Origin of the sequence: Aquimarina sp. EL_43, assembly GCF_943422735.1 — a bacterium.
Classification (GTDB): Bacteria; Bacteroidota; Bacteroidia; order Flavobacteriales; family Flavobacteriaceae; genus Aquimarina; species Aquimarina megaterium.
The window spans coordinates 4671388-4729058 of sequence record NZ_CALSBR010000001.1; the positions used below are offsets into that span (position 1 = coordinate 4671388).

Annotated in this window: 49 protein-coding genes (2 of these 49 only partly in view); 40 read left to right on the forward strand and 9 right to left on the reverse strand. The window is 32.0% G+C overall.

The genetic code is table 11. The features are described 5' to 3' along the window. From NNL09_RS20085 to NNL09_RS20105, 5 genes are all read left to right on the forward strand, one after another. A protein-coding gene (locus NNL09_RS20085; RefSeq protein WP_196910152.1) for a M1 family aminopeptidase crosses the window boundary here: on the forward strand, positions 1-2121 show its 3' portion. Its footprint begins 1473 nt before the window's first position; only the last 2121 of its 3594 coding nucleotides appear in the window; its start codon lies off the left edge, out of view; it ends in the stop codon at positions 2119-2121. Between the two features lie 252 nt (positions 2122-2373). Further along, complete coding sequence (locus NNL09_RS20090; RefSeq protein WP_196910151.1) at positions 2374-3714, forward strand: DEAD/DEAH box helicase; 1341 nt, start codon at positions 2374-2376, stop codon at positions 3712-3714. Between the two features lie 5 nt (positions 3715-3719). Then, the gene (locus tag NNL09_RS20095) at positions 3720-5030 is read left to right on the forward strand and encodes a DEAD/DEAH box helicase (RefSeq protein WP_196910150.1); all 1311 of its coding nucleotides are present in this window, start codon (positions 3720-3722) and stop codon (positions 5028-5030) included. Positions 5031-5115: 85 nt separating this feature from the next. Next, on the forward strand, positions 5116-5307 hold the full coding sequence (locus tag NNL09_RS20100; protein ID WP_025663869.1) for a cold-shock protein: 192 nt from the start codon (positions 5116-5118) through the stop codon (positions 5305-5307). Positions 5308-5476: 169 nt separating this feature from the next. Beyond that, positions 5477-7030 (forward strand): DEAD/DEAH box helicase, encoded by a 1554-nt coding sequence (locus NNL09_RS20105; protein ID WP_025663870.1) that lies wholly within the window; start codon positions 5477-5479, stop codon positions 7028-7030. Positions 7031-7033: 3 nt separating this feature from the next. Here NNL09_RS20105 and rlmF read toward each other — a convergent pair whose 3' ends face one another. Together rlmF and NNL09_RS20115 are read right to left on the reverse strand one after the other, a co-directional pair. Beyond that, positions 7034-7888, reverse strand: coding sequence for a 23S rRNA (adenine(1618)-N(6))-methyltransferase RlmF (rlmF, locus tag NNL09_RS20110; protein ID WP_196910149.1), 855 nt, complete (start codon positions 7886-7888; stop codon positions 7034-7036). A gap of 11 nt (positions 7889-7899) precedes the next feature. After that, entirely contained in the window at positions 7900-8469 is a 570-nt protein-coding gene (locus NNL09_RS20115; protein WP_196910326.1) for a Crp/Fnr family transcriptional regulator, read from the reverse strand. A gap of 92 nt (positions 8470-8561) precedes the next feature. Between NNL09_RS20115 and NNL09_RS20120 the strand changes: the two genes are divergently transcribed. Together NNL09_RS20120 and NNL09_RS20125 are read left to right on the forward strand one after the other, a co-directional pair. Next, positions 8562-9149, forward strand: coding sequence for an HD family hydrolase (locus tag NNL09_RS20120; protein ID WP_196910148.1), 588 nt, complete (start codon positions 8562-8564; stop codon positions 9147-9149). After that, positions 9142-10308 carry an MFS transporter gene (locus NNL09_RS20125; RefSeq protein WP_196910147.1) on the forward strand — a complete coding sequence of 389 codons (1167 nt, stop codon included), beginning with the start codon at positions 9142-9144 and terminating at the stop codon, positions 10306-10308. Before NNL09_RS20120 ends, NNL09_RS20125 begins: the two co-directional genes overlap by 8 nt. A 5-nt stretch (positions 10309-10313) precedes the next feature. Here the strand turns inward: NNL09_RS20125 and NNL09_RS20130 are convergent, their stop codons facing one another. After that, positions 10314-11012 carry a LytTR family DNA-binding domain-containing protein gene (locus NNL09_RS20130; RefSeq protein WP_025663875.1) on the reverse strand — a complete coding sequence of 233 codons (699 nt, stop codon included), beginning with the start codon at positions 11010-11012 and terminating at the stop codon, positions 10314-10316. 4 nt (positions 11013-11016) lie between these two features. Then, the gene (locus NNL09_RS20135; protein WP_025663876.1) at positions 11017-12696 is read right to left on the reverse strand and encodes a histidine kinase; all 1680 of its coding nucleotides are present in this window, start codon (positions 12694-12696) and stop codon (positions 11017-11019) included. Positions 12697-12936: 240 nt separating this feature from the next. Between NNL09_RS20135 and NNL09_RS20140 the strand changes: the two genes are divergently transcribed. The 3 genes from NNL09_RS20140 to NNL09_RS20150 all read left to right on the forward strand — a co-directional run bounded on the left by NNL09_RS20140 (position 12937) and on the right by NNL09_RS20150 (position 16982). Then, positions 12937-15336, forward strand: a complete 2400-nt coding sequence (locus NNL09_RS20140) for a TonB-dependent receptor domain-containing protein (RefSeq protein WP_196910146.1) — start codon at positions 12937-12939, stop codon at positions 15334-15336. Between the two features lie 49 nt (positions 15337-15385). Beyond that, positions 15386-16315 (forward strand): PD40 domain-containing protein, encoded by a 930-nt coding sequence (locus NNL09_RS20145; protein ID WP_196910145.1) that lies wholly within the window; start codon positions 15386-15388, stop codon positions 16313-16315. A gap of 286 nt (positions 16316-16601) precedes the next feature. After that, positions 16602-16982: a hypothetical protein gene (locus tag NNL09_RS20150; RefSeq protein WP_196910144.1), complete on the forward strand. Its 381-nt coding sequence runs from the start codon at positions 16602-16604 to the stop codon at positions 16980-16982. 44 nt (positions 16983-17026) lie between these two features. Here the strand turns inward: NNL09_RS20150 and NNL09_RS20155 are convergent, their stop codons facing one another. Continuing rightward, complete coding sequence (locus NNL09_RS20155) at positions 17027-17728, reverse strand: LytTR family DNA-binding domain-containing protein (RefSeq protein WP_196910143.1); 702 nt, start codon at positions 17726-17728, stop codon at positions 17027-17029. Further along, positions 17725-18804: a sensor histidine kinase gene (locus NNL09_RS20160; protein WP_196910325.1), complete on the reverse strand. Its 1080-nt coding sequence runs from the start codon at positions 18802-18804 to the stop codon at positions 17725-17727. Before NNL09_RS20160 ends, NNL09_RS20155 begins: the two co-directional genes overlap by 4 nt. Positions 18805-19139: 335 nt before the next feature. On the opposite strand from NNL09_RS20160, the gene NNL09_RS20165 reads away from it, so the two are divergent. The 3 genes from NNL09_RS20165 to NNL09_RS20175 all read left to right on the forward strand — a co-directional run bounded on the left by NNL09_RS20165 (position 19140) and on the right by NNL09_RS20175 (position 25700). Beyond that, positions 19140-21059, forward strand: coding sequence for an ankyrin repeat domain-containing protein (locus tag NNL09_RS20165; protein WP_196910142.1), 1920 nt, complete (start codon positions 19140-19142; stop codon positions 21057-21059). Between the two features lie 63 nt (positions 21060-21122). After that, the gene (locus NNL09_RS20170; RefSeq protein WP_196910141.1) at positions 21123-22022 is read left to right on the forward strand and encodes an ABC transporter ATP-binding protein; all 900 of its coding nucleotides are present in this window, start codon (positions 21123-21125) and stop codon (positions 22020-22022) included. Between the two features lie 45 nt (positions 22023-22067). Continuing rightward, positions 22068-25700, forward strand: coding sequence for a M1 family aminopeptidase (locus tag NNL09_RS20175; protein WP_196910140.1), 3633 nt, complete (start codon positions 22068-22070; stop codon positions 25698-25700). A gap of 94 nt (positions 25701-25794) precedes the next feature. Here the strand turns inward: NNL09_RS20175 and NNL09_RS20180 are convergent, their stop codons facing one another. Next, positions 25795-26877, reverse strand: a complete 1083-nt coding sequence (locus NNL09_RS20180) for a M57 family metalloprotease (protein ID WP_196910139.1) — start codon at positions 26875-26877, stop codon at positions 25795-25797. A 253-nt stretch (positions 26878-27130) separates the two neighbouring features. Between NNL09_RS20180 and NNL09_RS20185 the strand changes: the two genes are divergently transcribed. The 12 genes from NNL09_RS20185 (at position 27131) to NNL09_RS20240 (ending at position 39461) form a co-directional block, all read left to right on the forward strand. Next, entirely contained in the window at positions 27131-28684 is a 1554-nt protein-coding gene (locus NNL09_RS20185; RefSeq protein WP_196910138.1) for a patatin-like phospholipase family protein, read from the forward strand. Next, positions 28684-29223, forward strand: coding sequence for a hypothetical protein (locus NNL09_RS20190; protein WP_196910137.1), 540 nt, complete (start codon positions 28684-28686; stop codon positions 29221-29223). The genes NNL09_RS20185 and NNL09_RS20190 overlap by 1 nt, the downstream gene beginning before the upstream one ends. A gap of 134 nt (positions 29224-29357) precedes the next feature. Then, entirely contained in the window at positions 29358-29708 is a 351-nt protein-coding gene (locus NNL09_RS20195) for a hypothetical protein (RefSeq protein WP_196910136.1), read from the forward strand. Positions 29709-29712: 4 nt separating this feature from the next. Then, complete coding sequence (locus NNL09_RS20200) at positions 29713-30849, forward strand: hypothetical protein (protein WP_196910135.1); 1137 nt, start codon at positions 29713-29715, stop codon at positions 30847-30849. Positions 30850-30915: 66 nt separating this feature from the next. Next, positions 30916-31281, forward strand: coding sequence for a hypothetical protein (locus NNL09_RS20205; RefSeq protein ID WP_196910134.1), 366 nt, complete (start codon positions 30916-30918; stop codon positions 31279-31281). Positions 31282-31526: 245 nt separating this feature from the next. After that, positions 31527-33653: a S9 family peptidase gene (locus NNL09_RS20210; RefSeq protein ID WP_231389111.1), complete on the forward strand. Its 2127-nt coding sequence runs from the start codon at positions 31527-31529 to the stop codon at positions 33651-33653. A gap of 266 nt (positions 33654-33919) precedes the next feature. Then, on the forward strand, positions 33920-34294 hold the full coding sequence (locus NNL09_RS20215) for a hypothetical protein (RefSeq protein WP_196910132.1): 375 nt from the start codon (positions 33920-33922) through the stop codon (positions 34292-34294). Positions 34295-34376: 82 nt separating this feature from the next. After that, positions 34377-35084 (forward strand): DUF2490 domain-containing protein, encoded by a 708-nt coding sequence (locus tag NNL09_RS20220; RefSeq protein ID WP_196910131.1) that lies wholly within the window; start codon positions 34377-34379, stop codon positions 35082-35084. A gap of 11 nt (positions 35085-35095) precedes the next feature. Next, a complete protein-coding gene (locus tag NNL09_RS20225) occupies positions 35096-35926 on the forward strand; it encodes a carbonic anhydrase (RefSeq protein WP_196910130.1) in 831 nt (276 codons plus the stop codon). A gap of 324 nt (positions 35927-36250) precedes the next feature. Beyond that, complete coding sequence (locus NNL09_RS20230; protein ID WP_196910129.1) at positions 36251-38014, forward strand: alginate export family protein; 1764 nt, start codon at positions 36251-36253, stop codon at positions 38012-38014. A 50-nt stretch (positions 38015-38064) separates the two neighbouring features. Continuing rightward, on the forward strand, positions 38065-39090 hold the full coding sequence (locus NNL09_RS20235; RefSeq protein WP_196910128.1) for an SDR family NAD(P)-dependent oxidoreductase: 1026 nt from the start codon (positions 38065-38067) through the stop codon (positions 39088-39090). A gap of 71 nt (positions 39091-39161) precedes the next feature. Further along, positions 39162-39461 (forward strand): hypothetical protein, encoded by a 300-nt coding sequence (locus NNL09_RS20240; protein WP_025663899.1) that lies wholly within the window; start codon positions 39162-39164, stop codon positions 39459-39461. A gap of 7 nt (positions 39462-39468) precedes the next feature. Here the strand turns inward: NNL09_RS20240 and NNL09_RS20245 are convergent, their stop codons facing one another. Beyond that, positions 39469-40164: a LytTR family DNA-binding domain-containing protein gene (locus NNL09_RS20245; protein ID WP_231389109.1), complete on the reverse strand. Its 696-nt coding sequence runs from the start codon at positions 40162-40164 to the stop codon at positions 39469-39471. Continuing rightward, complete coding sequence (locus NNL09_RS20250) at positions 40164-41024, reverse strand: sensor histidine kinase (RefSeq protein ID WP_254514265.1); 861 nt, start codon at positions 41022-41024, stop codon at positions 40164-40166. The genes NNL09_RS20245 and NNL09_RS20250 overlap by 1 nt, the downstream gene beginning before the upstream one ends. A 404-nt stretch (positions 41025-41428) precedes the next feature. Between NNL09_RS20250 and NNL09_RS20255 the strand changes: the two genes are divergently transcribed. The 15 genes from NNL09_RS20255 to NNL09_RS20325 all read left to right on the forward strand — a co-directional run. Then, complete coding sequence (locus NNL09_RS20255) at positions 41429-41935, forward strand: nuclear transport factor 2 family protein (RefSeq protein ID WP_081748214.1); 507 nt, start codon at positions 41429-41431, stop codon at positions 41933-41935. Positions 41936-41952: 17 nt separating this feature from the next. Then, positions 41953-44115, forward strand: coding sequence for a DUF5916 domain-containing protein (locus NNL09_RS20260; RefSeq protein ID WP_025663903.1), 2163 nt, complete (start codon positions 41953-41955; stop codon positions 44113-44115). 136 nt (positions 44116-44251) lie between these two features. After that, positions 44252-45358 (forward strand): serine hydrolase, encoded by a 1107-nt coding sequence (locus NNL09_RS20265; protein WP_196910127.1) that lies wholly within the window; start codon positions 44252-44254, stop codon positions 45356-45358. 9 nt (positions 45359-45367) lie between these two features. After that, positions 45368-45697, forward strand: coding sequence for a hypothetical protein (locus NNL09_RS20270; RefSeq protein ID WP_025663905.1), 330 nt, complete (start codon positions 45368-45370; stop codon positions 45695-45697). Next, on the forward strand, positions 45687-46259 hold the full coding sequence (locus NNL09_RS20275) for an RNA polymerase sigma factor (protein ID WP_196910126.1): 573 nt from the start codon (positions 45687-45689) through the stop codon (positions 46257-46259). The genes NNL09_RS20270 and NNL09_RS20275 overlap by 11 nt, the downstream gene beginning before the upstream one ends. Continuing rightward, positions 46256-46609: a hypothetical protein gene (locus tag NNL09_RS20280; RefSeq protein WP_025663907.1), complete on the forward strand. Its 354-nt coding sequence runs from the start codon at positions 46256-46258 to the stop codon at positions 46607-46609. The genes NNL09_RS20275 and NNL09_RS20280 overlap by 4 nt, the downstream gene beginning before the upstream one ends. 220 nt (positions 46610-46829) lie before the next feature. Further along, complete coding sequence (locus tag NNL09_RS20285) at positions 46830-47723, forward strand: phospholipase A (RefSeq protein WP_196910125.1); 894 nt, start codon at positions 46830-46832, stop codon at positions 47721-47723. Between the two features lie 207 nt (positions 47724-47930). After that, on the forward strand, positions 47931-49247 hold the full coding sequence (locus NNL09_RS20290; RefSeq protein ID WP_196910124.1) for a cation:proton antiporter: 1317 nt from the start codon (positions 47931-47933) through the stop codon (positions 49245-49247). Next, positions 49247-49963, forward strand: a complete 717-nt coding sequence (locus NNL09_RS20295; RefSeq protein ID WP_025663910.1) for a YafY family protein — start codon at positions 49247-49249, stop codon at positions 49961-49963. Before NNL09_RS20290 ends, NNL09_RS20295 begins: the two co-directional genes overlap by 1 nt. A gap of 125 nt (positions 49964-50088) precedes the next feature. After that, a complete protein-coding gene (locus tag NNL09_RS20300) occupies positions 50089-50403 on the forward strand; it encodes a hypothetical protein (protein ID WP_051475987.1) in 315 nt (104 codons plus the stop codon). A gap of 119 nt (positions 50404-50522) precedes the next feature. Then, the gene (locus NNL09_RS20305) at positions 50523-51323 is read left to right on the forward strand and encodes a DNA alkylation repair protein (protein WP_196910123.1); all 801 of its coding nucleotides are present in this window, start codon (positions 50523-50525) and stop codon (positions 51321-51323) included. Between the two features lie 274 nt (positions 51324-51597). Next, positions 51598-53007, forward strand: coding sequence for a glycogen synthase (locus NNL09_RS20310; RefSeq protein ID WP_196910122.1), 1410 nt, complete (start codon positions 51598-51600; stop codon positions 53005-53007). A gap of 1 nt (position 53008) precedes the next feature. After that, positions 53009-54280, forward strand: a complete 1272-nt coding sequence (locus NNL09_RS20315; protein WP_196910121.1) for a glucose-1-phosphate adenylyltransferase — start codon at positions 53009-53011, stop codon at positions 54278-54280. A gap of 5 nt (positions 54281-54285) precedes the next feature. Next, positions 54286-56196, forward strand: coding sequence for a 1,4-alpha-glucan branching protein GlgB (gene glgB / locus NNL09_RS20320; RefSeq protein ID WP_196910120.1), 1911 nt, complete (start codon positions 54286-54288; stop codon positions 56194-56196). A 67-nt stretch (positions 56197-56263) separates the two neighbouring features. Next, on the forward strand, positions 56264-57671 hold the 5' portion of the coding sequence (locus NNL09_RS20325; protein WP_196910119.1) for a glycoside hydrolase family 31 protein. It continues 998 nt past the right edge of the window; 1408 of the gene's 2406 nt are visible here — the first part of the coding sequence; its start codon is at positions 56264-56266; its stop codon lies off the right edge, out of view.

A 57671-nucleotide genomic window follows, 5' to 3' on the forward strand; every position in this document is an offset into this window, starting at 1 on the left:
GTGGATGCTTTAGGAATAGAGTCATTTATGTTAAATCTTGGTTTTACACCAAACTATCAATATTCTGACATGAACGGTTTTAGTGAAGCTCTGATTTCAAAAAACTGGTTTAGTTTATATTGGATATTGTTTGGTTTATTACTTATTACTATAGGAAGTCTTTTATGGATAAGAGGTTCTGTAAAAAGAATAAAAGATAGAATTAAGTCTGCCAAGAAGCATTTTACAAAGAAATATGCATTGATTCTAATTACAATTGTTCATTTATTTTTCTTAACAACCAGCTTTGTTTATTACAATACACAAATAATAAATCCCTATAAATCTGCCAATGAAATAGAAGTCATGCAGGTTTCTTACGAAAAGAAATATAAAAAATATGAAAATACCCCACAACCTAAGTTTGGTGATGTTACTTATAAAGTTGATATCTATCCCAAGGAACGTAATTTATTGGCCAAAACTCATATTAGTTTATTAAACAAGACAAATGTGACAATAGATTCTTTGCATTACTCTATTTCACGATACTATGCAAAAGAGAAATGGGATATTGTTTTAAAGGTTCCGGATGCAAAATTAGTTCTTGATGATAAAGAATTAGGGTATCAAATATATAAATTAGATACTCCGTTACAACCAGGCTCTAAAATTGATATTGTTATAGATGCTGTATATAAAAGTCAGGGGTTCGAAAACACTGTTTCAAATTTACGTGTAGCAAAAAATGGAACTTTTATCGAGTGTAGCTATATATTACCTACAATTGGATATGATAAAAATAATGAGCTCATGGATCAAAATGACAGAAAGAAATATAATTTCCCTTCCAGAAAACGAATGGCTACTTTAAATGCTAATGATGATATTAACACTAAACAAAATTATTTTACCGAAGGAGAATCTGATTGGGTAAATGTTGAAACGATTATTTCAACATCAAGTAATCAAATTGCTATTGCTCCTGGAACATTAATAAAAGAATGGAGAGCTAATGGGCGTTCATATTTTAAGTATAAAAATGATCACAGCTCTTTAAATTTTGTCAATTTTATGTCTGCAGAGTATAAGGTATCTCGCAAAAAGTGGAATGGTATAGATCTCGAAGTATATTATCATAAAGATCATGATTATAATATTGATATGATGCTGGATGCTATAGAAGAATCATTGAAATATTATACCAAAAACTTTGGACCTTATGTCCATAACCAAGCCAGAATCATTGAGATTCCGAGGTATTATAACTTTGCACAAGCGTTTCCGGGTACGATGCCTTATACCGAGGGCGGTGGATTTACAACAGACCTGTCAAACAAAAATGATAACAATGTTATTGAAGCCATCATAGCACATGAGATGGCGCACCAATATTGGGCACACCAGATAGTAGGAGCAAATATGCAAGGAGCTACTATGTTATCTGAAAGTTTTTCAGAGTATGCCGCATTGATGGTAATGAAAAACAGGATAAAGGATGATAGTAAAATGAAACAATATCTAAATTATGATTTTGAAAAATATCTAAAAGGCAGAAGTGCTGAAACCGAAAAAGAATTGCCTTTGTACAAAGTAGAAAATCAAGGATATATTCATTATGGTAAAGGAAGTGTTGTCTTGTATGCTTTACAAGATTATATAGGAGAAAAGAAAATGAATACTGCTTTAAAAACCTTTTTGGATGAATATAAATATAAAGAATCACCCTATCCAACAACTCATGATTTTTTAAGACATCTAAAACCACAAGTTCCCGATTCATTAAATTACTTGATAACCGACTGGATAAAAGAAATCACCTTATATGATTATCGTTTAAATAATGCTGATTATAAAAGAAAAGGAAACGGAAAATATGAAGTTTCTATGGATATTGAAGCGTATAAAATAAAAGTTGATAGTCTGGGTACAGAAACTAAAGTAAAACAACACGATTGGGTAGATATAGGAGTATATAGAGATACAGATAAAAAGCACTTGATTTACTCAAAAAGGGTTCTTTTTACCGATGAGAAGATGAATTTTTCTTTTGAGGTTGATACCATTCCTGCAAAAGCTGTAATCGATCCAAAACGATTATTAATAGAACGGGTAATCGATGATAATAGTAAAGAATTTTGAGATAGGTCTAATCTTTTATAGATATTCAGCAAAATAGCATAAGAGTAGGGTAAAGCAAAAAAATGATTAATACTTCTAATTTTAGTTTCTTACTCTTATGCCATGGCTGAAGGCAAAATATTATAGGCCTCACAACTGTTGGACAAAATCGTGATGAATATGATACGCCATGTAAAGCCATTTATTCGCCAGCTTTTTTAAAACTGTACAGAATACTCTATTTATACTTCTATCTTTACCAAAAATTATTTTATGTCAAGACAGTTTTCTGATTTAGGAGTTTTAGTTCCATTACAAAAAAGTTTAGTAGATCTAAACTTTTCTACACCAACCGATATTCAGGAAAAATCAATTCCTATTTTATTACAGAAGAAGGATGATTTTGTTGGTTTGGCCAAAACCGGAACAGGAAAAACAGCTGCATTCGGATTGCCGTTGTTGCAAATGATTGATGCAAGTAATCCAAGTATTCAGGCGGTAATATTAGCTCCGACCAGAGAATTAGGGCATCAGATTCATAGCGATTTAACATCTTTTATTAAGTACTTACCTGATATTTCTATTGTTTCTGTGTGTGGAGGAATTCCTATCAAACCTCAAATAGAACGTTTAACTGATACAACCCATATAGTTATTGCAACTCCTGGTCGTTTAATTGATTTACTTAATCGTAATGCTATTGATATTAAAAATGCTAACTATTTGGTTCTAGATGAGGCAGATGAAATGGTAAAATCTTTAAAAGAAGATTTGGATAAAATAGTTACGGCGCTACCAAAAAAGAGAAGAACCATTCTGTTTACTGCTACAATGCCAGGAACCATAAAACAGATGATACAAAATTATATGTCTAAGCACATTATTCAAGTAAGTGCTGATATGGAAACCGTTGGACATCAAGGTATAGATCACAAATATGTTGTTGTTGAGCCTATAGAAAAATTAGAAGTACTAATGCATTTTCTTAGTTCAAAAGAAGGAGAGCGAGGTATTATTTTTTGCAAAACGAAAGCAGCCGTAAATAAGCTGGCAAAGAATCTGGCGATTAATAAATTTTCTTCTGGAGCACTACATGGTAGCTTATCACAACCGATTCGTGATAGAATTATGGGTCAATTTAGAGAAGGACATATAGATATTCTTGTTGCTACAGACTTGGCTGCTAGAGGAATTGATATTAAAGAAATATCATATGTAGTCAATTATCATTTACCAGATGTTTATGATACTTATGTACATCGAAGTGGAAGAACAGCAAGAGCAGGGGCAAAGGGACTATCTTTAACGATATTACAACAAGAAGAAGTAGAAGATATAACAGAATTTGAATCTGTTTTAGGTATAGCTTTTAAAGAATTTAAAAAAGCTAATGAACAAAGTATAGAAGAGAATAATGGACTTTTATGGGCAAAGAAAATATTTAAAACCAAACCCAACCATACAGTATCTACTGAGTTTAAAGACAAAATCAAAACGGTCTTTCATCACCTTACTAAAGAGGAGTTGATAGAAAAAATGTTAGCAAATTACCTTGCACAACATAAAAATTCTATCATTACAAAAACAGAAATACCTAAGAAGAAAAAGAAGTAAAACGTATGGCAAATATTATTAAAAAGCAACAGCATATTCTTGATAAATTAAATATTAAGTGTTTGAACTCAATGCAGGAAGATGCTCTTGTTGCCATTGAAGAAACCGAAAATACAATTATACTTTCTCCTACTGGAACAGGTAAAACTCTGGCATTTTTATTGCCGATTATTGCTAATTTGGATCCAGAATGTAAAGAGATACAAGCTTTAGTTTTGGTACCTTCAAGAGAATTAGCTATTCAAATAGAACAAGTAGTTAGAGAAATGGGATCAGGATATAAAGTAAATGCAGTATATGGTGGTCGCTCTATCTCCAAAGATAAAATAGAACTAAAACATACTCCGGCAATTCTTATTGGCACCCCAGGTAGAATTGCAGATCATTTTAGTAGAGAACGTTTTTCTAAAGAAAGTATAAAAACATTAGTTCTAGATGAATTTGACAAGTCATTAGAAGTAGGTTTTGAATATGAAATGAGAGGTATTATAAATGAGCTGCAAGGAATAAATAAACGAATATTAACCTCTGCTACACAAGAAATAGATATTCCAGATTTTGTGAGATTAGAAAACCCGACTATTATTGATTACTTAGGAGATGGTGTTTCTAATTTAACAATAAAAACAGTAGTATCCCCTTCAAAAAACAAATTAAATACTCTTGTTGCGTTATTAAATCAGTTAGGTAATCAACCCGGAATTATATTTTGTAATCTAAAAGACACTATAAGTGAAGTGAGTAACTTCTTGAATAAGAATAATATCAGTCACGGTTGTTTTTATGGAGGAATGGAACAAAAAGATAGAGAACGTTCTTTAATCAAATTTAGAAACGGAACCCACCAGATCATTATTGCCACCGATTTGGCTGCAAGAGGAATAGATATCCCAGAGATAAAATATATTGTTCATTATCAGCTTCCTCTAAAAGTCGAAGAATTTACACATCGAAACGGCAGAACAGCCAGAGTAAATGCTAAAGGAACTGCTTATGTTTTGAAATGGGAAAAGGAAAGTTTACCAGATTTTATTGAGAACGCAGAAATAGAAACAATTACCAAGGAATCTATACGAAAACCGCAATACTGGCAAACTTTATTTATTTCTGGAGGTAGAAAGGATAAAATCTCTAAAGCAGATATCGCTGGGTTATTCTTTAAACAAGGTAAAATTAATAAAGATCAATTAGGAGTTATAGAGTTAAAACAAGATTGTACGTTTGTTGCTGTTCCTGTTTCTATAGCCGATGAATTAGTTGCAACATTGAATAATAGTAGATTAAAGAAGAAAAAAATAAGAGTAACCAGTATCTAGAAAGAAACACAGTTTCATTGCTTATAAATTCATGGCATCATATTTGAAATGCATACTATAATTATTAAAATTAAATTATATTACAATGAGTAAAGGAACAGTAAAATTCTTCAACGATGCCAAAGGTTTCGGTTTTATTAAAGAAGAAGGTTCAAACAAAGAGCATTTTGTTCACATTTCAGGATTAGTAGATGAAATTCGTGAGGGTGATGAAGTTGAATATGATCTTAAAGAAGGTAAAAAAGGATTGAATGCAGTAAACGTAAAAGTTATCTAAACATATACGCTTAAATTTTGTAATAAAGAGGTCTATCATTATTGATAGGTCTCTTTCTTTATAACACGCTGAAAGAACATTTCTTATAAAGTTTATTATTTTTTAAGATAAAATCCTTTCAAAACTCCCGAAAGACATTAATTTTACAGCCCTAAAAAAACAGAAAGTTATGTCTGAGATGACTACAGAGTCAGAAGAAAGAAAAACCGGAAAAGAATTATACAGTTACCAAAAAGGAGCAATCAATAAGATTTTTAAAAGCTTTGAAGATGCACCCGAAGACTATCACTTGTTATATCAACTACCAACCGGTGGTGGTAAGACAGTGATTTTTTCTGAAATAGTAAGACAATACCTTAAACATCATAACAAAAAAGTATTGGTGATGACACATCGTATAGAGTTGTGTAAACAAACATCTAAAATGCTTACTGGATTTGGGGTAATAAATAAAGTAGTTGATAGTAAGGCAAACCTGGATGATCAAGAGGAGTATAGCTGTTTTGTAGCTATGGTCGAAACTTTAAATAATAGATTAAATGAAGATAAACTTGATATCTCAGACATAGGTTTAGTTATTATTGATGAAGCACATTATAATTCTTTTACCAAATTATTTAAGTTTTTCGAAAAATCTTTTATTTTAGGAGTTACAGCTACACCGTTAAGTTCGAATATGAAATTGCCGATGAAGGATAACTATAACGAACTAATTGTTGGCGAAACAATAGAATCTTTAATTGAAAATGAATTTCTTGCCCGAGCAGAAGTCTTTGCTTATAATATGGGGTTAACCTCTTTAGAAGTTGGATCTAATGGGGATTATACTGTAAAATCATCAGAAGACCTGTACACAAATCAGGATATGCTGGGTAAATTACTAGATGCATATAAAAAACATTCTCTAGGTAAGAAAACGCTAATTTTTAATAATGGAATCAATACTTCATTACATGTTTTTGATACATTTAGAGCAGCAGGGTTTCCTATTGCACACTTAGATAATACTGCTACAAAAAAGCAAAGAAATCAAATCCTAAAATGGTTTAAAGAAACACCTAATGCGATTTTAACATCGGTAAGTATCTTAACTACCGGATTTGACGAACCTACGGTAGATACTATTATCTTGAATAGAGCTACTAAATCTTTGACTTTGTATTATCAAATGATTGGTCGTGGTTCTCGTATCCTAAAAAATAAATCTAAATTTTCTGTAATTGATCTGGGGAATAACCTATATCGTTTTGGACCTTGGGGTGCAGATTTGGATTGGCAAAAAATATTTAATTCTCCAAATTACTATATGGACAAACTCCTTAATGATGAGGAGATTGAAAGTAAATTTAAACATGAGATGCCAGAGGAGTTAAGAGCAGAGTTTGCTAATTCTGAAGAAGTATATTTTGATATCAAAGATACATATATACAATCTGTAAAAAATGGCCAATCATCTAAGGTTGTATTAGAGCAATCGATAGCTCAACATGCCAAGATATGTATCGAAAATAGTGAAGATATTTATGATGCATTAGGATTAGCTAAAATGCTGGGGGAAGATATTAATTATAGAATTCAAGCCTATGCCAAATGTATTAGTAAGAGTACTCATAATTTTTTAACCTGGTTAAAAGATGATTACCGAAAGAAACTGAATACATATTTACGCGATAATTTTGATACTTTATTTGAAGAAATTCATGGTAGACCGCCAGAAGATTAGTATCTAAAATTTCCAAATAATAAAACGGCTTTTTTTATTACCCTGCTCCATTGCAATGGTAGTATGTGTTGCTTTCAGTTTATCTAATTGTTTCTCTAATTTCGGTAAGTGTTCTTTTTTAGAAACGAGACTTGTAAAAAAACCTACTTGCCTGGCAAAAGCAACGCTTTGTTTGATCATTCGTTTTAAAAATAAGGCTTCACCACCATTACACCAGAGTTCATTGGCCTGCCCTCCAAAATTAAGCTCATTATGTTCTGTAATACCTAAATTCTTTAACTTTCTAAGTGTTCCCCTAGAAGCTTCTTTTTGCGAAACATGAAATGGAGGATTGCACATCGTAAAATCAAAGAATTCCTCGTTTTTTATAATTCCTTCAAATATATTCGCATTGTTAGTCTGGTGCCTTATTTCAATAGTATCAGTCAGCTGTTGATTTATTTTAATATTATTTTTTGCAGATATCACCGCGTTTTCATCAATATCTGCTCCTACCATATGCCAATTATATACTTGTGCGCCCAAAATAGGGTAAATGCAATTAGCACCCATGCCAATATCTAAACCCTTTATTTGGGTAGTACCTCCTTCTTTTGCCAGCATATCAGCTAAATGATGTATGTAATCCACTCTCCCCGGAATAGGAGGGCAGAGATAACCTTCTGGTATACTCCAATCCTTTAATCCGTAATGATGTTTTAAAAGAGCTTTATTTAGTTCTAAAACTGCTTTTTGGTTAGAGAAATCTATGGTGCTGTTTCCAAATGTATTGATAAATACAAAATTTTCTAATGCATTGTGTGTGGTAGTGAGTGTCTCAAAATCATATGGCTTGTTATGAATATTATTAGGATGCACGCTTACTTAATTTATTGTTTTTTCTCGTTTAATTTCATCAATACCCTGTTTAAACTTCTTAAAGTAATCCCCATATAATTAGCGATATCTTTTTTAGAAATTACTTCGGTAAGCTCTGGAAAAGCTTCTTTAAGCTTTAAAATATTATCTTCTATGGTATAGGATTGCTGGTAAGAGTGTCTTGGAGCTTTATACCCAATTTTAATCGCCATTGCTTTCATAACTAACCGGTTAAATCTTTTATCATGCTCTAATAAGTAATTAAAATGGGTATAAGAGATTTTATAAACTTCCAACCTCGTGATGGCTTCAATACTACAAAAACTTAGTTTACCACTAAAAACTTCTAATTCTCCAAACTTCATTCCTTTACCAAGGAATTCCTGAATAAAATCTTTTCCATTCTCATCAGATAAATAACATTTTGCAATACCTTCCTTAATAATAAAAACCGAAGCGTATCTTTTATCTTGTTCTATTATTTTTTGTTTTGGCAGAAATCTTTCTTCAAAAAAATAATTAATATCCAAACGACAAAGAATATCTATATAATCCAATAATTCCTGGTCTGTTCTTATCATTTTTTGTTCTCGGACATTTGTCCTTTTTATTTAACATTACAAATTATTTCTTTGAACCCAGTAAAATTATACAATAAAAAAGGGATAAAATAATGCAAATGGAAAGATTATTAAAACAAATAGAATTTATTAAAGAAATCGATAAAATAAAATATATACAACGCCAAACCAAATTATTTAACAGTGATAGACGCGAAAATGATGCAGAACACAGCTGGCATTTGGCAATGATGGTACTTATTTTAGGAGAGCATTCTAACGCACCTATCGATATTCTCAAAGTTTTAAAAATGGTATTGATTCATGATATTGTTGAAATTGATACAGGTGATATTTTTATCTATGATACGGTAAAAAATCATACAAATACCGAAGAAGAACTAAAATCTGCCAAACGAATATTCGGAATACTTCCAGAGGAACAATCAAAGGAACTTATTGAAATTTGGTTAGAGTTTGAAGAAGGAAAAACTAATGAGGCAAAATTTGCTAAAACATTAGATAGATTCGAGCCTACTCTTCAAAATGACTCTAATAATGGTGGTACATGGCGTGATTTTGATGTTGAATACGAGAAAGTATATGAAAAGACAAAGACCATAAATAAAGGTTCTAATAGCTTGTGGGAATATTCTGAATTATTAGTTAATAAATATTATAAAGTCGTATTGGATGATTAATCAGAAACATTCTATTTATACGATTAATTTTGCTTTGATTTGCTTAAGTTCCTTATTCTTTTCAGCGAGCTATAATATGTTAATCCCAGAATTACCTGCATATTTAAGTAATCTTGGTGGGGCAGAGTATAAAGGGTTAATCATTTCTTTATTTACACTTACAGCAGGGTTATCAAGGCCTTTTAGTGGTAAAATTACAGATACAATCGGGCGCAAACCAGTAATGACTATTGGTGTAATTGTATGCTTAATATGTGGTTTTTTATACCCTGTATTAACTACTATTTCTGGTTTTCTTTTTTTAAGACTATTACATGGCTTCTCTACGGGCTTCAGTCCGACAGCAATTTCTGCGTACATAGCAGATATTGTTCCCAAAGAACGTTGGGGAGAAGCTTTCGGGATACAAGGTTTATGCTTTGGAACAGGCTTGGCTTTGGGGCCAGCTCTGGGGAGCTTTATTAAAATGTACTATTCTTTTGATGTACTATTCTATAGCTCTTCGCTAGTTGCTTTCATAGCCTTCGCGTTAATAGTTAATGCAAAAGAAACGCTAAAAAACAAACAGCACTTTAATAAATCTATTCTCAGGATTTCGAAAAATGACATCATTGCTATAGAAGTTCTGCCGTCGGCGATTGTAACGTTTTTATGTTATATCGCTTTTGGAGTTATTTTAACCTTAATTCCTGATTGGAGTGATCATTTAGGAATCATGAATAAAGGAACATTCTTTATTGTTTTTACTATTTCTTCTTTGTGTATTCGATTCGTTACAAGAAAAATATCAGACAATTATGGAAGAAAAATTATCATTATTATAAGTCTTATCGTTTTGTTTTTGGCATTAATTCTCATAGGCCTTCTAGATACGACTAATGGATTACTTATTGCAGCAGTTTTCTACGGATTAGCAATGGGAGTACTGTCTCCTACATTAAACGCCTGGACCGTAGATATGAGCGACCCTAATCATAGAGGGAAAGCAATGGCTACAATGTACATTGCGCTAGAAGCCGGTATTGGTTTGGGAGCTTTCTTTTCTGGATGGTATTATCAAGATGTAATTTCTAAAATTCCACTCATTATGTATGCGTGCGCATTTATGGTTTTTATAGCATTTATTTATATGATATATAAACTTAAAGAGAAGTCATAAAAATATTAAAGCCATTTTGCTTTTATATCCTTATATTTTGTTCTTCCGATAGGAATAAGCTCTCCATTTTTTAATTCTGCAATATACTTACTACCCGATTTTACAATAATTTCTTTTATCTCTGATATTTTTATCAAATATGATTTATGAATACGTTCAAAAGTATCTGGTAATAATTGTTGAAGTTTTTCAAGAGATTTATCATGCAATTCTTTTTTTCCGTTAGTAAGGAATAGTTCTGTATATGCACCTGCACCTTTTATAAACAATATATCTTCGATAGGGATCAATTGTATTCTCCCTTTTTTCTTAACAGCCAATAGTTTGACCTTATGGGTTTCTGTTTTTTCTTTTGATAAAACTCTGTTAAAGGCTTGCTCTAATCTACCTTTGCTAAATGGCTTAGGTACAAAGTCTAATACTCCATACTCAAAAGCTGATATTGCTCGTTCACTATTTGCAGAAATGATAACAGTATGAAATGATTCTGAAACTGCCGTGCCAAGGATGTCAAAACCATTTTCTCCATTAAGGTTTAAATCCAAAAGTACTAGATCGAGCGAATTACTTTTAATAAACTCCAGTGCTTCAGGCAGTGCTTCTACACGGTGCAACGAGCCTAGTGTGTTTGTAAAGAATTCTCTGGTCATTCTTTCAATTCTCTTGGCTATTCTGGCTTCATCTTCAACTATTAAGATATTCATAGGGCTAGTGGTCTATTTTTATACTGTTTTTCCAACCATTTGGTATAGCTTCAGAAGAAAAACTCCATTTCGAAGCATAGCTTTCTGTTAGTCTTGCTTTTATATATTTAATTCCGGTACCTTCTATTACCTTTTTTTCTGCATCTCTCACTTTGGCAATCGTTAAAAATGTATAGGTTTTATAAGTATCACCGGTTTCAAAAATTAATTTGAATGTTATACTATTATTATCATTAGGAAGGCTATGAGTTATTCCATTTTCTAATAAGGTATGTAATATTGCCGGAGGTATTTTTTGATCAGCATCTATATTTTCTTCTTCCCAATGATATTTTATTTCTTTTCGATACTCCATAATATTAAGATGTGTACGGCATAGTTCTATTTCCTGACCAATAGGAATTAAGGTTTGATTTTCTATTTGGTTAAAAAGTTTAAATTCCTGAGCCAGTGCTTCTATAAAAGCAACTCCTTTTTGTGGTGATTCTTCAACCCAATCTATCAATGAAGTTAGTGTATTCATTAAAAAATGTGGTTGAATATTCTTTTTTAGTAATTCTAGCCGAAGGCGAGTAGATTGTACCAAAGATTCTTCATAAGCGAGTCGTTGCTCTTTTGTTCTCACAGAGAGGATATAAAACATTCCTAGAAGGATAATACCAAAACCTGCAAAAAGACTGATATCATAATAAGTAATAGCATTTATGAGGGCACATATGAGCAATGCCAATAGTACTATGACAGCTCCTTTCATTCTTTTGTAGATCCCAAAAACCACTATCCCAAAAGAAAAAAACCACATGGTCATAGCCATGTTATAAGCAGTATAATCATGATTTTCATGTTGTATTGAAAATACAAATATCAGAACACCAATATATATGTATAAAATCATCTTTTGTCTAGGAAATGGAAATTGCAAAGAAAAATATAGTGGTGTCAAAATTGCAATAATAAAAGTTAGAACTCCTATAATTTCCAATCGAATATGATGTTGACTATAATGAATAGGAATATAGAATTTAACATATTCCATCATAATTAAAGCAAAAAAGAGAAAACAGTTAATGCTAAAGATTAGGATTGGATATCCTTTGTTTTCGCTTAAAAAAAGGAAAAAGAAATATAGCGAAGCTAATAAGAATGCACCCGCAAAAATATGCATAAAAGCTGTATTGATAAGCTCGGATCTTACCAAGTGATCATAATCATCTACATATACATAAAGTTTTCTCGAATGATCAGGATAATAATATAGACTAGTTCGTAATGCCAGTACGTGAGATCCTTTTGTTGCTAAAGTGTCAGGGATGCCAAAAGTCGCCCATAACTGACCAGACGGATCATGAGTAGTTTCTTGTCCCGGGTTTCCATTTTCACCAATGAGTACCCCGTCCCAAAAGACATCGTATTCTCCAAAAGTATTTATAAATACTCCATAATGCTGAAATGATTCGGGGGACTTTGTAATTTCAACCTCGGTTCTGGACCAAAAAACTTCTCCTTCCGTTACATCTGCTTTATTTTTCCATTGCTGGTCATTCCAGTTTTTGGTAGCCCATTCTGGGCGATCTCCTATTTTATATCGAGAATCGTTGGTTTTAGAAACACGATCTCTAGAACAAGAACTTACCAGCAGAACAGTGAATACTAAAAGGAAATAGTGTAATAATTTAAAATTCATGTATTGTAAAATAGTATCAAGTAAAATTAACTTAAAAACAGGACTTCTTAGAGTTGTTCAATCATATATAGAGCAGTTGATGAAAAATACCTTGAAAAGATACAGACTAAAACCGAGTTTTACTCTATCAATTAAAAATCGACAGTATGTGATATACCATGACCTATTAGATTAAAATGAAAATCTAAATGAATATTGGTAATTCCATCTGATAACTAAAAAAACAAGTACGTAAAACAGATGAGACAAAATTTAAAAGCCTTAATACTAGTTTGGTTTTCAATAACCTGTACTATGGCACAACAATCAAAAACAGGAAAAGCAGAAGTTACCGGAAAAGTAATTGAGAACGTGACAAATGAATCGTTACCATTTGCATCAGTAGTTTTAAAAGATGCAACACAACAATTAGTTGAAGGAGTAATCACCAACGAAGAAGGAGTGTATACCATTTTGGATATTCCTGTCGGAAATTACAATTTAGAGGTAACATATACCGGGTTTAAAGGACATTCACAACCATTAGAAATCAAAGAAAATCGTCAGAAAATAAATCTAAAACCAATCCTGTTATTAGAAGAAACAGTTTCGCTTGATGAAGTAAAAATTACTACCGAGGTATCACAAGTTTCTTTACGTTTAGACAAAAAGGTATTTAAAGTGGGTAAAGATATATTATCACAAAGTGGTTCGGTTACAGATGTATTAGGTAATGTACCATCGGTTGCAGTAGATCCATCAGGAACGGTACAATTAAGGGGTAATGCTAATGTTACTATTTTGATTAATGGCAGACGTTCTGGTTTAACATCTGCACAGGCATTAGAACAAATCCCTTCTGATAATGTAGATCGGGTAGAGGTCATCACTACTCCTTCTGCAAGGTACGATGCGTCTGGATCGGCAGGGATCATCAATATTATTCTTAAGAAGAATACTAAAGGAGGGCTAACAGGACAATTAAGAGGTGTTGTGGGAACCCCAGATGATTATAGATTATATGGTAGTTTTAGCTATAAAGCAGAAAAGTTTAATTTTTTTGCTAATGCCGGAATTCGATATACAGATTATGAAGGAGAGTATACCAAACAACAAAGATCGATTAGAAATAACACCACTGTATATTTAGACCAACGCGAGGATCAGGACAGACATGATGATGGAAAACTAATCTATGTTGGAGCAGATTACTATCTAAATAAAAATAATTCGATCACAGCTGCTTTTTTTAGAAATCAAACAGAAGATACAGATGAAACGAAACTTTCTTATGGATATACTTCTGCTACAACAGCAATTGATAGTATATTGACTACGCTAGGAAACTCTAAAGAAAAAAGATCCTATAACCAACTTGAAATGAATTATACCAAAACCTTTGCAAAAGAGGGAAGGAAATTAACTTTTGACCTACAGTATGATTTTTGGGATAGTACAAAAAAATGGAATGTTCGTACTCAAAAAGAGACTCCTATAATGACCCCAATATCAAATTTGAGAACAAAATCTACAAACAAAAATAATGATATTGTTTTACAATCTGACTTAGTAACTCCTTTTGGAGAAAAAACAAAATTGGAAATCGGAGCCAAATTTGAAAACAGGCATGTAACCGATGGATTTATTGCCGAAGAACTTGTAAATGATGATTATCAATTATTAGATAATCTGGATAATGAGATAGCATATGATGAACGAATTATTGGAGGGTACGTTCAATACGGAAGTAAGATTGGTAAGTTCAGCTATTTACTGGGGCTACGAATCGAAGATACTAATATTAAGATCAAAGATGAGGAGGGTAGTTTTAATAATACTAATACGTTTACTAATTTGTTTCCTACATTAAACTTAGGATATGCTATTGGTGAAAACACAAATTTTCAGTTAAGCTATAGTAAAAGAATAAACAGACCATCGCTATGGCAGTTAAATCCATTTTCTGAGCTTGAAGATTTTAACGCTCGATTTTTTGGTAATCCAACATTAAAATCTGCATTTACAGATGCTGTAGAGCTATCGCTTTTGCAAAAAGGAACCAAGTTCACCATAAACCCAAGTATTTACTATTCCTATACTACAGATGACACACAATGGTATACTACTCAGAATGATGATGGTGTTTTTGTAAGTACTATTATCAATTTAGATTTAGAAAAACGATATGGTTTTGAACTTTCGGCGTCGTACAATCCTTTAAAATGGCTTAGTTTTAATGGAGATTTTAATGCCTATCGCTTTGACCAGGAAGGTATAGCTGGCACACAAAAACTTGACTTTTCTGACGAAACATGGCAGACTTCTTTAAGTACTAGAATAAAACTTAAACATGGGATTTCAATTCAAAGTAGATTTAATCACCAGGGAGAAAGAGGTAATGCTCAATCCAAAAGAAAATCAATTTCTTATTTAAATCTTGGGGCAAGTAAAAAACTATTTAAAAATCGTGGAAACTTAATTTTTAATGTTAGTAATGTTTTTGATAGTCGTAAAACCCGAGAGGAGATAACTGGAACAGATTTTTTTGTAAACCAGATGAGAAGTCGTAATGGTGCGAGATGGTCATTGAGTTTTGTATATAAGTTTAATGGTAAATCCGGACACAAAACCCGACGAGTACAGCGAAGTAATAGAAATTAATCGGATACATAACTATATTATTGTTTATATAGTACAAAACATTATAATAATGAGAAATTACAACTTTATATTTTTAACACTTGTATTTGCACTATTTTTAAATGCTTGTAATACTAAAAATCATAAACCAAAAGGTGATGATTTACTAACTACAGAAGTATCTTATTTTGGTCAAAAACCTCCAGGCTTAATTCCTGAAATTTTTGCTCCTGGAATTATTTCAATAAATGGAAGATATGAACATGGTATTTCGTTTTCTCCTGATTTGGATGAAGTATATTTTTCAGCTAATAAAAAAGACGAAGATCCAAGTATATATTTTTCAAAATTCGAAGACAAAAAATGGACAAGTCCTAAAAAAGCAAACTTTACAAAAGGTAAAAAAGTTGGCGAAATGCATCCATTTGTTAGTCCTAATGGTAAAAAGATTCATTTTGCAGCTCATGACTCTTTTACATCGCCTCACCATAAAGAATCAGTTAAAACTTGGTATGTAAACCGTTTTGAGAATTCCTGGAGTGATGCTATACAGCTTGATTCGCCTATAAATGAAGATTTTGTTTTTTATTCGAATGAAGCGAAAAATGGAGATCTTTTTTATACCAATGTATCAAAACGAAAAATGTATTATGCGCCTAATAAAAATGGCAAATTTCCTCAAGTACACGAAGTTGGAATTGAATCTGGTTTTCATGGTTTTATTTCCCCGTCTCAAGATTTTTTAGTGGTAAATGCTAGAAACAAAGAAGATGATCAAAGAAAAAGCGATATATATGTCTATTTTAAGAAGAAAGACGGAACATGGACAAAACCAATTAACCTTGGAAATGAAGTAAATTCTAATTTTGCTGAAACATGCCCTAGTATTACTCCAGATGGTAAATTTTTGTTTTTTGGCAGATATAACGAAGAAGGAGGATTATCAAATTTTTATTGGGTAAGTACAGAGGTTATTGATAAAGTACGACCAGTTGATTAAAGAGTAACAATAAAATTTGTACACATATAATACTAATTATCAAATATCTGGCAATGCTATATAAAGAACAAGTAAAGCACCTAAAATTATAAGAGTACGAAGAAATGTAAAAATGATTTCAAAAGCCTTGCTATCCAGTAAGGCTTTTATTTTTTTGATCGTATTAAATCAAAAAACAGCACAAACTTGTTAAAACTCGATTCAATCTTGTCGTTTATCACAAAGCATTGAGAGCAACCACTTCGGTTATTAAATTTGAAGAGATATAAATACAAATTTTACAATTATGAGAATGCCTTTTTCAGAATTTATTACTAGTGGAGATTTAAAGTTCGTTGTTGCTTTTTGCATATGTACTGCTATAGCGGGGTATCATTTTTTCAAAAAACTAAAAACTAAAAAGGATGAGAAAAACCAGGAGTTGATAAAGCATCACAATCTAAAAATTGAGGCTGCTGCTTTTTGGGTACTTATTCTAAGTGTTTTGTCTTTATTATTGGGGCTGATGCACAGTTTCTATTTTATTGGAAAAACGGGAGGAATTGCCCCAGGATTAATCTTTCAAGGGATATCTAATACATTAATTACTCCTGTGTTAGGGGTTTGTTTATATATGATTTGTAGAATTTTGCATGGAATGAGTAATTCTAATCTATCAACATCTTAATTGCTCTTATGAAATACATAATTTTGTTTAACCTGTAGCGATTATTACTTCAATAACTGAATAATATTTGTTTTATAGATTTTCCCAATAGGAATAACATCATTACCAATAGATATCCTATTTCCTTCAATACTTTTAATGTGCTTTACAGCTACAGCAAATGATTTATGGACCTGTAAAAAATAATCTTTGGGCAATGATTCTAGCAGATCAGAAATTTTCTCTCTAACGGTTATAGTTTGGGTTGTGGTGATTACTTTGGTATAATTTCCTGCAGCTTCCATATATTGAATAGTATCAATAACTACTTGTATATACTTTTTGTTACTATGAAGAAAAATTGTTTCTGCTGTAGTACTATTTCCAGCTACTTCGGTTGGAGGTTGTACTCTAGTAGTGGTGCTTACCGCCTTGTTTACTGCTTTTAGAAATCGCTCGAAACCAAAAGGTTTTAGCAGATAATCAGAGATGTTGAGCTCATAACCTTCTAAAGCATATTCTTTATATGCTGTAGTTACAATAACTTTGGGAGGGGAGGGTAATGTTTTTAAGAACTCGAAACCTTTTAATTTTGGCATGTTGAGATCCAGAAAAATTAAATCTACCTGATTTTTGTTTAAGTATTCGAATGCTTCTAATGCATCATAGCAATTCTTCATCAATTTCATATTGGGTAATAAATCACAATACCCTTTAATAATATCATGAGCTATATGTTCATCATCAACAATTAAGTATTTGATCATAATTGATTTAGTATTAGTTGCGCTTTATAAACATCTTCAGTTACGGTATACGATATAGAATGTTTCTTAGGATACACAAGTTCAAGTCTTCGTTCCAAATTATTTAAACCAATTCCTGGTTGTTCAGTATTTTCTGATGGATCAAAATTATTCTCAACTTCAAAATGTATTTCATTTTCTTTGGCAATCATATTAACATCTACATAAGCATTCTCTCTTAAATTTTCTACACCATGCTTGAAAGCATTTTCTAAAAGTATAATAAATAGTAAAGGCATCACTTTATATCCTTCATTTTCAATCTGGAGATTAAAATTAACTTTTATTGCTTTATGATAACGCATCTTATGCAATTCTATATAATTTTTTAGATATGATACTTCTTCTTCCAGGGTAACCACGTCTTTTTGGCCATCATAAATACTATATCGCATCATATCAGACAGCTTAAGAATCAATTCTTTTGCTTTTTTTGAATCTTTATCTACCCAACCGTATAAGTTATTAAGCATATTAAAAAAGAAATGTGGGTTGACCTGGCTTTTTAAATGCAATAGTTCGGTTTTTGCTTTTTCATTTTTTAAAGTTAAAATCGATTTTATTTGTTTGAAAACCCATCGAATTGTTAAAAAAATGATTAGTGGAAAATAGATGAAGACTATAATAACCAATACATCATTGTTCTCATATTCTTCGAGTAATATCAAAATCCTTCCTCCACCAATTACAAAAGACCAAAAGACTATTTTTTTTATAACCGATTTAGAAATAGTGGGAGCTCCTTTTTTCTGGAGGTAGTAATTTCTGATAAGTACAATACCAAAGATTAAAATATAAATAAATAATAAAGTAAAAACTGCTGTAAATACGGGTTGATTTGGGTGAGATTCAAATATTCCGATAAAGCATGTTAATCCCGTTAGGACTGTGGTGATTCTAATTTCATTTTTTGACCATAGTCGAGAGGAATTTCTTTGTTTTTTTCTATTGAATAACCAGGAGAGCAGTAAATACCCAATACTACTAACTGCCAAAAAAACGAATAAGGTACCTGTAAGCTCGATACCCGAAGCCATACAGATTATTCCTATAAACCATAAAAAAATGGATATCCCAAGGGAGAATATCGTTCGTCTATATTTTCTAAATAATAACATCATATACCCAAAACTAGGGTAATAAAATGGTACAACCAAAGAAGTTGATAAACATACCTTATACAGGTTTCAACTTCGAGAAAAGTGTGATGAAGTCACTTAATACCTGTCAAAAGCCTTTGTGTCCCTAATCAAACCAAGCTTATCACATTTATCATAATACTACTTGGTTTGACTATTATGTTTGATCAAATAATTCAATCAAAATGAGCAGTCTTACAAATACTAACCATTATAAATTTCATTCATACATTATGAGAACACACGTATTTAACTTTGTTTATTCTTTCATACTACTACTAATATTTAGTACGGTCACCACAGCTCAAGAGCAAATTCCCAGTGACAGTATCCTAGGAAACTGGGATGGTAATATCGTTATTAATGAAAATAAATCAATTGGTATTATCTGGCGTTTCGAAAAATCAGATCAAGGTAAACTAATTGGTTTTATGGGACCAGCTTCTAAAGGAGTTGCAACATTACCAATGCAGCATATTGTTATTACCGATACAACACTCGGTTTTGAAATACATTCTGAAGGAAGCTATTCTGGTCAAATTTCAGAAAAAGGAATTACAGGTATCTGGAGTTCTAAAAGTGGAAAACAACTTACTTTAAATATGACTCGGGAATTGACCGAGGAACAGATTAGGAAACGATTCAATACAACCAAAACGGTTAAAAACTCAAATGATATCCATCAAAATATTAAACTCGGTAATGTAGAAGCTGTTAACATTTTTTTAGATAAAGGTAATGACATTAATGAGAGGTATGATAAAGGATATACGTTGCTTTTGTATGCTATAAAAAACGATAGAACTCATAAGATCGCCAAGTATTTATTGAATCGTGGTGCGAACCCAAATTTAGTTTCTGATGGTATTACACCACTAATGTATGCGGTAGCATATAGAAACTATACAATTATTAATGAACTCATCGATCATAAAGCAGAAATCAATTATGTGAGCAGTAAAAAACAAACTGCACTGGCAATTGCCATTAAAAGCAGAGATAAAGAAGCGGTTAAAGTGCTACTAAATCATGGAGCAGATCCCAGTATTAAAATCAATAATGAATACACAGCTATCGATTTAGCAAAAGAAGATAATATCAGAGACATTTTAGAAGTATTGAAAGTACCTTATAAAGAGCCTTCTGATGGCCCTTACGTAACCGAATCTGAAACAGAATCTGAAACAGAACGTATTGCTGTTTGGATAAGTGAAGGAAAAAAGCACACCAAAAAAATCAGCAATAAAACTCCTCATGTTATTGAATACAATGGGATGAAAGCAACTTTATGGGATAGTAATCCTGCCGAAGTAGAAAAACTAGAGTACAATGGTAAATTTAAAATTGCTGCTATTAGTGATATTCATGGGCAATACGATGTATTTATACAATTATTACAACGTAATGGTATTATCGATAAGAATCAAAAATGGAACTTTGGTAATGGTCATGTTGTCGTTACTGGGGATATTTTTGATCGAGGATCTCATGTGACCGAAGTACTATGGTTTTTGTATGACTTAGAAAAACAAGCAGAAAAAAGAGGAGGAAAACTACATGTATTATTAGGAAATCATGATGTAATGGTTCTTAATGGAAATTTACGCTCTGTGCATCCTAAATACAAGGACATTGCAAACATACTAGGTAAACCTTTAGCATCTCTTTTTGCTAAAGGCAGTGTTCTGGGAGATTGGTTAAGAACACGACCTGTTTTGGTTAAAATAAATAATCTTCTATTTACCCATGGCGGATTTCATCCGGATCTCGTATCAAAAGGGGTTTCAATCGATCAAATCAATAAAGAATTTAAACAACAGTTGGTAGTTAGTGAATTGCCCGAAGCACGTAATGATCTCGGCACTTTTCTACATAGAAATAATGGTCCTATCTATTATAGAGGGTATTTTCAGGGAGAACTGGCTACTACAAAACAAATTGATCAATTACTACAACATTTTGCGGTAACACATATCATTGTTGGCCATACTACACATAGACAGATTGAAACACGTTACCAGGGAAAAGTAATTGTGATTGATGCAAATATGAAAAGTGGAAAAATGGGTGAAATTCTATTGTGGCAATCTGGTGAATTTACTCGTGGAACCCTTTCTGGTGAAAAACTCCCTATAGTATCTGAAGAAAATTAATAGCTAAAAATAATACAGCACTGTATATCTCATTTAACAACTTCAATCAAAAAACGAACAATTATGGAATTAGTCATAAAAAACTTAACAAAGACATATAAAAACGGAGTAAAAGCCATTAACAACCTAAGCCTCGAAATAGGTACGGGAATGTTTGGATTATTAGGACCTAATGGTGCAGGGAAATCTACACTAATGCGAACTATTGCCACACTTCAGGAAGCAGATGAAGGTACAATCACTTTTGGGGATTTGGACGTATTAACTCAAAAAAATGAATTGAGAAAAGTATTAGGGTATTTACCACAAGAGTTTGGAGTATATCCTAAGGTATCTGCAGAAGTATTACTGAATCATTTGGCGGTACTTAAAGGATTGATAAATACTAAGGAAAGAAGAGAAGTGGTTAAGGCACTTTTATATAAAACGAATTTGTACGAACATAGAAAGAAGAATATGGGTGGTTTCTCTGGAGGAATGAAACAACGTTTTGGTATTGCGCAAGCATTACTTTCTAATCCAAAACTTATCATCGTAGATGAACCTACTGCTGGTCTTGACCCTGCAGAAAGAAACCGATTCTATAATTTACTAAGTGAGTTAGGCGAAAATACGGTTGTCATCCTTTCTACTCATATCGTTGATGATGTTAAAGAATTGTGTACAGATATGGCTATTGTTAATCGGGGAGAGGTGCTTCTGAAAGGAAATCCTGTACATGCTATCGAGCAATTAAAAGGCAGGGTATATAAAAAGATAATTGAGAAAAATGAATTAGAGAGTTACAAACAGCATCATGTGGTAATTGCAGAAAAATTCTTGTTAGGTAAACCCATCATTCATGTCCTTAGTGATAACGATCCGGGAGATGGATTTATACCTATTCAAGCAGATTTAGAAGATGTGTATTTCTCACAGATTTTTGGTGGAGATCAACATCAAAATGCATTACCATTATTATAAAAACAGATCTAATATTTTTCATTTCAATCTAATTTCAATAACATTATGTGGTACGAAATACTAAAATTCGAAATAAAGTACAGAGCCAAACGCCCTGATACCTATATATACTTTGCGATTGTGTTTTTATTTTCAATTGTAGCGGCAGATGTTCTTATGGATAAGAATTCTAGCTCCTTAGGTACAAACTCTCCTCTGGATATAGCAAGAATAATGGCAATTGTCTCAGCTTTTTTTACAATGATCACTTCTATGATTATGGGAGTAGCTGCTTTAAGAGATTTTGATCATAATATGGAGTCTCTGATGTTTATAAATCCAATCAAAAAACGAGATTATCTAATCGGGCGTTTTATTGGGTCATTCATTATATTATTATGTATTTTCAGTGGCTTGCTTTTTGGACTTATGCTAGGTCAATTTATGCCATGGCGAGACGCAGATATTATGTTACCTTTTAATTTCTGGCATTACTTACAACCCTTCTTATATCTGGTTATACCTAATATATTCTTTTGCGGGGCAGTTTTCTATGTTGGAGGCGCTTTAAGTCGAAAATTAATGGTAGTATATATTCAGGGGGTATTTTTGTTAATGGCGTATATCGTAACGCTTACATTATTACAAAACCCAGATCATCGTTTTTTTGCAGCTCTTCTCGACCCATTTTCTTTTCAAACTATTAGTATAGTAACTCAATTCTGGACCAAAGCAGAAAAAAGTACGTTAATGCTTCCTGTAGAAGGAGTACTGTTATATAACAGGTTGTTATGGATAGCAATAGGGATAATTACTTTGGCAATAGGATATTATAAGTTTAATTTCAATTTGATTAGAGGTAAAGCTTCAAAAAAGAAATTAATTGCTATTTCTGAGGAAGAAAATAAAACTATTGTAAGCAATACGAATAGTCTGGTTCCAAAGGCTGACCTATACTTTGGTACCAAAGCCAGTATATTTCAATTTTGGAAGCACGTTTTATTTAATTTTAAATCAATTCTTAAAGAAACTTCTTTCTGGGCCATTGTTTTATGCGGGGTGAGTATAATATTTATCAATTCTATTAATTTAGGAACCTCTTATGGTGTTAATAGTTATCCTGCCACATATATCATAGTAGAAGAACTTCAGGAACTATCGATATATTTCTTCTTAATGATTCTTTTATTTTATTCTGGAGAACTTGTCTGGAAAGAGAGGGACACGAAATTAAGTGGTATTTATGATGCTATCCCAATGTCTGATTTTATCAATTTGGCTTGTAAATTTATTGGACTTATGCTCATATATGTAGTGTTAATGGTAACTCTAATACTTTCAGGTATTGTTTTTCAAACTCTTAGTGGGTATTACAACTATGAATTGGATGTGTATTTTATAGGATTTTTTATTGAAATTTTCCCTTTTCTTATTCTTTTAACATTTGTTTCCTTTTTCTTCCAGGTGCTAACAAACCATAAATTCCTAGGACATATTATGGTTGTTATCTTCTTCTTTGTTGCTTTTATTTTATTAGAAGTATTAGAATTAGATCATGGATTATACACTTTTGGTGCGGGTGATTTAGGAACATATTCAGATATGAATGGTTATGGACATTATCTATGGCCCTATATAAGTTTCAAAATATATTGGATATTATTTTCTATTATTCTGTTTATTGTTGCTGTCATCTTTTCGGTGCGGGGAACAGAAACACAAATGAAAAAACGTTGGAAACTAAGTAAACAACGATTGACAAAACCTTTGATAAAGCTAGGAACCGTTACTATTTTAATCTTTATCTTATTAGGAAGTTACATTTTTTATAATACTAATGTTCTTAATGAATATTCATTTCCGAAGGAAGAGAACATGTATAGAGTAAATTATGAGAAAAAACTTAAGCATTTTGAGTATTTGCCACAACCAAAAATTGTAGATGTAAACCTAAAAGTAGATCTTTTTCCATCTGATAGAGATTATACGGCAGAAGGGTATTATGTATTGACTAATACTCATGATACAGCTATTAATGAGGTTCATATTCAAAAACTACCAAATTATCAGGTAGCAATCGAATATATCAAATTTGAAAAAGGAGCTACCATAAATAATGATAATGAAGAGTATAGTTATTATATCTATACATTAAATGAACCTCTGAAACCTGGAGATTCTCTTAAAATGGAGTTTAAACAAACATTTACCACAAATGGTTTTGTTGAGAAATCAGGCACAAGAATCATTTATAACGGAACATTTTTCGACAATTTTCATTTTCCAACATTGGGATACAATAGAAGCCATGAATTACGTGATGATGATGAGCGTAAGAAACATGGCTTGAAACCCAGAGATAGAAGAGCCAAAATAGATGATCCATATGCAATTAAAGAAGGGTTGTCTAAAGGTGATGGAGAAGAAATTAATTTTGAAATAGTTATAGGTACTGATAATGATCAAATCGCTATTGCTCCCGGGTATTTACAGAAAAAATGGAAAGAAAATAATCGTAGTTATTTTCATTATAAAATGGATAAACCCATGTCTAATTTTTATTCTATTGTTTCTGCCAGGTACGAAGTATTAAAAGATAAGTGGATGCCTACTCATGATAGTTTGGGTAATGCCGTTGATCTTGAAATTTATTATCACAAAGGACATGAGTATAATTTGAAAAGAATGATGAAAGGAATGAAAATGTCTTTTGATTATTTTAGTGAGCATTTCGGACCATATCAATACAAGCAAATGCGAATATTAGAGTTTCCTCGTTATCAGACCTTTGCCCAATCTTTTCCAAACACAGTACCTTTTTCTGAAGGGATCGGATTCTTGTTGAAGATTGACGATAAAGATGATGTAGATATGGCTTTTTATGTAACTGCACACGAACTGGCACACCAATGGTGGGGCCACCAGGTAAATCCTGCATCTGTGCAAGGAAAATCAATGATATCTGAAGCTTTGGCACAATATTCTGCCATTATGGTACTAAAAGAGGCTTATCCCGAAGAGAAAGTAAGGCGATTTATTCGAACACAAATGAACCGCTATCTAATCGGAAGGGCAGGAGAGCAAATAAGTGAAACGCCTTTGTCGTTAGTAGAATCTGGGCAAGAATATATTCATTATGGTAAAGGATTGGTTAATCTATATGCATTGCAGGATTATATCGGAGAAGATAGAGTAAATCTCGCCTTAAGAAATTTTATTAGAGATTGGAACAGCTACGATGGTCTATTAAAAACAAAGACAGAAAGATATCCAACTACAAGAGATTTACTTCGTTATTTTAGAGAAGTCACACCAGATAATCTACAATATATTATTGTTGATTTATTCGAAACAGTGACACTATATGAAAATAAAACAACCAAAGGAGTATATGAAGAGCTTTCAAAAAATAAATATGAAGTAAACCTAACAGTAGATGTTACAAAATACCGTATTGATAATAAAGGAATAGAAAAATCTATATCGACACAAGATTGGATTGATATTGGTATCTATGGAGAAGGATCTGATGGAAAAGAAGAGTTGATCTATTTAGAGAAACACAAAATTACAGACCAGATAACACAATTAGAGATTCTTGTAAATAAAAAACCTGTCAAAGCAGGTATTGACCCGTTGAGTAAACTAATCGACAGAAAAATTGAAAACAATCTACAAATGCTTACCAAGGCGAAGTAAAATAACAAGATCGTTTGATTATAAAAACAATTAAATTAACCTCTGCAGTATCTAACTGTAGAGGTTAACTTTCTTAGAATTTCAGATTAATAAATTAAAATCCGATTCCACCACCGCCATTACACTGTATTGCAGTAACATATATTGTTGCATAACTACTACCATATTGATTGGTAGTTTTGAGTGTAATCGTATAATTACCGGCTTGATTAGCAATCATAGTTATTATGTGTCCCGGGCTAACATTGGTATCTACATAAAGATTGGGTGAATTAGAAGTGAGTTCATAAGTATCTGCTCCTGGGGATACAGGTAGCATATATGGATCTTGCTGAACAAAAACATTTGTACATATTGTTGGATCAGGAAATCTGGTATATGCTTTTGGTAATCCTACCCAGGCAACTGGATATAAGTATTCTATAGCAGTGATATCACCAGCACTAAAATTGTTTATAGTACAGGCTTGTCCTCCATTCATTACAGATTGTGCATCTGTTCCTGGTGTTCCCGGGATTAAACTTCCAAAAGCCTGATTGGTGTGGGTAATACCCAGATTATGCCCTAATTCATGTTGTACATTAGAGATTCTCATATTTTGGGTTATAGGTCCACCACAAAAGACATTAGATGCAAAATCAGGATTTATCCATATTCTTACCCCCGGCAAGCCGTTAGCTGTAGGAAATTCTCCTCTTCCAAAAACATTGTTAGCCAAAGTAACACTAGGATCTTGAGAATCATACATAATTCGAATGTGTGCATTAGCTGTAGATGCTGTAATATTTAAATTGAGACTAGAATTAAGAGCATTCCAACGATTAATAGCAGCTGTAGATGCATTTCTCCAAGCCAAATTCATTCCCGGATTTATATATACATTAATATTACTAATCGTTACAGAGTTAGGATGTCGTCTTTGTTTAGTTACAGGGTCTATTGATTGAGAATGGTATTTTTTGTTTTTGTAAAAAACAATATCTCCATCAACCAAATAATAGCTTCCTTGATCTTCAATAACGTTTTCTGAAAACCCTAAGTTAACTATGGTTTTAAATACAGAATCGTTTCCATTTTCTACCAAATTTTCGTTGTCTGGTAAGCTATCTTTTGAACATCCAAAGAGAAGGATGAAAAGGTAGCTTAAAATTAATAGGTTTTTTAATGAGTTTTTCATTTTAAGAGTATTTTGGTTATGCCTTACTTTGTTTTTAGGAGTGTTCAGGTCAAATTATTCTCCTTTTTCATAAAAATACTTACTAATATTTATTTTATTTCGATTAAGCATCCCAAATACTTTTATACTTCTAAAAAAATAGGGGGATTTACCTCTTTTTTTAGAAGTAGATTTTTATTAAATTTAAATACTTCAATCGTCTTGTAATATCACCCTGATTTTATAGTAACAGCAATAAAAAGTAATTTCTAAAATGAGTATACAAAAACAAATCATGGGGGGCTTTTCTACTACATCTAATATTTCCCTACATGATGAAGAAAATATAAAAAGAACAACTCGTTTTTTTACTACAGCAAATGAAATTTTAGAAAACGCAATCAATGACCCGCAACGCAAATTAAAGAATAAATTTACTGCTGATGGTCTTATAAAAAAAGAGCTCATATCTGATGCCACTGTTCATGATAATTATGCAGGAAAACCTATAGAAAGACCAGTTGTCGATTTGGTTCAACAGGGTGGTGGAATGTATGGGATTGCATTATTAGGGTATACTTATATTATGGAAAAGATAGGTATTCGTTTTTATAGTCATGGAGGAACAAGTGCTGGAGCAATCAATGCTTTATTTTTGGCATCTATTCCTAATGCTATATATGACGAAGATTCAAAATTTCAATATAATGATAAACCACATCAAGCTACTAAGTCTGAAATCCTTACACATATCATTGCAAATACAGATTTTAGTAAGTTCATGGAGAAAAATGGAATAATAGGGTGGTTACAGCAAAAATTACTTAGAAACTACAAGTCTATTATTTTAAAACTTTTTTTAGGTGTTTTTTCTATTGGGTTTCTTGTAGGGATATATGGCCTTTTTGGTATTGTTTTTAATATTGCAAACGGAATCTCGGGAACAGAACTTCGACTTTTTGATTTTATAATAGGAACGCTAAATGTAGCTGCGCTTTTGCTATTTATTTATATCCTTTTTGTAAAAATATTAGACAAGGATTTTGGTATTAACACTGGGGAAAGATTTTATAGTTGGGCAGAAAATCTTCTATTATCTATAGAAATAGAAACCAAAAATGATCTTACAAAAAGAATGGGACAGGTGCAATTGGTTAAAGCTAAAAAAGGTGATAAACCGCGATTAGTACTAATTACTTCTAATTTAACTCATAATCGTATTGTGAAATTTCCTGAGAGAGCAGATGATTACTGGACTACTCCTGGAAATATAAAACCTGCAGCATTTTTAAGAGCAACGATGTCGATTCCTTTTATTTATAAAAATTTTACTCCGGGTAAAGAACACTACAAAAATGAAAAGAATGCAGAAAATTTAGTAAAACTTAATGCAAGGTTTGTAGATGGAGGGATGCTCTCTAATTTTCCTATTCGCGAATTTCATAGAAAAGACAATGTTGTGCCAAGATTTCCAACCTTTGGTGTTCTTCTTAGTGAGAGAATAGTGGGTGATCAAAAAGAAAATAAAGATCCAGCAAAAAACATAAAACCACTAGAAGATATTACTTTAATTGGATATGTCACATCTTTCATAAGTACATTCAGAAATTTTTATGATAATGATTTTCTATTTAATAATAGAGAAATCGAGAAAAGGGTAGTGACAGTAGATACAAAAGATCATAATTGGTTAGACTTTTGGATGGATGATGTAGAAAAAGCAAAGCTATTTAATAAAGGTGTTGATGCTGCGATTAGGCAAATTGAACAATTTGACTGGAAAATCTATAAAGATATACGCGAAGAAAAAATTAAAAACCTGAATTAATGAAAAAGCTAAAATTTTATAGTAACCTATGGAAAATCAGTGTAGTACTAGTTGTGATATTAGGTGTCTTGTTTGCGTATATTCCATCAATACAAGTAGAGAATCTTATCAATATTCAATTTTCCAATTCTTTAATAGAGTTTAATGAATTAGTAAAAAAACCATTGTATTTCGAGAATAATACATATTATGATTTTGTTTTTATTATAGCATATTCATTTCTTTTCTATTATTCGTTGCGAGTTTTTGAGAAAACTTTAAGCTTAACACTTAGCCCTTGGTTTTTTATTATTTGTTTTATCCCTGGGATATTTGATAGTATAGAAAATATATCTGGTTTGTATTTAGTGGATTTGATTAGTAATAGCACTAGTAAAAATACATCCAATATTTTTTCTGTTTTTTATTGGTTTGTTAGGCTGAAATGGGTTTTTGTGATCTTCTTTATATTAATGACAGTAACGATTTCACTTTATTATTTTGTATTAATTATGGAAAGATGGATCGAAATTCTTTTTTTTCCTAAAAAAGCAAAGTGATTAAATGTCTTTTGTCTACAAATATTAACACCGAATCTCATATCAAAAATACCTTTTTATTGGTATTTTTGATGTAATACACTGAAAACAGTCTATTAAATTAAGAACCAACTACAAAATATAAATATATAACCATGAAAACATTTAAAATGAGTACTAATTCTGAGGTAAAACTTAATGTAAAAATTAGTACCGAAGCCTTGGTAGGTACCAATGTTAAATTAGATAGTAAGATCCTAAAAAAGAGTAGCACATACAACTTCTCTACCAACTTAGGTAATAGTACTGATATCGTAAATAAAAAACTTAATGTAGTAACAAATTGCTTTGTAACCGATGAAAATATTGATCCAATCTTAGAAAATACTGTTTTTAAGATTACTCTAAAAGATGATGGGAATGAACAAAGTTATGAAGGTAAAAAACTAAAAATTGATGATGAGTTTTTCATTGTTTTTATTGTTGTTGAACTAGTAAAAAATTAAAACAATGAACCACAAATCTATCTTATATATAATTCTATGTGTATGTCTATCATTTTCTGGTTGGACACAAGAAGGCAAAACGGATCAAAACCTGAGCGATTTTACAATGAGTAATCCAAGTTCTCCTGCGTTTTCATTAGTAGGAGAATCTCCAACAGAAATTTATACACCTACTAATCTTAAAGCATTAGCACTACACGTATTCAATAACTTTGGAGAAAGCTTTTCTATAGAAGTAGCTCCTTACTTTTTTATCAATCGAAAGAGCAAGAACAGAACCTACTATAAATATATTGGTATAGAAGAGGATCAAACCACAGGAGAGGTAAAGCAAAAACCATTTAGAGGATTAAACACAACAACTTTATCTTTTGCTTATGTTGATAAAGAATTTGAAGGTATTGTAGGTAAAAGAAAAACTTATGCGGTAGGATTACGTACAACTTTGTTACGTTTTTATGATAAGGACAAAATATACGAAGAAGCAAAAAAAGTTGGTGATATTCTTAAAAATCTTGATAATCCTCCTGTTGATATATTAGCAGATGCTAGCGGAGATGATCCTGTAAAACGAGCAATAGCAGAGAAAGCCATTATCGAGCATTATAAAAAAGAAAAAGAGAGAATACGCCCACAATTAAAAGAGTTTAAAAAGACAGTTAAGCCCTATGTTAGTGTAGATGGCGCTATTGGATATAGCGCATTGTTTAAGGGAGATAAAATAGATTCTGGTACTGCTAATCGTCTTGGGAGCTGGATTACAGGACAAGGAAGTTTGGTTCTAAATGAAGGATCAGATAGTGAACGAAATAACTATCTAAATGTACTAGTAACTGCCAGGTATATTGAGGATGAATTTAATATTGATGCAAATGACCAATTCTTTAAAACGTTTTATCGGGATCTGGGAGCAAAAGTAGAACTTGAAATAGATCGATTTTCACTGGCATACGAATATATTTCTCGTAGCGGAAGCATAAATAGTGAACGTTCTGTAGGGACTTTAAAATACACGCTTTCGAAAGATATTACATTGATTGGTGGCTTTGGAAAAGATTTCCCTGTAGATGATAATTTGGTTACTGTATTTGGAATAAATTGGGGAGTAAATTTTGGAGGTAAAGTTGCTATGAAAGAATAATGATTATAATAACTACTACAAATCGCAAGTAATCAATTTTTTTAATAAAAAAAGAAGTAAAACCCTATGAATGCTGTACACCAGTTAATTCAAACTATTGATTCTGCAATTGCCAGTATCCAAAATCGTGATGATTATAAAGTTATAAAGTTTAATGCAGAGGGAAATGAATTAACAGCCTCAGAAGTTGTTAATTACTTTAATCAACTTAAACAAGCCGCTTTGGTATCACAAGAAACCCAAAAAAACATATCGAATACTCAATTACAAGAGGCTTCTATAATTACAACTACCATTATCAAAAGTAACAAGTTAATAATATCTGATGGGCAACTAGATCTTAATCGTACAATTTCTCCAAGCTCTGCAATAGAAGAAAATGTAACCTTACAAGCTATGCTTACTGCTATTCTAGACTATAAAAATGTATAACCTTAAATTTCTACATATAATTTTTAGTACTACTCATTCATAGAGATAAAAGGTAATGTGAAATGTGTTGTTTTAGAACAATAAATGGGTCTGGAAACTAATAATTATATTTTTTTTATACATTTTTCACATTTTATAATCTAAATTGTGGCAACAATTTTAAAAGAGGCTTATTAAAAACTAATTTTAAATACTTTATGAAAACTAAATTCATTTATTCACTTCTAATTTTTACAATGTTTTTTATGGCATGTAATACAGAAAAAAAACCTGATTTAGAACCCTATGAATCCATCGAAGCTCCTGTAGCCAAAAAGGTTGCCGAAGAGTTAAAAGCGCACGGAGATACACGTATCGATAATTACTTTTGGATGCGTCTAAGTGATAAGCAAAAAAATGCTGAAACACCTGATGCGCAGACTCAGGATGTACTGGATTATCTTAATGCAGAGAACCATTACAAGGATGAGGCAATGAAACATACAGAAGGTTTGCAGAAAAAACTGTATGATGAAATTGTAGGACGTATTAAAAAAGACGACTCTTCTGTTCCTTACAATGATAATGGTTACTCGTATTATACTCGATATGAAAAAGGCATGGATTATGCTTTATACTGTCGTAAGAAAATAGAAGACAATGGTAAAGAAGAAATTATGCTTAATGGACCAGAACTGGCAAAAGATCATGCTTACTATGCTATAGGAGGTCGATCTGTAAGTCCGGATAATAAACTTTTGGCCTATAGTGTAGATACCGTTTCACGACGTCGTTATGTAGTTTATTTTAAGAACTTAGAGTCAGGAGAAATACTTTCTGATGAACTTAAAAATACAGGAGGAGGAGCTGTGTGGGCAAATGATAATAAAACTGTTTTTTATGCTTCTAAAGACCCTGTAACACTTAGACAAGATAAAATATATAAACATGTATTAGGAACAGATCAATCTGAAGATGAGTTAGTTTTTCATGAAAAAGATGAAACTTTTAGCTGTTTTATATTTAAATCTAGATCCGATAAATATCTTATGATTGGTAGTAATCAGACGCTATCTACAGAGTATCAATATTTAGATGCCAATACTCCTAATGATGAATGGAAGATCATTCAGCCTAGAGAAAGAGATTTAGAATATGGTGTTGATCATTATGATGGTCATTTTTATATAAGAACGAATCTTGATGCTAAGAATTTTCGTTTAGTAAAAACACCCGTTACAGCTACTACTAAGGAAAACTGGGTAGATGTTATTCCACATCGCGAAGATATTCTACTACAAGGCTTTGTGCTTTTTAAAGAACATTTGGTTTTACAAGAACGTGTTAATGGATTACGTACTATTCGTATTATGAAATGGAATGGAGATAATGATCATTATATCGAGTTTAATGATCCGGCATATGTGTCATATCCTACTACTAATCTAGATTTTGATACCAATATTTTACGATATGGATACACCTCTTTAACGACTCCTAATAGTACTATCGAGTATAATATGGATACTAAGGAACGAAAAGTATTAAAAGAAGAAGAAGTAGTAGACCCAAATTTTTCTAAAGACAACTATGTATCAGAACGTCTTTATGCAACAGCAAGAGATGGTGTAAAAGTTCCTATTTCTTTAGTATATAAAAAGGGAGTACAAAGAAATGCTAATACTCCTTTGTTACTCTACTCTTATGGTTCATACGGAAGCAGTACTGAGCCATTTTTTAGATCTAACAGACTTAGTTTATTAGATAGAGGTTTTGTATATGCCATGGCGCATATTAGAGGAGGACAGGAAATGGGAAGGCATTGGTATGAAGATGGAAAGCTACTTAAAAAGAAAAATACATTTACCGATTTTATTGATTGTGGAGAATTTTTGGTAAAAGAAGGTTTTACAAGTGCAGAACATATGTATGCAATGGGTGGTAGTGCCGGTGGTTTATTGATGGGAGCTGTGTTAAATATGAAACCCGAACTATGGAACGGTGTTGTAGCAGCTGTACCATTTGTTGATGTAGTCTCTACTATGATGGACGAAACTATACCGCTAACCACTTTTGAATTTGATGAGTGGGGAAATCCTAAGAATAAAGAATATTATGAGTATATGAAATCGTACTCTCCCTATGATAATGTTGAAGCAAAAGCATATCCAAATATGTTGATCACAACAGGATATTGGGATAGCCAGGTACAATATTGGGAACCTGCAAAGTGGATTGCTAAATTGCGTGAATTGAAAACCGATGATAATCTCCTTATCATGGATTGTGATATGGAAACAGGTCACGGAGGTGCTTCAGGACGTTTTCAACGTTACAAACGTACTGCTCTTTCTTATGCCTTTATGATGGATCTTGAAGGAATGAAGGAATAAATATTATAGTAAATAAAAACAAAAGCCAGTAAGAACACATTCTTACTGGCTTTTGTTTTCATCTTTATTTTACAATTATAAAGAAACCAAAAGATTATCTATATGATATAAATACCGTTATGGAATATACTCTAACATTAATAAAAAAATGTAATGTGCATCACATAAAAAATATGGTGTAAGAGAAAAAAGGTGTTAAAGTTTGTGTTAAAAACAACTGTGCTGCAGATAACGTATTACTCTAAATAGATACTTTTGTTCATACAATGAATCTTTCCTTAGTTAAATATTATTCATTTAGAGTATTAATAACTCTGGTATCTGCACTTTTTTTAGGTAATAAAGCTAATGCAGATACTATTTCTCATGACAATTTAGTAATCGAATCTTTTTCTATACATAGTATAGATAATGATACAGACTATGAGCATGATGGTCAAACGTTTATCGATAGTCTGGACTTAAATGAACTTGAAGACAGGGAAGAGGAAGAAGAATATGTGAAAAGCGCTTTTTGTGCATTTCAAGACAAAAAGATTATTACTAAAAACAATGATAATTTTAATCAAAAAAATTATCAATTTCCCACTGCAAAAGGCAAATACTATATTCTGTACTGCTGCCTAAAAGTATATTCATAAAGTTATTATTTATAAGTCTTAAATGTTAGGAATTAACTTTTGTTAGTTCCCGATTTTGATATTTAATTTTAATAATAATATTGTGAAATATATAAAAATCATACTGTTTATTATTCCAATAACAGTATTTAGTCAAAACTCGACTACAGAAAAAAGTTATAGTTCCTGGAGTTCTCTAATTATCGATTATACTATAAACAATAAGGTTTATATAAAAAATGAAGCTCATTTTAGGCGAACAGACTTTTTAAAAAATTGGCAACAAATATTAATTAGGCCATCTATACATTATAAATTCAATACAACTCTGGATTTTGGAATTGGCTATAGTTTTGCTAAGAATTATAGGGCTACGCATAATTTTAATGAAAACAATGTTTGGGAACAGGTAACATTATCTCATACATCAGGAAATTCCAATTTCAAACATCGATTTAGATTTGAACAACGTTTCATTGAACAGTTTGTAGAAGTAACTCCTAATGTTTTCAAAGCAAATGAAACAGATTATAAAATGCGATTTAGATATCGTTTTACATTTCAAATTCCTTTGTTTACAGTATATAATAATACAAAAATAAAAGCAGCTGTTTTTGATGAAATATGGTTGAATACAGATTCGGGGATTGTTCCTAAATCTTTAAATCAAAACTGGTTTTATGTTGGGATATCCTATCCAATATTAAAAAACACATCTATAGGGCTAGGCTATATGAATGATTATATGCCAACAGCAGATCATTTTAGAAGTAACCAGATTTTACAAACAACACTTAAGTTTCATATTTAAAGATAAAAGAAATGAAAACCACTAATAATACAGTATTTATAGCTGTAATTACGGCTATAATAGTATCCTCTTGTACGAATACAAAAGAAAAAATTAAAAGAGAGCATTCTATAGAAGTTGCTAAAGGAAAAACTACTTCGACAACTGATCACGTAAAAAAACATTGGAGTTATGTAGGAGAAACAAGTCCAGAACATTGGGCAGAAATTGAAAAGAATTCAGAATGTGGAGGAAAGTATCAATCTCCTATAAATATTGTGAGTTTAGATGCAATCGTCGATACTAATTTAAAGCCTTTAGCTATTCATTATGTATCAAATACCAAAATACATGATGTAGTTAATAATGGTCACTCCATTCAATATAATTTTGAAGAAGGAGATTATCTTATATATCACAATGAAAAATATGATTTGAAACAAATTCATTTTCACGAATCTTCAGAACATACCATAAATGGTATTAGATATCCGATAGTGATACATATGGTACATACCAATTCTAAAGGCGAATACTTAGTGCTTGCTGTAATGGCAAAAGAAGGTCAAACCAGCGCTCCTTTTAGGTTTTTAGAAAGCTATTTACCTCTTAGAAAAGGAGAAACTAAAACTATAGGAAAGCCATTTAATCTTAGTTATAATCTTCCTAAAAATAAAGGATATTATACCTATATAGGATCATTAACCACACCACCATGTACTCAAGGTGTAAACTGGGTCATTTTTAAAGAACCCATCACAATATCTTTAGAACAAGTAAATATCTTAAGAGATCTGATGCCTTTAAATAATTATAGAAATGAACAACCATTAAATGGAAGAGAAGTGAAAATGACAAAATAATCGGGTCGAAATATAAAACAGAAAGGGACTTGTTATTATAGTAATGAATGAGGCCAGAATCCATTTTTAGTAATATGCAAAATTGATGGATTCTGGTCTCATTCATACTAAAAGCTATAAATGAAGGTTATGAAATATATCATGTACATATCGAGTGTAAAGCATTGAAAATTAAGTTTTTTATAAGAGTTGTATGTATAAAAACATGCTTTGTTTTTTGTATATTTATAAGTGGTTCATTTCATTTCGTACTAATTAAGATTGTTTTTTTGATATAGATTAGATTGTCAGAAATATAATAGAATATTACAATGACCTTCGGATATGACTACTCTTATAAAACCAAACCTATTAAACTGTCTCAGTAAACAATTAGATTTATTAAGAATTACAGTTTTTATTTTCACATTTTCATTTGGCACCACCATTGCGCAGGGTGTCGGAGATGTTGATCCTTACCATAATAAAAGAATTGAAGAAGTTAAAATCATAATTACTAACCCATCAAATGATTCTATACTCAATAATCGGATTCGTGACAAAATACGTCAAGATTTAAAGACTTTTCCTGATAATCGATTTTTAAGAAATCATATCGAATTTTCTTTATCTCGATCACGTCAAGATCCTAAGATTGCTACAACCAAAATAGAAGTAGGGTTTGGGGCAATTGGGGGAATTATACTTACCATTAATGTAACCTTAGGAAATCAAGTTGGCGAATCGACAAAAACCGGATTTGTAACGTCAGGAAAAATTAATGACCTTCCAAAGCTATACAATTTTGGATCTACATTTATTCGCTTAAAACTTGAAGCGCTTGCAATTCATTATAGCAATACGAATGCATGGTACGGTAGACCCGACGCACTTCTTGATGGCAACCCATTAGTATCGGGGATACCCTCGGGAGATGGATATGACGATTGGGTCGAAGGATTTACTCATTTGGGAACTTATGGAATTACTCCATTACATAATAATCTTCATATATATGCCGGTCTTAGTGCAATAGTAAGCGGTTCTAAAGGACAAGAGCTATTCACAAACAAGACAAGAGGTTATATCGGTGTTGAGGATGCATATATTGGTTTAATTACAGGAAAAATCTGGGAAAATGGTAATCGACTTGTAGTAAATGCCTCTATTGGTCGACAACGCTTTACCCTTGGAGATGGGTTTCTTATCATAAATACCTCGGCAAATGGTAGTAAAAGAGCAGCATTACAATCTAACCCTCGTTGGGCAGCAGATATGGTGGCTCGTGGTAGTGTAAAATACAACAACACATTATTAGAATTATTCTATCTCGATCCAGATGAACTACCGGTAGTAGATTCTAAAACAAGGATCGCAGGAATTAATGTAGAAGCACAACCTGCAAAAGGACTCTCTGTAGGAGCGAGCTTATTGTATGTACCAAAGTCTGATTTTGGTTATTTTACGCCAACAGAAGTTCTTAGTCGAGAAGGCCTACAACTTGTAGATGCACGTTTTCGTTGGCAACCCAAACCGCCAGGTAATTCAGGTTTTTTTATTGCCGGAGAAGGTGGGTTGCAAAGAAATAAAAATTTTCCAATGCGCGCATACGGCTACTTTGGTGAGTTTGGCTGGAGTTTTTCAAAACTTCCCTGGACACCAACTTTAAGCTATCGCCACGCTCGTTTTTCTGGTGATGATTTAAGCACCGATCGATTTGAGCGATGGGATCCTCTATTATCTGGCGGAAACGGAGAACAATGGGTACAAGGAATAAATCATTTTAAAGTAGTGCAGATTTCAAATGTAGTTGCACACAGGTTTCAATTACGCGTACGCCCCATTCCAAAACTTGAACTGGTGCCCCAATTTTGGTTATTTAAAGCAGATAACTTAACAAATTTAGGAGGAAACCCAGCACTCTCATTTTTAGAATCCAAAGATTATGGAGTAGAGGGTAATCTAACTTTCAAAGTGTTTTGGTCTCGTAAGATTTATATCCAGGGACATGTGGCAGTTACATTTCCCGGTGAAGCTGTAAACAAAGCCTTGACAGAAGAGCCATCGAATTGGTGGAGTACTATGCTATTTATACGATACGCACTGTAATTAGTTAGATGTAACAAACATATTCTAGTAACTCAATAAAACAAAAAATCATGAATCGAAGAAACATGTTAAAAAACACAACGCTCGCTACTATAGGTGCCAGCACTGGTATGGCTTGTGCTAACGACTCTAAAGGATCTGAAACTGCTTCTGCATTATTAGCCTCAGAAAATACCGTAGGAAAAAAAGATGTTAGTCCAGTTAATCCAGCATATTTCATACCTAATCGTTTTAAAGACAAAACAATTATTATTACCGGATGCGCAAGAGGAATGGGGAAAGCAGCAATAAAAAGGGCAGCTCTAGAAGGTGCAAACGTTGTTGGTATAGATTGGCTTAAAGAGGAAGGAAATACTGTTGTAAATGAAATTGTTAAAGATGGTGGTTCTGCAAAATTCGTTTATGGCGATGTTTCTACTAATGAGACCTGTAAAGAAATGGTTAAAACAGCAGTAGATTCTTATGGTAAATTAGATTACGCCATAAACAATGCAGGTGTAATGGATGCAATCTTTCCCGGAGACCCAATAAACTATGAAAAACAAAAACACCTTACATTTAGTCGATGTCATGAAGCAACAGATGAGTATTGGGATGTAGTAATGCGAGTAAATACAACAGGAGTATTTAAATGCATGCGTGAAGAATTAAAACAAATGGTAGCACAAAATCAAGGTGGTGCAATCGTTAATGTCGCGTCGGTTGCAGGGTTACGAGGTTTTTCGGGAACTCCCTCATATGTCGCAAGCAAACATGCAGTTAATGGACTAACAAAAAATGCAGCGATAGATTATGCAGAATATGGTATACGAATCAATTCTGTGTGTATGGCCAATACTGCGACGCCTATGGTAGAGCGAGCTTATCAACTTGTTATGGCTAAAGTAAAAGCTAGTGGAGGTAATGCTGGTATGGGAAACATTAAGACCAAAAGCCTTCTGCAGTATACAGATTCTAACCATAGAGATGCAACACCCGAAGAACAGGTAGCAATTATGTTATTTTTATTGTCTGAAGAAGCATCTAATATCACTGGAGCAAATTATGCTACCGATGGTGGGTTTACTGCGTATTAAAGTAGTTGTACTTATGTATACAATCGATAACTACGAATAAAAACTAATATTAATTTTTAAATCATTATATAATGGAAACATTAACTATTACAGAATCAATTCTTGAAGATTTATGTAGAGGAATTAGTTCTAGATTAGAAAAGGAAACTAATCGAGAGAAAGCTGCAGATTCTTTTATAGAAATACTTGTAAAAGACTTAAAAGAATTACAAGAAGATCATGCTATCTCTTTATCTGTTCAAAAAAGAAGCGCGGGAGAATATGTTAACGAAAGGCGTTATCATAGTGTGCGAAAGGGGTCTGATGGGAAACCACTATATTGTGCAGTTCTCAATACTCATTTCAATTTTCAAATAGCACTTTTAGAATAACAAAAAACTACAAATCAGATATATTCATTTTGTAATTTTCCCCAATGGGAATTTCAATAGTATTAATTTCAATATCCTGTTTTGTATATGCTGTAATTTTATCCCGATTTACGATATAAGAACGATGTGTTCTTATAAATCGTTCATCTAATCTATCTTCAAATGCTGTTAAACTATATTTTATAAGTCGGGTTTTATTAGACAAATGAATCTTAATATAATCTTTTACGCTTTCTATATATAGAATATCATCATAGAAGACTTTTACTTGTTTTCGATCCTCGCGTATAAAAATAAAATCATCCTTTTTTGGGATAGTCTTTTCAATTTCGGTAGAGGCTGATCGCGTATTTTGTAACGAAATGAATTTTTCGGTTGCCATAAAAAACCTACTAAAAGTTATAGGTTTTAAAAGATAATCCACAGCATTCAATTCAAATCCATCAAGAGCATAATCTCTATACGCTGTTGTAAATATTACATGAGGCTTAACAATAAGGTTTTTAAAAAAATCTGTGCCTTTTAATACAGGCATTTCTATGTCAAGAAAAAGTAAATCAATTGATTGTTGCTGTAATATTTTACTAGCTTCTATAGCACTATTACAAGATGCCACTAATTCAAAACCATCTAACTGTTTCAAATGCGTTTCTATTAGCTCTCTGGCTAATTCTTCATCATCTACTATTAAACACGTATACATTATTTAGCTTCCAAAATTAAACGAACACAATATTTATCACTTTCTTCCTTAATATCCAAAGAATAATCATCTCCATACAGTAAATCTAATTGTTTTTGAACATTACTCAATCCTATACACCTCTGATTTTTATTTTCAACAGATATCGTTGATTTAGAATTTTCTATATTAAAAATAATATGATTGCTATCCGAACTAATTATAATTGAAATAAAAGCTTCCTTTAGTTCCTGAGTCACACCATGTTTAAAAGCATTTTCTATAAAAGTTAATAGCAGTAAAGGAGCTATTTTTGAATCCTCTGTGCTATTATTTTTAAAAGAAATACGAACTCTGTTTCCATACCGTATTTTTTCTAAAGCAATATAATTCTCGATCAACTCAATTTCTTTTTGGATGGATACAAATTTACTATTACAGCGATACAACATATAATCCAAAATATCAGATAGTTTTTCAATCACTTCTGGTGCATGATCTGATTTTTTTATGGCCAGAGCATACAAATTATTTAATGTATTGAATAAAAAATGCGGATTTAATTGATTCTTCAAAGCAGTCAATTCAGCTATTTTTTTTTGCTCATTTAGTTTTAAATAATTCTGCTGGTTTTTATAAAACCTAAACATTAAAAGTAGGGCAGTAGGGGTTAAAAATTTTATACTCTTACTCAAAAAAACAGAAAAACTTAAAAGTCTTTCCCAAAAAGATTGCTTTGCATAATGTTGAACTATTGGACTATAGTAGTCAAAATACCTTACATCATAATAGTATATTCTATAATATATATACATGGCGTACATAACAAACAATAGAATAATCAACCATAGAACAAACCAACCTGTTTTTCCTTTATTCAAAAAATTTGGTACCAAATAGTATAGACAAGTGTATGCTATTAGTATTTGTATGGCAATGAAGATGATATAAGATTCAAATAGTTGTAGATAGCTACCATTATAATTATCAATATTAGCAGATAATGTGAAATACAAGAATATACCTATCCAGAACAATACGTGTCGTATTTCTGTTTTGTCAAAGTATGTTTTTAAAGACTTCATAAAGAAAATAACAAATATAGTTTATACTAGTCGTATAATGATTATTTATCTACCAAGCTAGTATTTAAGGCTATAAATAGGTGAAAAATAACTACAAAAACCTAAAAAGGTCTTAATAGACTGAACTTCCTCTTCGGTCTACTTTTAAAAAAACATAAGAGTATCAACCATAGTTTTGATTAAACTTAAAATATAAATCTATGAAACGTCTATTTTTTACTACGTTCCCTTTTTGTTTTTTACTTGTTTTATCACAATACAAGATGATGAACCATGATAAAACTATTATAAACAACGATACACTTCTTTATAAGAGTACAAACGAAATAGTCAAAACAAACCATTCATTTTCAGAAAAGGAAATGATTGAAAAAACGCTTAATAATTATATTCAAGGGAGTTCTTATAATGAATTAGAAAAACTAGAAAGTGCTTTTGCTGCAGATGCATCTTTATACCTTACAGTAAAAGGTACCTTTAAAAGATTAACTCCAGTAGATTATCTCAATTATTTTAAGAATAAGAAAAAAGGAGTCTATAACGGACGAACAGGAAATATTCTATCAATCGAGATATATCGTGATATAGCCACAGCCAAAGTCGAAATTTTTATTCCGGAGAGAAAAACAAAACTAATGGATCTTTTTCTATTAAAAAAGCTGAAAGGTGATTGGAAAATAATTACTAAAACAGCTACAAAGCTATAGGTTTCTAAATTTTATATATGAAAAAAATATTTTTGATAGCACTTTGTTTTTTATCTGCTTTGCATACTCAGGCACAAACAAAAACCATTCAATTTAAGAAGGCTACAATTACAATAGATGGCCAGTTAAATGAATCTATTTGGAAAGAACTTCCTGAGTATTCTGGTTTTTATAATTATATGCCAATAGATGAAGGTTTAGCAGAAAATCAAACATCGGTACAACTATTTCATAATGGAGAATATTTATATGTAAGCTTAATTTATAATGATACTACTCCAAAAACACAGGTTAGTTCTTTAAAAAGAGATGTTCCTATTGGATTAAGCGATGGATTTGCCATGGTTTTAGATACACAAAATCAACAACAAAATGCGTATTATTTTTCGGTAAATAGCTACAGTACACAAATAGACGGCATTGTAGAACGCATTAATGAAGGATACGATTTTAGCACAAGTTGGAATACGATATGGAAAGCTAAAGCCTTTATGAACGGTAAGCAAAAACAATATGAAATAGCTATTCCCTTAAAAGCATTAAACTTTGATACGAATAATGCTGTTTTCGGAGTTCAGTTTTATGTTAGGGATATTAAAAATAATTCCTGGACTATTTTAAAAAATGTAAAACGTAATTATCGCCTTTTTGATTTACGGTTTACCGAAAAAATGACCGTTGAAGCTTTACCCAATACATCAAATTCTCGTTTTACAACAACACCGTCTATTACTGCAAACTATCAGAATGACGTTGTAGAGGATGATACAGAAACTACAGTTAAACCAAGCTTGGATGTACAATACAATGTAACCTCTTCTCTTCGATTAGATGCCACAATAAACCCTGATTTTTCACAAATCGACATTGATCAACAAGTAACAAACTTAACCCGATTCTCGGTTTTTTTCCCAGAAAGGCGTAATTTTTTTCTCGAAAACTCTGACCTATTTTCAAATCTGGGTGTTGATGGTGTGAATCCTTTTTACTCAAGACGTATAGGAGCAAAATCAGATATTCAGTTTGGGTTAAAATTATCAGGAAATGTATCTCCAAAAACCAGAATCGGAATTCTAAACGTACAAACCGATAAAGAAAATGAAATCGCTTCAGAAAATTTTGGAGCTCTTGTTACCGAACAACAACTATCAAAAAACTTTACCACAACTGGTTTTTTTATCAATCGACAACAAACCGATAAATTTGAATTCACAAATGACTATAATCGAGTAGCAGGTATCAATCTAAATTATAAATCTGATGATAATAAATGGCTTGGCCTAGCAAATTTTGGAAAAAGTTTCAATAATGGAATTTCTAAAGACAATAACTTTTATAATGCAGGAATTTGGTTTAATAAAAGAGGATTAGAATGGAATGCTGCAATCAAAAATGTAGGTAAAAACTATATAACCGATGTTGGTTTTACACCAAGATTGTATAATTATGATGCTATTAATGATGTTGTGGTAAGAGAAGGGTATACCCAAACTACAGTAGGAATAGAATACCAGAAATTTTATGAAAAATCTAAAACAGTAAACTCTATTCGTTATTTAAATTATAGCAATGATACCTATTTAGACGAACATGGTAAATTGAGCCAGTCATCACATTTCTTAAACTCTGCTATATTTTTTAAAAATCTATCAGCTTTATATTATGTATTTAGATATGAGTATGTTGATTTAAAGTATGGTTTTGATCCATTAGGAAATGGTAATTCATTAATTCCAGATGAGTACCGCTTTGGGATTTTAAGAATAGGGTACAACTCAGCCAACAATCAAAAATTTAGATATCGTTTTAATCTTCGAACTGGAAATTATTATAGCGGAAAAAGGATAGCTGCAGGAACGTATTTAAATTATCAGTTATTACCTTTTGCGAATTTAGAACTAAGATATGATATTAATAAAATTGATTTAAATCTACTAGGAAAAGAAACTTTTCATTTAGCTCGTTTTACAGGGCAAATTTTCTTTTCTAATCGATTAAACTGGACTACCTATGTGCAATACAATACACAGCGAGATAATTTTAACATCAATAGTAGGTTACAATGGGAATACAAACCTTTATCATATGTATATTTGGTTGTTTCTGACAATTATAATAAAAACATTACCCGTACAAACTGGGGAATCGCCTTTAAAATGAATTATCGCTTTGATTTTTAATCAAAAGAAAAAGAATAGGAAAATGTATATAAAAGGTTACAAGTTAAAATCTAATTTGTAACCTTTTTTTTAATCGTCTTGTCAAATACATGTGAATTCGCAATACCATAGTTACTCACATTTAAAATTTGATAAAATGAATCAATTAAAACAAATTTCTATAGCATATATATTGTTATTCATAACAATGTCAGGAATATCTTTTGGACAAACTAATTCTGAATTTATAAGAGTTCCTGACGGCAGAAATATTAACGTCTTTAAACTTAACCAACATTTAGAAAAAGCAATGGACTCTATAGGAGTGCCGGGCCTTTCTATTGCCATAGTAAATAATAACAAAATTGTATATCATAATACATTTGGAGTTGTGAATAATAAGACACAGGAGCCTGTAACCAAGCAAACTATCTTTGAAGCAGCCTCTCTCTCTAAACCATTGTTTGCATATTTTATAATGAAAATGGCAGAAATGGGTAAGATTGATATAGATAAACCAATTTATCCATATCTTAAAGCTATATTTCCTGCAGGAGTTATTGCTAAAGAATCTTTTGAAGCGTATAAGACTTTAACTCCTCGCATTATAATGTCTCATGGTACAGGAATTCCTAATTGGGTCAAAGGACCTATCAAAATAGCTTTCAAACCCGGAACAGATTTTTCTTATTCTGGTGAAGCGTATCAGCATTTAGGAGCCGCTTTGGGGACAAAATTAGATATTGGATGGGGCAGTGCACTAGACTCTCTTTTTCTTAAAGAAGCAGCACGTCCCATCGGTATGGATAGAAGTTTTTATACTTGGAATGATATATTAGAAAACCATGCAGCTAAGGGACATATGAAAGGTAAAGTAAACTTAGAAATGCATAGGGATAAAAAAGTAGGGCCTGGATATAGTTTGCAGTCTGATGCCCGGGATTATGCTTTGTTTTTGATAGAAATGATGAATCCCAGGAATATAAAAAAACAGACTCGAGATGAAATGCTTAAAGAGCATAATCATTTTAAATCAGATAACAAACTTTTAAAAGAAACAGGACAGACAGGTTGGGGGCTCGGTTTTGCTCAGAAACCTACACCATATGGAATGATGCATTTACATACAGGAAACAATCAAGACTTTCAGGCATATACCATGTTTATTCCAAATCAGGAATACGGGTTTGTAATGTTTGGGAATTCGGATAATTTGTTTCCTTTACTAGAAACAATAGAACAACTTTTAGGAAAACATTTTTAAGATAATCATATGAACAATTTAAATGAATTTTTAGGATTTATTACCATTATTATAGCAGCAATACTTCTTGTTTTTATAATTGCCAGATATAACTACCTCATTAAAAAAGCAATGATAGAGAAAGGGATGTACCTGGATCAAAAAACTAATAAATTCAAATACCTTGATATTGGGTGTATTGTATTTGGATTAGGAATAGGATTATTGGTTTCATCTCTGTTTACTACAATGAACTTATTAGAAGACACTGCAGATTTATTGGTTTGGGGTACGATTTTAATTTTTGCTGCTGGTGGATTAGTAGTTGCTCATTTTATAAGAAAGAAACTTGAGAAATAATCCTACACAACAGGATTACGAACTAATTCGTAAGATAAACAAAGGTGATACATCTGCTTTTAGACAACTTGTCTATATATATAAAGATGTATCACTTTCTTTGGCTTCTTCTATTATAAAAGATTCAAGTATTGCAGAGGATGTAGTGCAAGATGTATTTATTAAAGTGTATCATAAATTAGATACGTTTAGCTTCAAATCTTCATTTGCTACCTGGTTGTATAGAATTGTTGTTAATACATGTTACAATCAATTAAAAAAACAAAAGCAAAATGTATCCCTAAGTGTTATTGAGGATGCAGCTATTATCATTTCAGAAGAAAAAAGCATACTAAGTGAAGCCGACCAAAAGAAATACATCAATCTGGCATTACAAAAATTACGCCCGGATGAGTCTTTATTATTGCGGCTTTTTTATCTCTGTGAGTTAAGTATTAAAGAAATAGAAGAGATTACCGGCTTTAAACCTTCAAAAATCAAAGTCGATTTACATAGAGGTAGAGAAAATATACATTTTCAATTAAAACGATTACTAGGAAACGATTTAAAACATTTGCTATGAAAGAAGAAGAATTAAAAAAAATCATGAGTAAGAGTACCATAGAAACCTCAGATGATTTTATAAATACACTCATGAATACTATTGAAGTAGATCAAAAAAATAAAGAAACGTCTTTTTGGTGGTCATTTAAGCCTATTTTGATTACATGTTCAATTTTGATACTAACCATAACATTCATTCTTTTTAAATTTTTAAACTATAGCAATATTTCTTTAAGTGTACTAACCAAAATTCCTAAAACACCCGTGTTTGTTGTTGTTACATTAGTACTCTTATTTTATATAAATTCTATTATAAGATTAAACGAGTATCGCGGTACAAAAAACAGATTTGATAATAAATTTAAATAATGTCAAATTTAGACCAATAGCTAATGAATAATAAATGTGCATAAAAGGGGATCATTCGTCTCTGGTGTACAAATAATTACTATATTTCTTAAATAATTACTTGTTAAAAGTATGTATATTTATCCCATCCTACATTTTTAAAATTACAATATACCTCATTTAGAATATTTAGGAATCATTTTCGATATAGTTAAGTATTAAGAATAAGAAAATTGCACTGGTGAAAGTATTTATTTCTCTAACTTTATTGGTTTTTACCTATTCTTTTAGTTTAGGACAAACCATAATTCACGATCCGGGAGGAAATTTGTCTCGACGCTGGCAAATCAATAATGATACTATTAAACTTTTTAAAATAGTGCCATACAAACCCGTTTATTTTTTACTGGCCAATTATACTAGCGATATAAATAATCAACCCGTAAGCGATAATCCAATAAATTCTGTAGATGAACCTTCTGATTTTACTAATACCGAATTAAAATTTCAACTTAGTTTTAAAACCAAGGCTATACGAAATATATTTGGTAAAAAGATTGGTGGGGATTTATGGGTTGCCTATACCCAGTCCTCACGTTGGCAACTTTATAGTGCACATATTTCAAGACCTTTTAGAGAAACCAATTACGAGCCAGAATTCATGTTAACTTTTCCTACAACTTATAAAATATGGGGATTAAATGGGGTCTTTGCAGGTATTGGTATTAATCATCAAAGTAATGGAAGATCAAATCCCTTATCCAGAAGTTGGAACAGGGTTGTTTTACAGGTTGGGTGGGAGACTCCTTCTTTGAGCATCGTATTGAAACCTTGGTGGCGTGTACAAGAAACTCCCATAGAAGACAACAACCCGGGAATAGAGAATTATATAGGACGTGTTGAACTTTTATCTGCATTCTCAAAAGGAAGACATGATATTAGTATAACAGCAAGACATTCTCTAAGAGGGGGAAGTAGAAATAGAGGTAGTATTAGATTGGATTACGCAATTAAAGTATTAGACCTATTACAAATTCATGCTCAAGTATTTCATGGGTACGGAGAAAGTCTTATTGATTATAACCATAAACAAACTACTGTTGGGGTAGGACTATCCCTTTTGCAATGGAGGTAATATTTTTTGAAACAATGTAAATAGTTGTTTAGCTAGTACAATTGATTGTTATAAAAATTGTCTGATTTTTTTGATAAAAACCTCTTTCTCTGGTGTATACTTATATGAAACTATAAAGTAGTTGATAGGAGCTCTTTTACTTTAAAATAATTTACTATCTTTTCATACGTTTATAGATCATCTAATATAATCAACCAAGACCTCTCTATGGAAATTTTCTCTTCTTACAATGTTATTATAGGAATTTCGCTTATTATTATTTTATCTTTTATTTTTAATGGAGTTGCTAAAAAAACTAATGTTCCTGCGGTACTATTATTAATCATTCTGGGGATTATCATACAGTATATTCTTAAAGCTTTTGGTGGGGACACGATTGATTTTTTTCCAATGCTCGAAGTATTGGGTATTGTCGGGTTGATTATGATCGTTCTCGAGGCTGCCTTAGAATTAGAATTAAAAAGCGATAAACTTATGCCCATTCTCAAATCAATGGCAATTGCATTAATAGGATTGGTCGCTTCTACATTTATAGCAGCTGTAATTTTAAAAGCATTAGTAAAAGGAATGACAATGCAATCCGCATGGTTATACGCAACACCATTATCGATATTATCCAGTGCAATTATTATACCCAGCGTATCATCACTACCTATTGCAAAAAAAGAATTTCATATCTATGAAAGTACATTTTCTGATATTCTGGGAATTATGTTGTTTTATTTCCTTACCGGAAGACTAAACCCGGCAGAAGACTCGGGAGTAGGCGGTTTTTTTCTTAACCTAATACTTACGATTGTGATTTCATTAGTAGCTAGTTATGCTATTATTCTCATATTTCAGAAAATCAAAAGCCAGGTAAAACTGTTTTTACTTATTGCTGTACTACTGCTATTGTATGCTTTGGGAAAAAAAATGCATTTATCATCATTAATAATTATTCTGATTTTTGGATTAGTAATTGCCAATATGAAATTATTTTTTCAAGGAAAACTTAGAGGATATCTTCATCTCGAAAAAGCAAAATCTATTTATCATGAATTACATGTAATTACTGCCGAAACGGCCTTTGTAGTGCGTACATTATTCTTTGTGATTTTTGGGATAACCATTGTGCTTTCTTCTTTATTAAGTCTAAAAGTTACTCTGATTAGTCTTTTGATATTAATCTCTATTTATGTTATACGATATGGATTGTTACGTCTTTTCATGGGGAAAGATATTTCACCTCAATTGTTTATTGCACCAAGAGGGTTAATTACAGTACTTTTATTTTATGCTATCCCTGCAGAAGCTATGGTTGAAGGATTCGAACCGGGAATATTGTTATTTGTAATTATAGGGACCAGTTTGATTATGACAGGAGGGATGATAAGAGATAAAAAAATGAATCCAACTCAAGAATTGGAAACAACAGAACCCAATGAAAGTATAGAAGAAACCGAATACTTTATTAATAATACAACAGATCTAAGTGAAATTGATGATGCTTTGCCATCATCTGATGAACATGAAACCGAATAATGAAACGTTTACATCGATTAACTGCCATATTAGTAAAATTACAATCCAAAAAAGTTGTTCAGGCAGCAGAATTAGCAAATAAGTTTGAGGTAAGTTTACGTACCATATATAGGGATATGCAAGCGCTCACCGATGCTGGAGTACCGATTGGAGCAGAAGCAGGAACAGGATACTATCTGGTAGATGGATATTCCCTACCACCCGTTATGTTTACAGAAAAAGAGGCAAATGCATTACTTACCGCTTCCAAGATCATAAAAACAAACAATGATCAATCTTTGATTAATGAATATCAAGAAGCTATAGATAAGGTAATTGCAGTACTTAAAACTACACAAAAAGAAAAACTTAAAATTCTTGAAGAACGTGTTTTTACGTATAACAATACTGTAATTCGTACAAGTACTTCTTTATCGGTTATTCAACAAGCAATTACAGATTTTAGAGTGCTCGAAATCCAATATACCAAAGCATCTGGAGAGTATAGTAAAAGATTAATCGAACCGCTTGGAGTATATTTTACTAACAATACCTGGATCATGATTGCGCATTGTAGATTAAGAAAAGACTATCGCGAATTTAGAACAGATCGCATTCTTAATCTTATTGAAACTCAGGAGCTTTTTTCTCCAAAACATTTTAGCCTCGAGGACTATTACAAAAAAAGAGCCGAGGAGTGTGATTTTTCGACTTTTCCAAAAGAAAAATACTACTGACATAGGGTTGTCACAGGTGTGATTTAGTTTTGATGAAAATCATAAATCATAAACAATTAATCCTAATCATTATGATAAGCCTATTGTTTAATTGTACAACAAAACCAAATCAAAACCCTGTATTAATGAAAACCAGAAGTAAAGTAGTAGAAGTCGTATTGTTTGAAGTCAATCCCGGATACTCACAGCAAGAAGCTGAAAAAGCATTAGCTTCTCTAAATGATGTATTAAAATTATATTACGGATTTATAGAAAGAACCACAGCAAAAAATGGAGATGGAAAATATATCGATATTGTATATTGGAGCGATATGAAATCTGCTAAAGATGCAGCTACAGGTATTATGAAAAACGATATAGCAACTTCTGCTTTTAGTATCATTAAACAAGAATCTGTTCAAATGCATCACTTTGATACATTTAATCACTTTGAAGAGTAATTCTTCTTTTTAATTACCAAAAAACCCTCTTTTAATGAAGGGGGTTAAGCAATCTCATGCTTCTATCTTAAATACTATTTTGCTACATTTGAAAAGTATCTCACTCACATATCATTATTATGATCCCAGAACATATTCTCAATAGAAAAGGTGCCAGAAGTTTTAAAGACCTTGATGATGAAGTTATATCTTATTTAAATAAAGGATTGATCCAAACAGCAAATCTTATGGAGTGGCTTACCGTAGACCAGTTGACACTCTTAAAAAAAATCCTCGATGATATAAAAAAACCAGATTGGTATGATAATTTTTATGAAGCAGTATCTGCCCAAAAAAAACCTTCTGCTAATGCTAATACCAAAGTTATAGGAACGACGTTTCTAGAACTAACCAATGATCAAAGTATTGTTGATTACCTTTCTAATCATATTTCTGATGTTCCCAGATGTTGGGCTATCTATTGGGTAGGTCTTAGAGAAAGTAAAATTGATAAAAAACTCGAAGCCATTGCTCCTTATGCAGCAGATTTACACTTTGGAGTTAGGGAAGTAGCTATATTTTCCTGTAAAGAAGGTATTATAGAACATCTTGATATAGCTATTAATATTTTATCAGAATGGACTTCTAGCAATGATGAAAATATTAGACGATATGCAGTAGAAGCTACACGCCCTATAGGAGTGTGGACAAAAAAAATAGATGAGCTAAAAGAACACCCAGAAAAAGGAATCTCACTATTAGATCCTCTTAAATCTGATCCTTCTAAATATGTTAGGGATTCTGTTGCCAATTGGCTCAATGACGCCAGTAAATCCAGACCAGAATGGGTGAAAAATGTATGTTCAAGATGGGCAAAAGAATCCACGACCAAAGAAACACAGTATATTCTAAAAAAAGCATTACGAACTATTAATAAGTAAAGTTCTTTATTACAATAAATGTAGTTGTTTTTACTTTTTTTGCATGACCAAGTTTGAATTATCAGTAGTTAGAAAATGATATCATCTAACCCATTCTATTACGAATTCTTCATTGAATGTTGATAATGAAATTTTTTGGTTATTTTTTTATTAAATAATCATTAACACTGCTTGTTTTTGAGATAACTTCAGCCGGTATCTATTGGGTTTTTCATAGTTTTAAATGATTTTTAAATCAATAAAAACAGATTAAAAAAATAGGTTCGTTTTATTCATGAATATTTTCCATATAAGTTTTGAATGTTATCCCATTGCCAAAGTTGGCGGGCTTGCAGATGTTGTAGGTGCTTTGCCAAAATATCAAAACAAAATGGAGCTTGCAACTAGTGTAATAACTCCGTTTTATGATAACCAGTTTGTAAAAGATTCGAAACAAAAAACTATATATAAGAGTACAATACAGTTAGGAGAAATTACTTATCCATATAGTATAGAAAAAGTACAATCTCCTGATATTGGATTCAATGCATATTTGGTATATATCAAGGATATATTAGATAGACCTAATGTGTATAATTATGAAGATGATGCAGAACGATGTATTACTTTTCAATTAGCGGTTCTAGACTGGATAACAACTCTAGAAAAGATGCCCGATATAGTTCACTGTCACGATCACCATACTGCATTGATTCCATTTTTGATGACTCATGCAAACCCATATACAAATCTTAGGGAAATATCTACGATTTTGACTATTCATAATGCACAATATCAAGGGCAGTTATCGTACGATAAACTACATTATTTACCTGCTTTCAATAGAGAAAAAATAGGGCTGCTAGATTGGGATAACTGTATTAATCCCCTGGCTTCAGGAATAAAATGTGCTTGGAGAGTGACTACGGTTTCCCCAAGTTATATGGAAGAACTGCAAGAAAATGCAAATGGTCTGGAAGGGCTTTTAAGACATGAAAGAAAAAAATGTATCGGAATCCTCAATGGAATTGATACCCATACCTGGGATCCCGAGACAGACCCAATGCTAATAAGTAACTTCCAAAGAACTAATGTGGTTTCTGGTAGAAAGGAAAATAAAAAATGGATTTGTAATCATTTTGATCTAGATATAGACAAACCTCTTTTTGGTTTCATAGGACGATTAGTAGGAGAAAAAGGAGCAGATCTATTACCAGATATCATTAAAGAATCACTACATACTACCGATATAAACATTATGATTTTGGGCTCAGGAAATTCTGAAACCGAAGAACAATTGCTGGTACTACAAGAAAAATTTGCTGGTAGATATAATACATACATTGGGTATGACGAAAAATTATCTCATATCATTTATGCAGGTGTAGACTTTTTATTAATGCCATCTCGTGTAGAACCTTGTGGCCTTAATCAGATGTATGCATTACGATATGGGGCCATTCCTATAGTTAGAAGAATAGGAGGGCTTAAGGACACAGTTATAGATATAGGTGAAGAAGGTTTTGGGATATGTCATGATAATGCTTCTGTACAAGATGTTTACTATGCAATAGAACGTGCGGTAGTTCTATATAAGGATCAAGAAAAATATAAAGAAATACAAAAACAGATTATGAAAATCGATCACTCATGGGATCGATCTGCTCATCAATATATCGCCATATATGAATCACTAATACCATAAAATGATCAACAAAAAAGTTCTTGCCATTATTTTAGGAGGAGGCCAGGGAACCCGATTATCCCCTCTTACAGATCAACGATCTAAACCTGCAGTATCTATAGCTGGAAAGTACCGATTAGTAGATATTCCTATTTCTAATTGTATACATTGTGATATAAAAAGAATGTTTGTGCTTACCCAGTTTAACTCTGCATCCTTAAATAGGCATATTAAGAATACTTATATTTTTAGCAATTTTAGCGATGCTTTTGTTGATATTCTGGCAGCAGAACAGACTCCGGATAATAAAACATGGTATCAAGGTACTGCAGATGCAGTACGCCAATCGATGTATCAACTATTAAATCATGAGTTTGAATATGCATTGATCTTATCTGGTGATCAGTTATATCAAATGGATTTTAATGAGATGCTGGATGCTCATGTAGATAAAGGAGCCGACATATCAATTGCAACTATACCTGTTAAATCGAAGGAAGCTACCCAGTTTGGAATCCTAAAAACCGATGAGAATAGTTTTATCTCTTCTTTTGTAGAAAAACCAGAGCTGAAAGAACTTTCTGGATGGGAGTCTGAAGTTAGTAATGAAATGAAAAATGAAAACAGGCACTATCTGGCATCTATGGGGATTTATATATTTAATAAACAACTCTTGGTTGATATTTTATCTAATCCTGATACTATTGACTTTGGAAAAGAAATTATTCCCCAGGCAATTTCAAAAAATAAAGTATTGGCATATCAATATGAAGGATATTGGACAGATATAGGGAATGTACCCGCTTTTTTCGAAGCAAATATTAACTTAACCGATGATATTCCTCAATTCGATTTATTTAACAAAGAACATTCGGTTTTAACCAGGCCACGCATACTTCCTCCTTCAAAAATTTCGGGTACCCGATTAAACAAATCCATGATTGCTGAAGGTTGTATTATTAATGCTAAAGAAATAGAACGTTCTGTGATTGGTATTCGTTCTAGAATAGGAAACGATACAATGATCAAAAATACTTATATGATAGGAAGTAACACCTATCAGAATATAAATGAATTAGAAAATGATCGAGACAATGGGATTCCGCCGATAGGTGTAGGAGATCGATGTTCTATTACCAATACCATTATCGATAAGGATGCCAGGATAGGAAATGATGTTGTTATTAATGGAGGTATGCATCTTGAAGATATTGAACAAGATTCGTATGTGATAAGAGAAGGTGTTGTTGTTATAAAAAAGGGAACTGTAATTCCTGATGGATTTAAACTGTAGTGTATATGGATAGTGTGCTTCCTTTTAGTTTCTTTTCAGAATTTGATATTAATCTTTTTAAAACAGGTAAACACTATCGTTTATACGAAAAATTTGGTTCTCACATCACTACAGTTGATGGAGTAGAAGGTACTTATTTTTCTGTTTGGGCACCTTCGGCAAAATCTGTTTCTGTAATTGGAGATTTTAATCATTGGGTAGAAGGAAAACATCAATTATATGTACGATGGGATGAGTCTGGAATATGGGAAGGTTTTATTCCAAACATAAGAAAAGGAAGTGTATATAAGTATAAAATTCACTCTAACCATAATGATATTAAGACAGAAAAGGCAGATCCTTATGCCAGACGGTGCGAACATCCTTCAAAAACAGCTTCTGTTGTCTGGGATGATAATTATAATTGGGAAGATGTAGTATGGATGAATAAACGCAAGGAGCATAATGCTCTTGATGCTCCTTATTCTATTTATGAAGTGCATTTGGATTCCTGGAAAAAAAAGATAGAAGAAAATCGATCTTTATCATATATAGAACTGTCTGATGAATTGGTTTCTTATGTTAAAGAAATGCAGTTTACCCATGTAGAATTGATGCCCGTGATGGAGTACCCTTATGATCCCTCATGGGGATACCAGATTACCGGATATTTTGCGCCCACATCTCGTTTTGGATACCCAGAAGAATTTAAAGTATTAATAGATAAGCTTCATCAAAACGATATTGGAATTATCTTAGACTGGGTACCGTCGCATTTTCCCGAGGATACTCATGGTCTTGGTTTTTTTGATGGAACATGTCTCTATGAACATCCAGATAAGAAAAAAGGATACCATCCCGATTGGAAAAGTCTAATATTTAACTACGAAAGAAATGAGGTAAAAAGTTTTCTGATTAGTAACGCCATTTTTTGGCTGGATCAGTATCATGCTGATGGGTTACGAGTAGATGCTGTAGCTTCTATGCTATTTTTGGATTATTCTCGTGAAGATGGAGAATGGGAACCCAATATATATGGCGGGAGAGAAAACCTCGAAGCTATTGCTTTTATGAAAGAATTAAATGAAGAAGTATACCGTAGTTTTCCTGATGTACAAACCATAGCAGAAGAATCTACATCGTTCCCTATGGTTTCTAAACCCACTTATCTGGGAGGATTAGGGTTTGGGATGAAGTGGATGATGGGGTGGATGCATGATACATTACAGTATTTTGCAAAAGAGCCAATTTATAGAAAACACCATCAGAATGACCTTACCTTTAGTATGACCTATGCATTTACCGAAAATTTTATGCTTCCGCTATCACATGATGAAGTAGTTCATGGTAAAAGCAGTATAATTGGAAGAATGCCAGGAGATGAATGGCAGCAGTTTGCTAACCTTAGACTGCTATATACGTATATGTTCACACATCCGGGAGCAAATCTGCTTTTTATGGGAGCAGAACTAGGACAGCGAGAAGAATGGGATTTTCAGAATAGCTTAGATTGGTATGTGCTTCAGTATACCTATCATTCTGGAATTCAGAAAATAATAAAAGATTTAAATATATTATATAGGAAACACCCTGCATTATATCAACAACAATTTAGTACTTCTGGTTTTGAATGGATAAGTTATGATGATCATGAGAATTCGGTAATTGCATATATCAGAAAAGGAAATGATAAAGAAGATCCTTTGATTATTGTTTGCAATTTTACGCCAATACCAAGAACAAATTATCGTATAGGACTGCCTGGTAAAGGAAGATTAATACCATTATTTAATAGTGATGCTATAGTATATGGAGGTAGTGGTATTTCTAACCAAAAAGAAATAGCTATAGAAGTAAAAAAATGGCATTACCAAAAATATTCTGTAGAGATTATCATTCCACCATTAGCAGCAGTTGTATTTAAAATCAATACGTAAGTATATAATAATTTTATAAACAATTAGGAGTTTCCCGAATCTAACTAATCGAAAAAAGAGAACAGATATGATTATCAATACAGAACTAGAACAAAAAGGAAATTTGTTTCCTGGTAAGATCATTTCCTTTTCGCAACATGTAGATACTCTAAATTTTACTACAGAAAACGGAGTAATTCTACAGGTTACCATTCTAAGAGGAAGTGTAATTCGTTTTCGATATGCAACCGATAATAATTTTGAAAAAGATTTCTCTTATGCTATAAGTGAAACAGGAGCTAGGGGATATAGTATGTTAAAAGTCGACGAGACTGATGCAGAATACACCATTACAACTTCAAAAATTAGTATTTGTATTGCTAAAGCAAATATTCATGTAACTATTTATGATAATGAAAATAACATTATTTGTAAAGATGACTGGGGTTTTCATTGGGAGCAAAGCTATGAATATGGAGGGAATATTGTAAAAATGAGTAAATCTGCACCTCAGGGTGAGTGCTACTATGGCCTTGGTGATAAACCAATGCATCTTAATCTAAAAGGAAAACGTGTAGAAAATTGGGCAACCGATCAATATGCCTTTGGCAAAGACCAGGATCCACTATATAAGAGCGTTCCCTTTTATATCGGAATGTATGAAGAAAGAGCCTATGGGATATTTTTTGACAATACGTTCAAAACCTTTTTTGATTTTTGTCATGAGAGACGTAATGTAACCAGCTTTTGGGCTCAGGGAGGAGAGATGAACTATTATTTCTTTTATGGGCCTAATATGCAAGATGTGGTAACACGATATACAGATCTAACTGGTAAGCCCGAATTACCACCACTATGGGCCTTGGGGTATCATCAATGTAAATGGAGTTATTATCCAGAGAAAAAAGTAAAAGAAGTAACTCATAAGTTTAGAGAGCTTCAAATCCCTTGTGATGCCATATATCTTGATATTGATTATATGGATGGTTTCAGGTGTTTTACCTGGAATAAAGAATATTTTCCTGATCCCAAACGTATGGTAGCAGAGTTGGCAGAAGATGGATTTAAAACAGTGGTTATCATTGATCCCGGAATTAAGATTGACGACGAATACGATGTGTATCAGGAAGCGATGAAAAATGATTATTTCTGTAAAAGAGCCGATGGCCCCTATATGCGAGGAAAAGTATGGCCTGGAGAATGTTTCTTCCCAGATTTCACCAATCCAAAAGTAAGAGAATGGTGGGCTGGATTATTTAAAGAAATAATTGATGAAATAGGAGTGAAAGGAGTGTGGAATGATATGAATGAACCTGCCGTGATGGAGGTTCCCGGAAAAACGTTTCCAGATGATGTACGCCATAGTTATGATGGTAACTATTGCAGTCATAGAAAAGCACATAATATATATGGAACGCAAATGGCCAGAGCCACTTATGAAGGAGTAAAACGATTTGCATATCCTAAGCGACCTTTTATTATTACACGATCTGCAT

Bases quoted from the DNA above. Each gene is read 5' to 3' on its own strand.
- NNL09_RS20180 (WP_196910139.1), bottom strand. From the start codon at position 26,877: ATGAAAAACTCATTAAAAAACCTATTAATTTTAAGCTACCTTTTCATC.
- NNL09_RS20300 (WP_051475987.1), top strand. From the start codon at position 50,089: ATGAAAACCAGAAGTAAAGTAGTAGAAGTCGTATTGTTTGAAGTCAAT.
- NNL09_RS20280 (WP_025663907.1), top strand. From the start codon at position 46,256: ATGAAAGAAGAAGAATTAAAAAAAATCATGAGTAAGAGTACCATAGAA.
- NNL09_RS20305 (WP_196910123.1), top strand. From the start codon at position 50,523: ATGATCCCAGAACATATTCTCAATAGAAAAGGTGCCAGAAGTTTTAAA.
- NNL09_RS20265 (WP_196910127.1), top strand. From the start codon at position 44,252: ATGAATCAATTAAAACAAATTTCTATAGCATATATATTGTTATTCATA.
- NNL09_RS20260 (WP_025663903.1), top strand. From the start codon at position 41,953: ATGAAAAAAATATTTTTGATAGCACTTTGTTTTTTATCTGCTTTGCAT.
- NNL09_RS20175 (WP_196910140.1), top strand. From the start codon at position 22,068: ATGTGGTACGAAATACTAAAATTCGAAATAAAGTACAGAGCCAAACGC.
- NNL09_RS20230 (WP_196910129.1), top strand. From the start codon at position 36,251: ATGACTACTCTTATAAAACCAAACCTATTAAACTGTCTCAGTAAACAA.
- NNL09_RS20225 (WP_196910130.1), top strand. From the start codon at position 35,096: ATGAAAACCACTAATAATACAGTATTTATAGCTGTAATTACGGCTATA.
- NNL09_RS20120 (WP_196910148.1), top strand. From the start codon at position 8,562: ATGCAAATGGAAAGATTATTAAAACAAATAGAATTTATTAAAGAAATC.
- NNL09_RS20295 (WP_025663910.1), top strand. From the start codon at position 49,247: ATGAAACGTTTACATCGATTAACTGCCATATTAGTAAAATTACAATCC.
- NNL09_RS20310 (WP_196910122.1), top strand. From the start codon at position 51,598: ATGAATATTTTCCATATAAGTTTTGAATGTTATCCCATTGCCAAAGTT.
- NNL09_RS20140 (WP_196910146.1), top strand. From the start codon at position 12,937: ATGAGACAAAATTTAAAAGCCTTAATACTAGTTTGGTTTTCAATAACC.
- NNL09_RS20270 (WP_025663905.1), top strand. From the start codon at position 45,368: ATGAACAATTTAAATGAATTTTTAGGATTTATTACCATTATTATAGCA.
- NNL09_RS20245 (WP_231389109.1), bottom strand. From the start codon at position 40,164: ATGTATACGTGTTTAATAGTAGATGATGAAGAATTAGCCAGAGAGCTA.
- NNL09_RS20185 (WP_196910138.1), top strand. From the start codon at position 27,131: ATGAGTATACAAAAACAAATCATGGGGGGCTTTTCTACTACATCTAAT.
- NNL09_RS20090 (WP_196910151.1), top strand. From the start codon at position 2,374: ATGTCAAGACAGTTTTCTGATTTAGGAGTTTTAGTTCCATTACAAAAA.
- NNL09_RS20200 (WP_196910135.1), top strand. From the start codon at position 29,713: ATGAACCACAAATCTATCTTATATATAATTCTATGTGTATGTCTATCA.
- NNL09_RS20235 (WP_196910128.1), top strand. From the start codon at position 38,065: ATGAATCGAAGAAACATGTTAAAAAACACAACGCTCGCTACTATAGGT.
- NNL09_RS20130 (WP_025663875.1), bottom strand. From the start codon at position 11,012: ATGAATATCTTAATAGTTGAAGATGAAGCCAGAATAGCCAAGAGAATT.
- NNL09_RS20105 (WP_025663870.1), top strand. From the start codon at position 5,477: ATGTCTGAGATGACTACAGAGTCAGAAGAAAGAAAAACCGGAAAAGAA.
- NNL09_RS20215 (WP_196910132.1), top strand. From the start codon at position 33,920: ATGAATCTTTCCTTAGTTAAATATTATTCATTTAGAGTATTAATAACT.
- NNL09_RS20210 (WP_231389111.1), top strand. From the start codon at position 31,527: ATGGCATGTAATACAGAAAAAAAACCTGATTTAGAACCCTATGAATCC.
- NNL09_RS20100 (WP_025663869.1), top strand. From the start codon at position 5,116: ATGAGTAAAGGAACAGTAAAATTCTTCAACGATGCCAAAGGTTTCGGT.
- NNL09_RS20290 (WP_196910124.1), top strand. From the start codon at position 47,931: ATGGAAATTTTCTCTTCTTACAATGTTATTATAGGAATTTCGCTTATT.
- NNL09_RS20125 (WP_196910147.1), top strand. From the start codon at position 9,142: ATGATTAATCAGAAACATTCTATTTATACGATTAATTTTGCTTTGATT.
- NNL09_RS20190 (WP_196910137.1), top strand. From the start codon at position 28,684: ATGAAAAAGCTAAAATTTTATAGTAACCTATGGAAAATCAGTGTAGTA.
- NNL09_RS20195 (WP_196910136.1), top strand. From the start codon at position 29,358: ATGAAAACATTTAAAATGAGTACTAATTCTGAGGTAAAACTTAATGTA.
- NNL09_RS20135 (WP_025663876.1), bottom strand. From the start codon at position 12,696: ATGAATTTTAAATTATTACACTATTTCCTTTTAGTATTCACTGTTCTG.
- NNL09_RS20165 (WP_196910142.1), top strand. From the start codon at position 19,140: ATGAGAACACACGTATTTAACTTTGTTTATTCTTTCATACTACTACTA.
- NNL09_RS20205 (WP_196910134.1), top strand. From the start codon at position 30,916: ATGAATGCTGTACACCAGTTAATTCAAACTATTGATTCTGCAATTGCC.
- NNL09_RS20095 (WP_196910150.1), top strand. From the start codon at position 3,720: ATGGCAAATATTATTAAAAAGCAACAGCATATTCTTGATAAATTAAAT.
- NNL09_RS20145 (WP_196910145.1), top strand. From the start codon at position 15,386: ATGAGAAATTACAACTTTATATTTTTAACACTTGTATTTGCACTATTT.
- NNL09_RS20170 (WP_196910141.1), top strand. From the start codon at position 21,123: ATGGAATTAGTCATAAAAAACTTAACAAAGACATATAAAAACGGAGTA.
- NNL09_RS20150 (WP_196910144.1), top strand. From the start codon at position 16,602: ATGAGAATGCCTTTTTCAGAATTTATTACTAGTGGAGATTTAAAGTTC.
- NNL09_RS20240 (WP_025663899.1), top strand. From the start codon at position 39,162: ATGGAAACATTAACTATTACAGAATCAATTCTTGAAGATTTATGTAGA.
- NNL09_RS20115 (WP_196910326.1), bottom strand. From the start codon at position 8,469: ATGATAAGAACAGACCAGGAATTATTGGATTATATAGATATTCTTTGT.
- glgB (WP_196910120.1), top strand. From the start codon at position 54,286: ATGGATAGTGTGCTTCCTTTTAGTTTCTTTTCAGAATTTGATATTAAT.
- NNL09_RS20315 (WP_196910121.1), top strand. From the start codon at position 53,009: ATGATCAACAAAAAAGTTCTTGCCATTATTTTAGGAGGAGGCCAGGGA.
- NNL09_RS20160 (WP_196910325.1), bottom strand. From the start codon at position 18,804: ATGGCTTCGGGTATCGAGCTTACAGGTACCTTATTCGTTTTTTTGGCA.
- NNL09_RS20155 (WP_196910143.1), bottom strand. From the start codon at position 17,728: ATGATCAAATACTTAATTGTTGATGATGAACATATAGCTCATGATATT.
- NNL09_RS20255 (WP_081748214.1), top strand. From the start codon at position 41,429: ATGAAACGTCTATTTTTTACTACGTTCCCTTTTTGTTTTTTACTTGTT.